This is a genomic window from Paenibacillus sp. DMB20, assembly GCF_000987955.1.
GTDB lineage: Bacteria > Bacillota > Bacilli > Paenibacillales > Paenibacillaceae > Paenibacillus_AQ.
The window spans coordinates 115,343-167,112 of sequence record NZ_LAZU01000012.1 but is presented as its reverse complement, the minus strand read 5'-3'; the positions used below and the strand labels follow the sequence as shown (position 1 = coordinate 167,112).

At 51.2% G+C, this 51,770-nt stretch carries 50 protein-coding genes (1 of these 50 cut by a window edge); 17 read left to right on the top strand and 33 right to left on the bottom strand.

The window, feature by feature from the left end; translation table 11 throughout:
* Positions 1–193: 193 nt before the first annotated feature.
* The 5 genes from XI25_RS04450 to XI25_RS04430 form a co-directional block, all read right to left on the bottom strand.
* Positions 194–430, bottom strand: coding sequence for a DUF6953 family protein (locus tag XI25_RS04450; protein WP_046677543.1), 237 nt, complete (start codon positions 428–430; stop codon positions 194–196).
* 169 nt (positions 431–599) lie between these two features.
* A complete protein-coding gene (locus XI25_RS04445) occupies positions 600–1,826 on the bottom strand; it encodes an FAD-dependent oxidoreductase (protein ID WP_046677542.1) in 1,227 nt (408 codons plus the stop codon).
* Positions 1,827–2,005: 179 nt separating this feature from the next.
* The gene (locus XI25_RS04440) at positions 2,006–2,554 is read right to left on the bottom strand and encodes a YeeE/YedE thiosulfate transporter family protein (protein ID WP_200901381.1); all 549 of its coding nucleotides are present in this window, start codon (positions 2,552–2,554) and stop codon (positions 2,006–2,008) included.
* A gap of 35 nt (positions 2,555–2,589) precedes the next feature.
* A complete protein-coding gene (locus tag XI25_RS04435) occupies positions 2,590–2,817 on the bottom strand; it encodes a sulfurtransferase TusA family protein (RefSeq protein ID WP_046677541.1) in 228 nt (75 codons plus the stop codon).
* A 73-nt stretch (positions 2,818–2,890) separates the two neighbouring features.
* Positions 2,891–3,580: a YeeE/YedE thiosulfate transporter family protein gene (locus tag XI25_RS04430; RefSeq protein ID WP_046677540.1), complete on the bottom strand. Its 690-nt coding sequence runs from the start codon at positions 3,578–3,580 to the stop codon at positions 2,891–2,893.
* A gap of 169 nt (positions 3,581–3,749) precedes the next feature.
* On the opposite strand from XI25_RS04430, the gene XI25_RS04425 reads away from it, so the two are divergent.
* A complete protein-coding gene (locus XI25_RS04425) occupies positions 3,750–4,622 on the top strand; it encodes a LysR family transcriptional regulator (protein WP_235439654.1) in 873 nt (290 codons plus the stop codon).
* On the opposite strand, the gene XI25_RS04420 is transcribed toward XI25_RS04425, so the two are convergent.
* Positions 4,619–4,840 carry a sulfurtransferase TusA family protein gene (locus tag XI25_RS04420; RefSeq protein WP_046677538.1) on the bottom strand — a complete coding sequence of 74 codons (222 nt, stop codon included), beginning with the start codon at positions 4,838–4,840 and terminating at the stop codon, positions 4,619–4,621. The genes XI25_RS04425 and XI25_RS04420 overlap by 4 nt on opposite strands.
* A 474-nt stretch (positions 4,841–5,314) precedes the next feature.
* Here XI25_RS04420 and XI25_RS04415 point away from each other — a divergent pair, with 474 nt between their 5' ends.
* Together XI25_RS04415 and XI25_RS04410 are read left to right on the top strand one after the other, a co-directional pair.
* On the top strand, positions 5,315–5,731 hold the full coding sequence (locus tag XI25_RS04415) for a hypothetical protein (RefSeq protein WP_046677537.1): 417 nt from the start codon (positions 5,315–5,317) through the stop codon (positions 5,729–5,731).
* Between the two features lie 11 nt (positions 5,732–5,742).
* Positions 5,743–6,339, top strand: coding sequence for a hypothetical protein (locus XI25_RS04410; RefSeq protein ID WP_235439652.1), 597 nt, complete (start codon positions 5,743–5,745; stop codon positions 6,337–6,339).
* Positions 6,340–6,444: 105 nt separating this feature from the next.
* Here the strand turns inward: XI25_RS04410 and XI25_RS04405 are convergent, their stop codons facing one another.
* The 18 genes from XI25_RS04405 to XI25_RS04315 form a co-directional block, all read right to left on the bottom strand.
* Positions 6,445–7,476: an alpha/beta fold hydrolase gene (locus XI25_RS04405; RefSeq protein WP_046677536.1), complete on the bottom strand. Its 1,032-nt coding sequence runs from the start codon at positions 7,474–7,476 to the stop codon at positions 6,445–6,447.
* A gap of 287 nt (positions 7,477–7,763) precedes the next feature.
* Positions 7,764–9,338, bottom strand: coding sequence for an FAD-dependent oxidoreductase (locus tag XI25_RS04400; protein ID WP_046677535.1), 1,575 nt, complete (start codon positions 9,336–9,338; stop codon positions 7,764–7,766).
* 86 nt (positions 9,339–9,424) lie between these two features.
* Entirely contained in the window at positions 9,425–10,423 is a 999-nt protein-coding gene (locus tag XI25_RS04395) for a zinc-dependent alcohol dehydrogenase (RefSeq protein ID WP_046677534.1), read from the bottom strand.
* A 19-nt stretch (positions 10,424–10,442) separates the two neighbouring features.
* Complete coding sequence (locus XI25_RS04390) at positions 10,443–12,677, bottom strand: helix-turn-helix domain-containing protein (protein WP_046677533.1); 2,235 nt, start codon at positions 12,675–12,677, stop codon at positions 10,443–10,445.
* A 65-nt stretch (positions 12,678–12,742) separates the two neighbouring features.
* Positions 12,743–13,558 (bottom strand): carbohydrate ABC transporter permease, encoded by an 816-nt coding sequence (locus XI25_RS04385; RefSeq protein WP_082112202.1) that lies wholly within the window; start codon positions 13,556–13,558, stop codon positions 12,743–12,745.
* A 56-nt stretch (positions 13,559–13,614) separates the two neighbouring features.
* Positions 13,615–14,583, bottom strand: coding sequence for an ABC transporter permease (locus XI25_RS04380; protein WP_046677531.1), 969 nt, complete (start codon positions 14,581–14,583; stop codon positions 13,615–13,617).
* A gap of 89 nt (positions 14,584–14,672) precedes the next feature.
* Positions 14,673–16,286: an extracellular solute-binding protein gene (locus XI25_RS04375; protein ID WP_046677530.1), complete on the bottom strand. Its 1,614-nt coding sequence runs from the start codon at positions 16,284–16,286 to the stop codon at positions 14,673–14,675.
* A 519-nt stretch (positions 16,287–16,805) separates the two neighbouring features.
* Positions 16,806–17,687 carry a sugar phosphate isomerase/epimerase family protein gene (locus XI25_RS04370; protein ID WP_046677529.1) on the bottom strand — a complete coding sequence of 294 codons (882 nt, stop codon included), beginning with the start codon at positions 17,685–17,687 and terminating at the stop codon, positions 16,806–16,808.
* Positions 17,688–17,724: 37 nt separating this feature from the next.
* A complete protein-coding gene (locus XI25_RS04365; RefSeq protein ID WP_046677528.1) occupies positions 17,725–18,786 on the bottom strand; it encodes a Gfo/Idh/MocA family protein in 1,062 nt (353 codons plus the stop codon).
* 96 nt (positions 18,787–18,882) lie between these two features.
* Positions 18,883–19,785 carry a Gfo/Idh/MocA family protein gene (locus tag XI25_RS04360; protein ID WP_046677527.1) on the bottom strand — a complete coding sequence of 301 codons (903 nt, stop codon included), beginning with the start codon at positions 19,783–19,785 and terminating at the stop codon, positions 18,883–18,885.
* A complete protein-coding gene (sdaAA, locus tag XI25_RS04355; RefSeq protein WP_046677526.1) occupies positions 19,782–20,720 on the bottom strand; it encodes an L-serine ammonia-lyase, iron-sulfur-dependent, subunit alpha in 939 nt (312 codons plus the stop codon). Before sdaAA ends, XI25_RS04360 begins: the two co-directional genes overlap by 4 nt.
* Positions 20,721–21,404: an L-serine ammonia-lyase, iron-sulfur-dependent subunit beta gene (gene sdaAB / locus XI25_RS04350; RefSeq protein WP_046677525.1), complete on the bottom strand. Its 684-nt coding sequence runs from the start codon at positions 21,402–21,404 to the stop codon at positions 20,721–20,723. It abuts the gene before it with no gap.
* A gap of 55 nt (positions 21,405–21,459) precedes the next feature.
* Entirely contained in the window at positions 21,460–22,530 is a 1,071-nt protein-coding gene (locus XI25_RS04345; RefSeq protein ID WP_046677524.1) for a dihydrodipicolinate synthase family protein, read from the bottom strand.
* Positions 22,531–23,547, bottom strand: a complete 1,017-nt coding sequence (locus XI25_RS04340) for an NAD-dependent epimerase/dehydratase family protein (RefSeq protein WP_046677523.1) — start codon at positions 23,545–23,547, stop codon at positions 22,531–22,533.
* 381 nt (positions 23,548–23,928) lie between these two features.
* Positions 23,929–25,269, bottom strand: coding sequence for a GTP cyclohydrolase IIa (locus tag XI25_RS04335; RefSeq protein ID WP_046677522.1), 1,341 nt, complete (start codon positions 25,267–25,269; stop codon positions 23,929–23,931).
* A 288-nt stretch (positions 25,270–25,557) separates the two neighbouring features.
* Entirely contained in the window at positions 25,558–27,831 is a 2,274-nt protein-coding gene (locus tag XI25_RS04325; protein ID WP_046677562.1) for an FIMAH domain-containing protein, read from the bottom strand.
* Positions 27,832–28,109: 278 nt separating this feature from the next.
* Positions 28,110–28,748, bottom strand: a complete 639-nt coding sequence (locus XI25_RS04320; protein WP_046677520.1) for an NAD(P)-dependent oxidoreductase — start codon at positions 28,746–28,748, stop codon at positions 28,110–28,112.
* A 304-nt stretch (positions 28,749–29,052) separates the two neighbouring features.
* Positions 29,053–30,402, bottom strand: coding sequence for an extracellular solute-binding protein (locus XI25_RS04315; RefSeq protein ID WP_046677519.1), 1,350 nt, complete (start codon positions 30,400–30,402; stop codon positions 29,053–29,055).
* A gap of 187 nt (positions 30,403–30,589) precedes the next feature.
* Between XI25_RS04315 and XI25_RS04310 the strand changes: the two genes are divergently transcribed.
* Positions 30,590–31,438: a YitT family protein gene (locus XI25_RS04310; protein WP_046677518.1), complete on the top strand. Its 849-nt coding sequence runs from the start codon at positions 30,590–30,592 to the stop codon at positions 31,436–31,438.
* 245 nt (positions 31,439–31,683) lie between these two features.
* Entirely contained in the window at positions 31,684–32,547 is an 864-nt protein-coding gene (locus tag XI25_RS04300; RefSeq protein WP_046677516.1) for an AraC family transcriptional regulator, read from the top strand.
* A gap of 49 nt (positions 32,548–32,596) precedes the next feature.
* Here XI25_RS04300 and XI25_RS04295 read toward each other — a convergent pair whose 3' ends face one another.
* A complete protein-coding gene (locus XI25_RS04295) occupies positions 32,597–33,046 on the bottom strand; it encodes an SRPBCC family protein (RefSeq protein WP_046677515.1) in 450 nt (149 codons plus the stop codon).
* 118 nt (positions 33,047–33,164) lie between these two features.
* On the opposite strand from XI25_RS04295, the gene XI25_RS04290 reads away from it, so the two are divergent.
* From XI25_RS04290 to XI25_RS04275, 4 genes are all read left to right on the top strand, one after another.
* On the top strand, positions 33,165–34,049 hold the full coding sequence (locus XI25_RS04290) for a helix-turn-helix transcriptional regulator (RefSeq protein WP_082112200.1): 885 nt from the start codon (positions 33,165–33,167) through the stop codon (positions 34,047–34,049).
* 202 nt (positions 34,050–34,251) lie between these two features.
* Positions 34,252–34,839 carry a TetR/AcrR family transcriptional regulator gene (locus XI25_RS04285; RefSeq protein ID WP_046677514.1) on the top strand — a complete coding sequence of 196 codons (588 nt, stop codon included), beginning with the start codon at positions 34,252–34,254 and terminating at the stop codon, positions 34,837–34,839.
* Positions 34,840–34,856: 17 nt separating this feature from the next.
* Positions 34,857–35,486, top strand: a complete 630-nt coding sequence (locus XI25_RS04280; protein ID WP_046677513.1) for an HXXEE domain-containing protein — start codon at positions 34,857–34,859, stop codon at positions 35,484–35,486.
* A gap of 192 nt (positions 35,487–35,678) precedes the next feature.
* On the top strand, positions 35,679–36,626 hold the full coding sequence (locus tag XI25_RS04275; protein WP_046677512.1) for a cation diffusion facilitator family transporter: 948 nt from the start codon (positions 35,679–35,681) through the stop codon (positions 36,624–36,626).
* Between the two features lie 56 nt (positions 36,627–36,682).
* Here the strand turns inward: XI25_RS04275 and XI25_RS04270 are convergent, their stop codons facing one another.
* The gene (locus XI25_RS04270; protein ID WP_046677511.1) at positions 36,683–37,033 is read right to left on the bottom strand and encodes a VOC family protein; all 351 of its coding nucleotides are present in this window, start codon (positions 37,031–37,033) and stop codon (positions 36,683–36,685) included.
* 308 nt (positions 37,034–37,341) lie between these two features.
* Here XI25_RS04270 and XI25_RS04265 point away from each other — a divergent pair, with 308 nt between their 5' ends.
* Positions 37,342–38,310, top strand: coding sequence for a hypothetical protein (locus XI25_RS04265; protein ID WP_200901379.1), 969 nt, complete (start codon positions 37,342–37,344; stop codon positions 38,308–38,310).
* Here the strand turns inward: XI25_RS04265 and XI25_RS36095 are convergent.
* The 3 genes from XI25_RS36095 to XI25_RS04255 form a co-directional block, all read right to left on the bottom strand.
* Positions 38,307–38,699 (bottom strand): cation:proton antiporter domain-containing protein, encoded by a 393-nt coding sequence (locus XI25_RS36095; protein WP_327204723.1) that lies wholly within the window; start codon positions 38,697–38,699, stop codon positions 38,307–38,309. The genes XI25_RS04265 and XI25_RS36095 overlap by 4 nt on opposite strands.
* Complete coding sequence (locus tag XI25_RS36090) at positions 38,696–39,547, bottom strand: cation:proton antiporter (RefSeq protein ID WP_327204722.1); 852 nt, start codon at positions 39,545–39,547, stop codon at positions 38,696–38,698. Before XI25_RS36090 ends, XI25_RS36095 begins: the two co-directional genes overlap by 4 nt.
* A 181-nt stretch (positions 39,548–39,728) precedes the next feature.
* Positions 39,729–41,150 carry an aspartate ammonia-lyase gene (locus XI25_RS04255; protein WP_442950355.1) on the bottom strand — a complete coding sequence of 474 codons (1,422 nt, stop codon included), beginning with the start codon at positions 41,148–41,150 and terminating at the stop codon, positions 39,729–39,731.
* Positions 41,151–41,480: 330 nt separating this feature from the next.
* Between XI25_RS04255 and ric the strand changes: the two genes are divergently transcribed.
* Positions 41,481–42,182: an iron-sulfur cluster repair di-iron protein gene (gene ric / locus XI25_RS04250; protein WP_046677510.1), complete on the top strand. Its 702-nt coding sequence runs from the start codon at positions 41,481–41,483 to the stop codon at positions 42,180–42,182.
* Positions 42,183–42,357: 175 nt separating this feature from the next.
* Here the strand turns inward: ric and XI25_RS04245 are convergent, their stop codons facing one another.
* Positions 42,358–43,407 carry a hypothetical protein gene (locus XI25_RS04245; protein WP_327204721.1) on the bottom strand — a complete coding sequence of 350 codons (1,050 nt, stop codon included), beginning with the start codon at positions 43,405–43,407 and terminating at the stop codon, positions 42,358–42,360.
* Positions 43,408–43,606: 199 nt separating this feature from the next.
* Between XI25_RS04245 and XI25_RS04240 the strand changes: the two genes are divergently transcribed.
* Positions 43,607–43,936: a PadR family transcriptional regulator gene (locus XI25_RS04240; protein WP_046677509.1), complete on the top strand. Its 330-nt coding sequence runs from the start codon at positions 43,607–43,609 to the stop codon at positions 43,934–43,936.
* Positions 43,937–43,945: 9 nt separating this feature from the next.
* The gene (locus XI25_RS31850) at positions 43,946–44,500 is read left to right on the top strand and encodes a DUF1700 domain-containing protein (RefSeq protein ID WP_046677508.1); all 555 of its coding nucleotides are present in this window, start codon (positions 43,946–43,948) and stop codon (positions 44,498–44,500) included.
* A gap of 3 nt (positions 44,501–44,503) precedes the next feature.
* On the opposite strand, the gene XI25_RS04230 is transcribed toward XI25_RS31850, so the two are convergent.
* Together XI25_RS04230 and XI25_RS04225 are read right to left on the bottom strand one after the other, a co-directional pair.
* Complete coding sequence (locus XI25_RS04230) at positions 44,504–44,734, bottom strand: hypothetical protein (protein ID WP_046677507.1); 231 nt, start codon at positions 44,732–44,734, stop codon at positions 44,504–44,506.
* Between the two features lie 47 nt (positions 44,735–44,781).
* Positions 44,782–45,696 carry a phosphatidate cytidylyltransferase gene (locus XI25_RS04225; RefSeq protein WP_046677557.1) on the bottom strand — a complete coding sequence of 305 codons (915 nt, stop codon included), beginning with the start codon at positions 45,694–45,696 and terminating at the stop codon, positions 44,782–44,784.
* Between the two features lie 102 nt (positions 45,697–45,798).
* On the opposite strand from XI25_RS04225, the gene XI25_RS04220 reads away from it, so the two are divergent.
* The 4 genes from XI25_RS04220 (at position 45,799) to XI25_RS04205 (ending at position 50,655) form a co-directional block, all read left to right on the top strand.
* Positions 45,799–46,341, top strand: a complete 543-nt coding sequence (locus XI25_RS04220; protein WP_046677506.1) for a hypothetical protein — start codon at positions 45,799–45,801, stop codon at positions 46,339–46,341.
* A gap of 272 nt (positions 46,342–46,613) precedes the next feature.
* Positions 46,614–47,141, top strand: coding sequence for a sigma-70 family RNA polymerase sigma factor (locus XI25_RS04215; protein WP_046677505.1), 528 nt, complete (start codon positions 46,614–46,616; stop codon positions 47,139–47,141).
* Positions 47,138–49,537, top strand: a complete 2,400-nt coding sequence (locus tag XI25_RS04210; protein ID WP_046677504.1) for a DUF4179 domain-containing protein — start codon at positions 47,138–47,140, stop codon at positions 49,535–49,537. Before XI25_RS04215 ends, XI25_RS04210 begins: the two co-directional genes overlap by 4 nt.
* A gap of 77 nt (positions 49,538–49,614) precedes the next feature.
* Positions 49,615–50,655 carry a hypothetical protein gene (locus XI25_RS04205; RefSeq protein ID WP_235439651.1) on the top strand — a complete coding sequence of 347 codons (1,041 nt, stop codon included), beginning with the start codon at positions 49,615–49,617 and terminating at the stop codon, positions 50,653–50,655.
* Between the two features lie 339 nt (positions 50,656–50,994).
* Here the strand turns inward: XI25_RS04205 and XI25_RS35675 are convergent, their stop codons facing one another.
* Positions 50,995–51,770: the 3' portion of an ADP-ribosylglycohydrolase family protein gene (locus tag XI25_RS35675; RefSeq protein ID WP_268794462.1), read on the bottom strand. Its footprint extends 574 nt past the window's final position; 776 of the gene's 1,350 nt are visible here — the last part of the coding sequence; its start codon lies beyond the right edge, outside the window; its stop codon occupies positions 50,995–50,997.

Here is a 51,770-nt window from a genome sequence, read left to right as displayed (position 1 = left end):
GCAATCCTCTTTTGTTTATACTTTCTTATCTCTTAAGAAAAAACGTTCTATCGACGTACTTCCTCAGAAGACAGACCGCATTTATTGCGGAAGTTTTTCTTGCGGGATCAGGATGGCAAACCTCTGATGTTTTGTTTATTTCTAATCTCTTAAAAAACCGTATGCACATGCCATACGGTTTTCATTCTATCCATCAGGTCCAGGCCCACATGAAGCCGTCCCGGTCCCAGGCGATCCGTCCCCTGTGCAGCTTCCGGAATGCTTTCTTCACGTCTTTGGACAGTGACGGGTTCCCGTTCTCATTCATGAATACGAATTGTTCGCCGAAATGGGTCTTCACATATTCAATAGCATCTTCCTGCCGAAGGATGCCCGTGAATCGAATTTCCTTCACCATCCACTCGGCCACGTCCTGCGCGGTCGCTTCCATAAGGCTGCCTCCTTGTAATTGTTTCACTTGATTGATCTAAACAACCTGCATACCACTTCAAATATAAACAATACGACCACGCATTACAAACTTACGGGCAAACACGTTGGAGAATCTCCGCTCATGAGCAAAGCCTTCCCGGAAACCGGAAAGGCTTTGCTGGCGTTCATCATGAAGATAAAAGACCATTTAAAGAGTGCTCATTGATATTTTCGGAGATGACGGTTTGAATGCTTCCGTCCACCAGATACGCAATGGATGGTACGGCATCGATCCCCAGCTTGGCGGCCAGTCCGGGCGATTTATATACATCGACTTTCGTTACCCGTACCTCCGGCGAATGGGACTGTTCAAATTGTTCGATTACGGGCAGCAGCTTACGGCAATCCGCATCGGTAGCGTTCCATAAATAAACGACCGATGGACGGCCATGATTCAGAATCTGGTTTTCATAGACCTCGCATTCGGAAATATACTTCTCTGCCCCATAGCCTGCAATCGCCCCATCGCCCACAGCCGTAGCCACCTGCTTAAGGAACTTGTCGCACACGTCTCCCGCCGCAAAAATGCCCGGCACATTCGTTTCCATCTTCTCGTTGACGAGGATGTATCCATTCCGGTTCATCTCTACGATTCCGGACAGGATTTCCGTATTCGGGATGTATCCGATAAACAGGAAGCAGGAATCCACCTTGACGCTTTGGAGCTCGTTCGTTTTCATATTTTTCAGCACGACGGTGTCCAGATGGCCCTCTCCTTCAAAGGAATCGACCACCGTGTTCCAGATGAATTCCATCTTGGGATTCTCCAGCGCCTGTTTTTTGGCGATTTCGTTGCAATCCATTTTGCCGTGATCATGCATGACGGACACGATCACCTTGTCCGCAAACTTGGTCAGGAACATGCCCTCTTCGATGGCCGCATCCCCGCTGCCGATGACCATGACCGTTTTTCCGGTGTTTGCCGCCGCGTCACAGGTCGCGCAGAAGGAAATTCCTTTGTCGTATAAAAACAGTTCCTCGTTTGCGGCTCCGGTCACCCTCGGTTTTCCGCCGCTGGCGACAATGATCGCTTTGCATTCGTAGGTCGTCCGGAAGGTTTCGACCGTTTTTTTATCCTCGGCCGCGGTTACGGCTTTTACATCCGTCATTTTAAAATCAACGCCGAACTTCTTGGCCTGCTTGTGGAACAAGCCCATCAGTTCCGTACCCGTCGCGCCTTCCGGAAAACCCGGATAATTTTCGATTTCATTGGTATAAGTGGCGAGTCCGCCTACCAAGGATTTCTCAAGAATAAGGGTTTTTAATCTCGCGCGTCCACAGTATATTCCAGCGGTTAATCCTGCCGCTCCGCCGCCGATGATGACCACATCATACCGTTCGATTTTCTTCTCCATTGCCATTCTCCCTATCTGATATTTATGAAAAAAACGTCTATCGACGTACATTTCAAGGAAGCCGGACCGCATTTAGCGAAGTTTTTCTTGCGATATAAGGAAGCCGCGTCTTTCGAAGCTTATACTTTCTCATATCTTGAAAACAGGCTGACTTTCGTCAGCCTTTAACTTTCCCTCGCCTACATAAAGAACTTGGCCAGTAATTTGCTGCCTATAAACGCCCCTACGAACAGGAATAATCCGAAAACCCAGCCTGAAAGGGATAAGGAAGCAATCGCCGTGAACAAAGCGCCGATATTACATCCGCTAGCCAATCTGGCGCCATAGCCCATAAGCAAGCCGCCGAGGACGGCCGCAAATACCTGCTTTTTGGATTTAATCTTCTTTATCTTGAATTCAGAAGCGAACAATGTAGCCATCAGCGCCCCCAGGATAATCCCGATATTCCGGATCGAGCCGCCATCGTTGAGAAAACCGGAGGACAAGGTTTTTTGGGCTTTTTCCGAGCTGAAGTAGGTCCAGTCATCGACATTTCCGCCCACGAGCTTGTATAACCATGCTCCCCAATCGGCAAATGCGCTCGTGACTCCCCAGCCTTTGGAGAACACGGCCAGGTGCGCAGTGGCAAAAACCGCAAGGAGTACGGCCCCGGTTACATAAGTAAACGGTTCTTTCAGCAGTTGCTTGTAAAAGCGGTTCGAGGATATTTTCAACCAGAATTCGTTCACCGCTTCACACACCGTCCTTTCATTCCTGCGCAGATTTATTTCGTCTTCTCGATAACGACTTCCCATTCACCGTCGTCAACCTCTTCGATTTCAACGTTGTGTCCTTGCTTTCTGGCCCACTCCGGAACGTTCTTCATCGCGCAGCTGTGGTCGATCGAGACAATGAGTACGTCCCCTACTTTCAATTCAGCCATTTTCTTCTCCGTTCTCATCAGAGGAACCGGACAAGCTTCTCCCAAACAATCAAGCGTAAATTCAGCCATCTTGATAACCACCTTTAACATTATTTTTTTGCAAACGAATTATTGTGAATGATTTCACTTATTAAAGCAAATCTTATTCCGCACTGCCCATCTTCTTCTCCTGCCATTTGACTGCAGCGATATACAGCAAAAGGATAATCAGGAATTGAACGATTAATGCTCCAAGCCAGCCAAACACATCCGGTAAAAATACGGCCGGCGAATCCTTGATGACGTTCGCCTGCCACCAGCCCATATCATGCGCTCCCCACAGCGAGCCAATGACGAAAAACACGAGGGAAAGCATCTGCATCGTAAACCCTTCGCCGACGCGCATCAGCGTGCCCGAGGCGCATCCGCCGGCAATGACCATCCCGATACCGAACAATATGGCTCCGATGACCAAGGCAAAGCTGATCTGGTTCACGTTGCTCATGCCCGGGATAGGCTCGCCTTTTAAATACGAAGAATACTTAATCGCCGTAAATCCAATGGTAGCCAGGGCAAAGGCGATTAATACCGCTCTCGTAACCGACGTGCTGCCCGTAATGCAAGGGTCCCTCATCGAAGCGGTAAAGCAGAAACGCGATCTTTGCAAAATGACGCCAAACGAAATGCCGAAGAGCAGATAAACCCCCATTTGATCGTTGTACCGGTTTAAGAAAAAACCTGAAACAATGACGAGGGCCGTCACCGCCAAAGCGATTGGCAGCTGGCTTTTCTTGGGCTTTCTCGGGGCTCTGGTTCGGATTGATTTCGTTTCGGGACGAATGGCTTGTCCCATGGTTGACACCTCCAGTTTGCGGTTTTCCTTAACTATGTGAAAATCGTAACATACTTTCGGGAAGCGTGGTTATATGCTTTATTTATGCAGTATTAGTTTTACTAATAGCGCTTTGGCAATAAAAAGCTTTATTGCTGAAGACGGGCAAACGGAGGAATGTATCGTGAATATGGAAGCGCTTAAAATATTTTTGGATATTGCTGCCCTGAAGAGTATATCCAAGGCGGCACAGAGATCACATATTACCCAATCCGCGCTTAGTCAGCAATTGAAGTCTTGGGAGACTGCTCTTGGAACGGAGCTTCTTCATAGAAGCAATAAAGGGGCCCATCTAACGGAAGCGGGAATCATCGCCGAGAAGTACGCTGCTCAGATCTGCAAACTGTACGACGATATGGTTACGGAAATCCGGCATTTGAAGCCCTGCCGGCACTCATTGTCCATTTACGCCATTCCCGAAGTATGCAATTATGCTCTTCCCTGTACGCTGTATGAGGTAAAAAAACACTTCCCGCAGTGCAATATTTCCTTAATCGAAGGTTCCTCAGCCGTTATAGAAGAGCATATTCTTCTCGAAGACGGAGATATCGGGTTTATTTGCGGGCCTTCATCCAGGCCCGAGCTGAACTCCTATAAGGTTTTCTCGGACAAGGTCATGCTGGTGACAAGCAGTTCAACCCTTTATCCGGAAGAAATTTCGCTCAGCGAACTTTCTCGGTATCCGCTGATTTGGCCAGCCCAGCTTGGCTGCGTTCAAAAGGCCATTCATGGGGCCGTGAACGGCGAGCTGAACATCCTTTACAGCCTGGATTCCATTGAAGCCGTTAAGCTTGCGGCCGTCAAAGGCCATGGCGCTGCATTCCTTCCCTACATGTCCATCAAAAAAGAGCTGTACGGCAAACAGCTCAAGGTAATCCATATTCGCGATTTTCAAATATACAACGATGTCTATATGATCAAAAAACAGAATCAGCGGTGCGACCACGAAACCAAGCAGTTGCTTCGATATATAGAAAAGACGCTGATCGATACGCTGTGCTAAAGTCGCTTTTGAATGCTGATTTCCCACACTCCGTTGATCACTTCCTCGATCGAGCATTTCAAACCGGAGCTGTTGCAGTAGTCCGATATCGAGGTTTTCGCGCAGCTGTGATCCGTGATGACCATGACCCTTTCCCCTGCGCCGATAGCTTTTTGGTGTTTTTTCAGCATCATGACAGGGACGGGACAGATTTCACCCAAACAGTCGATTTTGATCATAAGTTCCCTCCGTTCTCTGGTTGAGGAAGTCCCCCGATGCGATCCGTAGGCCTCCATGTAACCCTAATCATGAAGAACAAGCATCGATCAAACAAGTAAAAAACTCACCCGTTTCTAAATGTGGACGACTCATGATCCGGTCCGGGAATCCCCGTTTTTTCTAAGATCGACGGGGCTTACGGACATAGGATCCGTTAACGAGAGATTAGAGTTGCAAAACAAGCTGAAACGTTCAATTAACGGATCCGTGGGTCCGTAAGACTTTTAAAAAGGGCTCTAATAGCAAAAATAGCGGTTCTGAGGTCCGTTAGGTTTCTGCACAGCTTCCAAATTAGAATTAATCTCGCCTAGGGCGCGTAACATTTTACCGAACGATGTGTTGTATATATGAGTAACTTTTCACTGAATTGTCTGACTTTGTATTTATTAAGCATACATGAAATTGTCCGGGCGGAAAGGAGGTCTTTAAATTAATTGAAACCGAACAAAAAAACAGCTGTTGTCTTAAGTCTTGTGCTTACTGGTGTCCTTAGCGCAGTAGTGATGTCGTCTTCAGCCACTGAACCGCCGGCTCTCCAAGAGGAGATCATTCAGGAACAACATTCAGCTGATAGCCGAATGAAACCGCGCGTAATGGCTCAAGTTGGTTCTACTGCAATTACCAGCAAAGAGCTAGAAGATTATAAAGCATACAAAAGTTTCGAAGCTACCCCTGCCCAGACCGATTTACTGCTTCTTGAGGAATTGATTCAGGAGGAATTATTCTTGCAGTTAGCCAAGGAAAAAGGCGTTTATGCCACCTTGGATGAAGGAAAAGAGGAAGCCTTAAGATTGCGGGAGATTCTGAAAAAACAGCCCAAACCCATACAGGAAACACAAAAAAACGAATGAAGTCCATGAACATGACAGAAGAAGAATATTGGAACGACTTCGCTCCTGCCCAATATCAGAAAATCTTGTCGGAGCAAAACTTATCGCAAGCACTGGTTTCCGAAAGGAAGCTTAAACAAGGAGATTTAGGGAACGGAATTATCGCTTACAAACAACAATTGCTTCAAGAGGCCATTACCAGCAAGAAAGTAAGGATTATGGACAGCTCTGTATATCCTCGAATCATGGACTATACGAACAATAGATATCAATTTTTTGGGGAAAGTGAGCATTGGGAAGCCAAATACGCCTATCAAGGAACAGAAATACGGAGAGAAGTTGATCGGAGAACAACCTATTCGAATGAAGACAGTTACAAATTTACGTTGAAATATAAAGGCCCTCTAGAAGAATTGTCCCCCATTCAAAAACTGGAGTACTCGTACGAAACAAAAGGCGGAAACGGCAAACGCATCGAGCGATTCGCCGAACCCCCAAAAGAAGCCGTATTTACGTCGGAGGGAAGTTCAAAAGGCGGGGCTAAGGTAAGCGAAGACGAAGTGATCCAAGTAAACGTAAAATGGGACGGCTTCGAGGAATCTTTTGAATTGCGTAATAAAAACAAATGAAACAATTTCATCAATCATTTTCTAAGCATCGTTAAACGGACATTCCTTAACAAACCTTGCAGCAAAAATGGGCTTCAAGATATTAATTCTTGATAGCCCGATTTTTTATTTTGCGAACGAATCCACCATCCACTTTGAGAATTTTTCTTTTTCTTCAAATTGCGGATAATGAGCGGATTGGTCGTACGTTATAAATTCCTTTTCACTTGCATCAATCTGATCAAAATATGTTTTGGCTGCTTTCGCGGAAGTCATATAGTCGTATTGTCCCATTATAAAATACACCGGTAAATCTAGTTTTGTGATGATCGTAGGCAGAGGTTTTTCCATTGCTTGCCCTATTAAAATTTCTTGCACATAGGATACGCCGCGCATATAACGGATGCGATCTAATAAGTTATACTCCGGTCCGAACAATAAACCATGATTTATGTCCTCATTATTATCGATCAGTCTTGCAGCACCACCATATTTTCGAACATATTGGCGTGGAGTTAACATATCGCCGCTTTGAACTTTTTCGGTTAACCCTTGCAAATACCCGGCGTCGGTTGTATTACCGCTCAATTTTGCTTGATCAATCGTGAAATTCAAACCATCCAATTCGCTTTCTAAGATATTGGACATCTGTCCAATGCCGATATAGGCTTCATATTTTTCAGGAGCTTGCTCTGCAGCCTGCATGCCGATATATGTTCCAAAGGAATGGCCGACCAGTATGACCTTCTTTTGGTTGAAACGAGTGGATATGTAATCCGTCACAGCCAATAAATCTTTCACTAATAGATCGGTCGAAAGGTTGGAATAATCTTCCCCAAAGTGATAAGATTTCCCGCTAGCTCTTTGGTCGTAACGGACAATCGTGAAATTCTTCTCCAATAGGTCCTGGTATTTGGTCACATAGGGTATTTCCGAAACACCGGGACCCCCGTGCACAAAAATTACAATAGGATTATTCTGATCCTGACCTCGTATCATCAATTCATGGCCGGTGCCATTAATTTCGACTTGCTCGAGTGCGCTTATGCTGTTTGCGCCGTCTATTTTAGGAGTCCATGTGGGAAAAATCAATGCTACCCCAACAAGTAAAATAATCGTTGATACCAAATAAAGCAGAACTTTTCTTACCTTTTTGATAGTCTCATCTCCCTAGTCTTGGATGAACGAATATGGAAACACATCGTCCTGCACTGAAATCTATGACGCAAAAGGTCAGTGTAACATATTTATCCAAGTTAAAGAAATGATGTCCATCCATTGCTGAAATACGAAAAACGTCTATCGACGTACTTTCTCAGAAGACAGACCGCATTTAGCGGAAGTTTTTCTTGCGAGATAAGGATGGCATACCTCCGAAGTTTATACTTTCTTATCTTTTAAACAAGGAGATCCTCAAATGGATCTCCTTGTGCGCTAAAAATCTGTTACACCGCATGAATGGCAGGCCATTTCAGCTCTACTCCCGCGCCCGCAAGCAATCGTTGGAACGCTTCCAGATGCTTCGGCGTATGGCGGACCTCCCGCGGTTTAACCCCATGCTCCGTACAGTAGGCGGCCAGATAGCCCGCCGATTCCCCAATGTTCCATTCCACCGGATGCAGCCGGTAACAGCCGTTCGTAATATGGGTCGTGCCGATGTTCTTGCAGGCGGCGATCAGGTTGTTGACCCGCACCGGGATGAGGCTGCCGAGCGGGATTTGGAACGGCAGGCTCGAAATATCGATATATGTCCGCAGGCCGGTGCTCGGGTGGAGGTCGATGCGGTAGCAGCCGATGCCCACGGAGTCAAAAAAGTCCTCCGCTTTGCCGTCCGGACGGCAATCCGCCGCGACATGCTGCTCCAGCACGGTGAATTCCGCCTTGATCCGGCGGGATTCGCGGATGTACGGCATTTTGGCGAAGCCGTCCGGCGTGCCCGTGACGTCCGGGCGCAGCCGTAACCCCGGGTACCCCTTGCCCCCGTCCGGACGCGGCGCTTCGGTCTGCATCCAGTACAGCAGCGACAGGCTCAGCTCCTTGGCCCGTGCCAGATGCAACTCCCGCTCCTCCGGCGAAACATCGATAATGGAGCCCAGCCAGTAATCGTTCGCCGGCCAGTTGACCACGGTCACGTTCGCGTCAAACGTTCCCGGGGCAAAATTGTCCCGATCCACCAGCTGCCTGTACTTCCAGAGCGAGAACGACTTCCCGTCCGGGAACAGGCTGTACTTAACCGGCTCGAGCGTGTTCGGCACCAGCCCCATCCAGCTGAGCTGTTTATCCGGCCAGAAATCGGCCTGGTATTCCTTCCAGAAATCATAGCCTTTCGGCTTAGGGATGGTATGGTCTTCGCCTTCGCGGTAATCCATCGCAAAACACCAAGTCAGCGCCTGCATATCCTGCGGATCCGCATCTCCCGGAAGCGCATGCGGTTCCCCCGTTTTTTCCCTGGATTCCGAGCCCGTCACATACTCCACGCCCGCCAAAGGCAGCAGGTCTCCTTCTTCCGTCGCATCCAAAATATACGTACCGGTTAACACCGCCGTCTCGCCGGTCAGCTTATTGCGCACGTGCACAGCCGTTACGTCGTCCCCGTCCGTCTCCGCCTTTACGGGCACATGCTCGGTCATCACGACAAGCCTGCCGCTGTGAATATACGGCGCCATCATGTCCCGCAGCACCGCCAAGGCGGTCCTCGGCTCATGGGCCACCGCGCTGACCATGGCATTACCGGGATTGAAATTCATGGCGGCGCGCGATTCCGGAGTTACCGGAAAGTGCTCCTTATAATAATTTCGCACGCGGGTCCGAAACTCCCTGTAGCTGGCCGTGGATCCGAAATGCTCGATCCACGGATGCTCATCCGGCGGAACGACCTGGCTTGTAATTTGCCCGCCAATCCAGTCGGTTTCTTCGGTCAGGATAACGCGTTTGCCGGATTTGGCGGCAGCCAAAGCAGCCGAGCAGCCTCCCAAGCCGCCGCCGATAATCACGATATCTGCACTGTGATGAAGCACCATCGTACCGACACCTCCATGGGACCTGCAAAACGCGTCTCGCTCCCCGGGAACGGGGATTTTGCAGCCCCTTTTTTTGTTGGCCTTATTTAGCTGTCATATTTGAAGACCGTACCCATAATCGTGGAAGACGGACCGTATTGATCATAAGCGTCCTGCGCCTGATCGATCGGCACAATCCGGGAAATCAGCGGCTCCATGGAAATCCGTTTTTCCTCAAGGAGACGGATGAATTCCGCAATATTCCGTCCCTCCGTCCAACGCACATATCCGATGGGGTAGTCTTTGTTTTCAAGCTCATAGCCGGCGTCATACCTCCCCGGGCCTCCGGCCCGCGAGATCAGCACCTGCGCCTCCTTGCCGAACATCAGCCCTCTGGCGAAGTTCATGGTCAAATCGCCGACGATGACGATTTTCCCCCGATCCCGGATCCACTTCAGCGAGGAATTGATAAGCTCCTCCCCGGGACCGCCGGCGCACAAAATGACGCTATCGGCTCCATGGCCGCCTGTAACGGAAGGAATGCTCCGTTCAAGCTCTTCCTGATTGTCATGCACATGCACGATATGCCTTTTCATCGCGGCCGCGCGGTCCTTGTTCAGATCATAGCCAAGAACCTGATAGGCTGCCGCCGAGGCGATTTGGGCAATGATCTGCCCCAAGATGCCAAGTCCCACGACAACGGCAGACTCCCCGAACCGGAGGTCGGCCACGCGCAGGGCATGGATCGCGATCGCTCCGAGGCCGGCAAAAGCCGCCTCTTCCGGCCGAACGGATTCTGGCACCGGCGCGGTCAAATTGGACGGAACGGCAAGCTCTTCGGCATGCCTCACAAAAGGCGCCCCGTAGCAGGCGACGCGCTGCCCCACCTGAAGGCCGGTCACCTGCTTGCCGATTTCCGTAATGATGCCGACCGCGCTGTATCCTATAACCGCCGGCTGTTCGGATCGCGAATGAATGAACGTCATCTCGGTTCCGGGGCTGATGGCCGAATATTCGGTGCGGATGCGCACATGGCCCGCCGGCAGGGAAGGACTCTCTATCTCTGCCACGTTAACCTTCCCGTACTGCGTTGTAACTGCTTTCATGCATGGCTCCTCCTGTCCGCTAGTTCACGGTTTTCTTGCGATATTCGCTCGGCGATACGCCGCAATATTTTTTAAACGTTGTCGTAAATGTCGAAGAGTTCGTAAAGCCTGTTTTCTCCCCGATCTCGGCAATGCTGAGATCCGTATTTTTAAGATACTCCCGGGCGTGCGACAGTCTTACCTTATTCAGGTACTCCACATAGTTCACGCCGAACGTTTTTTTGAAGTAGTTGGAAAAATACTTGGAGCTGGTATCCAGCACTTCCGCCATATGATCCAGATACAGGTTCTCCATGTAATGAAGCTCAATATATTGGGAAATAAAAGCCGGATTCAGCTTGCTCTTCGGATCGTAATTCCGCATCGCCGCTACCCTGCGCAGTCCCTCCATCAGCGCTTCGCGAATCTCCTGGTGATGATATGCCCGCTGCAGCCGGCCCATCACCTCTGTTTCCAGGCGGAACAGCTCTTGACGGCTTTCTTCCGATGCATCGGCCTGTCTCAGCATGATGAAGAACATCGTCTGCGCAATATGCAGCAGTTGGTGAAAATGAACGCGCAAAGAAGCATTCTCATCAATAATTTCATCAACGATATCCATCGCTTCGTCCGTCTTCCCGGTCATCAGGCAGTTCGACAATTTATCCATTTTATGAAACGGAAAATGTATGTCCGGAACAAAACGGATCGCCTCCGTATCGGTCACCGATTCCTTCGTGTTGACGCTGCGGTAGAGAAAGCCGTTCCGCAACTCCTCATAGGCTTCCCGGCAGTTGCTGATCTGGGACTCGAACACGCGGCCGACGCAGCCCCACAGCTTAAAACCGGCGAAGGTATCGTGCTCGGCCTGACGAACGTAGCCTTCGAACCGCTTCAGCGCTTTTTTTCGCTCCGACGGCTGCTCGATCCCGATAAGGACGAGAAACTTCAGATGGTCCTCATGAAAAACGACCGCATGCTCCAGGCTCTCCTGAATTCCATGCCCGATCATTTCCGTGATCTCTTCCACGGAAAGCTCCGGAAGCTCGTTGCCGTCCAAGGGCTGAAGATGGATGGAGGCCAATACGAAATGCCTGCGCTGAAACAGATAGGCATAATGGTTCTGCATCTGCATCTCGTATTCCCTCGAATGCGCGTACCCGTCCAGCGCCTGCAGGAACACGCCCCTTCGGATTTCGGCGTTCACAAGGCCCATTTGATTCTTGAGCGACTCGTTCTCCCTCTGCATTTTGATGATTCCGCTCTGGATTTTGACAAAATCGTTGCCCTTCACATTGGAGCCGCCGAGAAGATGCAGAATGTTCTTGACCGGCCTGTAAAGATAGATGCTAAGCAGAACCGACATAACGGCGGTCAGCACGATCGCTCCGTACATGATCCACTGGTTCGCATCGGTTACCGAATCGATGTTTTGGAATTTGTATGGAAGCTTGTTGATATAAATAAACCCGTTGTAGTCGGACTTGTAAAAATTATACTCGAAGTTCTCATGCGTGAGGGAGGCTTCGCTGGACGGATTGAAATAGACATCGTTCAGGATTTCAACCAAATCCAGATCCTTTTCCGTGCTGAGAATGATATTCCGGTCCGCGTCCAGCACGATTAGCGACGCCCCCGGAATCATCGCCTTCAGGTCGATGCTGTTCAGCAGCTTGTTCACGTCGATCATGACCATCAGCTTTTTGTTGGACATCCTGATTTTGCTGCTGTCGACCGCTACCATCAGATTCCGTTTGTAGCCCGTTATGCTCTCCGTATAGGTTTCCGCCGGAAACACGGTGAAATCATGCTCCGAACGGATAAAATGGTTCCAGAAAGCGGAATTGTATTTATTCGTTGTATATTTCCGGTCAAACAGCGCCTCCATGCTGCTCGTTCCGCGCGGGGTGATCGCCATTTTGTAATCGTAAGTAATGATGGCATCCTCCACAAAGTCCATGGTCGTTACCATCCGGGCCAGGCTGTCCTGCAGGGACAGCACCTTCTCCATATCGGGCTTGCCGTCGCTGTCCATGATCTGCTCGTAAGGCAGCGCATGGATGTTAAACATCAGATTGTTAATCGAAGAGAAGCTGGTATCGAACGACTGGATGATGTTTTTAATCACCATCCTGTTGTTTTCCGTCACTTTTTCGTATATTCCGGAAATCGAATTTTTGTATACGATATAGTTGAATATGAACATGATGCCGACGACCAGCTGCAGAGCGAAGAAGATTTGTAGAAGTCCTCTGTTAGCGATCAATCGATTCAAATGGATCACCTCTCTTGATGTCATCCCTTCTATAAACACCATGTTATACTCAAGCAGGCTCTACGTCACCCTTTTTCGGAACCTAGCATAACGCCTTTGGCAAAATACTTCTGCGCAAACGGATAAATGAGCAGCACCGGAATCATCGAAAGCACGATGGTTGCGTTCTTCATGGCCTGCGGAGCCAGCGCTGCGGCGTCGACGAGATTCGTGTTGTTGCTGCTGTCCGCAAAGATCAGCATATCCCGAAGGACGACCTGAAGCGGATACATGGTCGCGTCATTCAGGTAAATGAGCGGGATGAAAAAGCTGTTCCAATGTCCCATGAAGTAGAACAGGCCGATCGAGGCCAGTGCCGGTTTGGAAAGCGGGATCATGATCTGGAACAAAATGCGGTATTCCGACGCGCCGTCCACCACGGCGGCTTCGCGCAGCGCTTCCGACATGTTTTCATAGAAGCTTTTCAGAATGATCAATTCAAACGTCCAGATCGCGTTAGGCAGCACCAACGCCCAAACGCTGTCAATCAGCCCCAATTCCTGAACGATCAGGTAGTTCGGAATGATGCCGGGGTTCAGGAACATCGTCATCACGATGGCCAGCAAGAAAAATTTGCGCCCAAAGAAGTCCTTGCGTGCCAAAGGATAGGCCGCGATTGCGGTCATCAGCAGGTTGATCGTTGTTCCGAGCGTTGTGTAGAAGATGGTATTCAGATATGCGCGCGGGATCCGTTCGTCTTTAAGCACCTGTGCATACGCATCCAGATTGAAGCCTTTCGGAAGCAGCGTGACCTTGCCTTGCAGAACGGATGCCGTGTCGCTGAAGGAAACGGCCGTAATATAAATGATGGGATACAGGATCACGACCGATAGACACAGCATGATGATGCCGTTAACAACAGAGAACAGCGAGATGTTTTTGAGATTCAATTTTTTGGTTACCACAGACCTTTCCCTCCGATCTTTTTACTGAGGAAGTTCGAGGAGAGCAGCAGGACCATGGCCACAACGGCTTCAAACAATCCGACAGCCGCGGCGTAGCTGTAGTTCGCCTCCAGCAGGCCCTTCCGGTAAACGAAGGTAGAGAACACGTCCGCCACTTCGTAGGTCATCGGGTTATAGAGAAGGAGCACCTTTTCATAACCGATGCGAAGCATCTGGCCGGTCTTCAGGATGAACATGATGATGATCGTCGGCATCAGGGCCGGAATCGTGATCTTGAAAATCATGTGGCGTCTCTTGGCGCCGTCCACCTTGGCCGCTTCGTACAGCGAAGGGCTGATGCCTGCGATGGCAGCCATGTAAATAATCGCCTCGTATCCGGTATTCGTCCAAATGTCGGAAGCGATATACACCGGACGGAACCAATCCGGGTCGATAAGGAAATATTTTTTCTCAAAGCCTATTGCAGCGAGCAGTTGGTTGATAATCCCGTTGTTTGGCGACAGGAAGTCAATCAGCATGCTGCTGATGATCACCACGGACAGGAATGATGGCAGATAGCTGATCGTCTGCACCGATTTCTTGAACCACTTAAGCCGTACTTCGTTCAGCAATACGGCCAAAATGATCGGGAACGGGAATGAGAAAATAAGGGAAAGCACGCCCAAGGTAAGGGTATTCTTGAACAGAAGCCAGAAGTCCGGACCGTTGAAAAAGTTGGAAAAATGCTTGAATCCTACCCAAGGGCTATCCATAATGCCTGTAAATACGCTGTAATCCTTAAACGCGATAAGCATGCCGTACAAAGGACCGTAACGGAAGATAAGATAAAACAAAAAGCACGGAATAAACAGAATCAGCAGCTGTTTGTCGCGCTTCATGTGCTGAAATGCCGTTAGCTTGCGGCCTGCAGCCGCCTTTTTGGGTGGCGTTGACTTGCCTGTTTCGATGCCGGCGCGTGCCATGATGTTGCCTCCTCTAGATGATGAGCAGCACCCGGCCGAGGCCGAATGCTGCCGTCACCCTATATTTACGAATTAATTGGGTCGCACATTTATTTTGCGGATGCGTCAAAACGCTGTTGTGCGGCGTTGAAAATCTCGACGATTTTGTCGGCGCCCTGAGCGGCGGCTGTTTTTTGCCATTCAGCCCATTGCGCGTCCCCGTAGTCTTTGTTCAGGACATATTTCGAGTTGAACTCGTTGGCGCTTTTCTCGAGATTCACTTGAAGCTCGGCAATCGTGGCGGATTCGGCATCCGTGAAGTTCAATACCGGATCCAGCGGCTCGAAGCTGTTCGCTTTCAAACGCTTGTCTTGAGCTTCCTGTTCCTTCTCGGTGAAGTTGTAGTAAACGCTGCGTCTGTCAGGGTTCAAGTACATGCCCTCCAGCCACAGGCCGTATCTGTCCTCAAGCACGCTGATATCCACCAGAGGAACATCGGTCAGTTCCGGATATACGACTTTGTCGCCTTCCATCTTGAAGGTTTCGCCTTCCACGCCCATGGTAACGAGCGTGGCGCCGGATGGGCTGGTCAGATAATCCAGCAGCTTCAAAGCAGCTTCCTTGTTTTCATTGTTCGTTACGGCGATGCCGAAGCTGGCATCGATTTTCGGAAGGCTCATGCCGTTGCCGGTTGGTCCCACAGGATTTCCGTATCTCAAATCGTATTTAGGGTTCGTGTCTTTGATCTGGTTGTAGAACATGTCAAGACGCCCGATCCAGTCGTACGTTACAAACGCTTTATTGCTTGTCGTCATTTTGGACGTCCAGCTTTCCTGGGTATCGGTCAGGAATTCCGGATCCATCAATCCTTCGTTGTAAAGTTTTTTCATGAAGTCCAGCATCTCTTTATGCTCAGGCTGAATGCTCGCGAATTTCCAAACCTTGGCGGACTCATCAAAGTACACCGGATAGTTCGCGCCGCTGATTCCCCAACCATACGACCAATCGCGGAAAATAAATTCTTTGTTCTTGGAAGCGTAAGGATAGGAATCGGGATACTTTTCTTTCAGAGCCTTCAAAGCCTGATAGAATTCTTCGGTGTTGGTCCATTCTTTAATGCCCAATTCGTCAAAAATATCCTTCCGGTACATAAAGCCATGGTTTACGTCCCGATTCAGGTTGTGAATCGGCCACGAATACAAATTCCCCTTTTCGTCCCCGTAAGAGGTAAGCACCCACGGATTTTCTTCCATGTATAATTTCTTGAAGTTCGGGAGTTTATCGGCGTATTCATTAATGGCCACAACGGCATTTTGCTTGCCGATTTTCTTCAGCTCATTCGGCTTCAAACCGTGAAAAATATCCGGCAGCTTGCCCGAAGCCACAACCACTCTCAACTTGTCCTGAAAGGTTGCCTTGGAATAGGCCTGGAAATCAACCGTAATCCCCGTGCGCTTCTCTATTTCTTTGGCGATCAGCGACGTGTTCAGATCGGTTTTGTCGCTCGGCAGCATCCAAGTAATTTTGGTAGGCTTATCGACCAGCGGAAGCGTCAATCCGCCTGTATCGCCATACTGGTTCGGGTCTGCCGGCTTTGCCGTTTCAGTCGATGGGGTATTTTCGTTTTTCTCAGGAGCTGCCTCCTTACCGCCTCCGCCGCAGGCGGCAAGCAGCGATGAGAACAAGGTTAAAACCAATGCCATACTTAACCACTTCTTAGACATGTTTGTTCCTCCCTATAAATAGTCTGAAAATGCGAATCGTGATTGAAGCCGTTTGAGTAACCCCCGTATTTCATTCCAGCAATTTCTTATAACCTGTTCATCAGGAACCTGGAAATTCGGTTCATTACCCCCTTTCAATTCAGGTCGGATTTAACATTCGGCAGAGCGAAATACATAAAATGTAAGCGCTTTGCATCGTTTGCGGAATCCGTTTATTTCTACCCACCCACATCATAAAAGCGCTTTCAGTTCCGGTAAAGAATTGGATTTCCCCGGCCTGTCGTTTCAGGTGCAATTTTCATGGTCACCTCGGAAAAACCGCATAAAATCAAGGTTTTTAGCGTGTAGAAAAACCTAAAGCGGTAGAAATACAAAAAATAAGAGGGATTTCGGCGTGAAATCCCTCGATCAAAACGCTCTATTTCTTATTATGGATCTATCCTGGCCATGAAAGGTTTGAAAACCGATTAAGGTACGGGATGAAAGGTAAAAAAGAATAAGAGCTCATTTCGGAAAAAATCAGCGATATTTTCGGATAAATTGAACCGCTTTTCGTATATCCGCTTCCGGTTGATCCCCGACCTCTCTTTCGATCGTCAGATAGCCTTTATAGCCAATGTCGTTCAAAGCCTGGAAGTAGGCATCGAAGTCCACCTTGCCTTCGCCGAGCGGAACCTCGGCGAAAAGCTCCCCGGAAGTTACGAGCTGAGCCACCTTCTCGTGGTCCATGCCGTCAAAACCGAGCGCCCCGTAAACGAGCCGCGGATCCACCACATCGCGGTTGCGTACGCCATCCTTTACGTGGGTGTGCACGATATAGTCCTTCAGGATATGTACGCCCTTTACCGGATCGTCGCCGGTTACCATTACCATATTGGCCGGGTCAAAGTTGACGGATACCCCTTTGCCGGAGAGCGCGTCCAGGAATTCCTTTAGGTGAGCCGCAGGCTCCGGTCCCGTTTCGATGGCAAAGTAAGCGTTCATGGAGCTTGCATACTGGCACAGCTCTTCACAGGCCGCCTGCATCACGCTGTAAACCTCGCTGTTCTTGTCATCCGGCACGATTCCGATATGCGTCGTCACGACGTTGGTTCCCAGCTCAACGGCCAGGTCCAGAATGCGTTTTGATTTTTCGATTTTCTCGGCGTTTACCGTTTTATCTTGGAAGCCATGGCCTCCCAGATCCCCGCAAAGGGCGGAAATTTCAAGGCCCAGCCCGTCCAGCAGCGATTTCAGTTCCTTTTTGTTTTCGCTTGTCAGAACAGCCGGATCCATCTCGCCTTTCACCGCATAGATTTGCACGCCTTCCGCGCCGACGTCCTTCGCTTTTTTCAAGCCTTCGCGCACCCCGATGCCGAAGCTGTCGACGATGACGCCGATTTTATTCGTTAGTTTCGTCATGTATGAACCCTCCCCGGTCCTATTCTCTAGCCGCACGTTATTTAAATGCGATTTCTTTGCCCGTTTCGGCGGATTCATAGATCGCACAAAGTATCTTCATTATTTCCACGCCATCCTCCACCGGGCTAAGCGTCGTTTTGCTGCCCCGGATGCTTTCCGCAAAGGTGGCCATCTCATTGTTGAAGGCGCCGATAAAATCAAACGATTTGTTATCGATCTGAGGCTCCAGATTCAGGATGGTATTATGTTTCTCCGTCACGATGGACAGCTCGGGCTCAAGCTCGGCTCCGCCCTTATCGCCGTACAGTTTCACGGAAAGCTCGTCCTTTTGGGCATGAAGCGTAAAGCTGACATCCACCATCAAGGAAGCGCCGTTATCAAAGCGGATGAGCGCGTTGGCCATATCTTCCACCGTATTCTTGGAGGCATCGTAATCGGCAGCCTGATAGAAGGACAGATGTTCCACATTGGAACGGTTGCCCAGGCGGTTGTACGTATTGCCCGTGACGGATACCACTTTCGGCTTGCCCATCAGATACCAGCAGATATCGATAATATGAACGCCCAGGTCTATCAGCGGGCCTCCGCCCGAACGCTCCACGTCCGCAAACCAGCCGCCCGGATTTCCAAGCCGCCGCAGGCACGAGGCTTTCGCGTAATAGATCCCGCCTAGATCGGACGCATCGATGAACTTTTTTAGTATCCGCGTGTTTTCCGCATAACGTCTGACGAACCCGACCTGCAGAATCTTCCCGCTTTTGCGTACGGCTTCCTCTACGCGCAGCGCTTCCTCGACCGTTTTGCACAGGGGTTTCTCGACAAGCACGTGTTTGCCCGCTTCCAGGGCGGCGATGCTGATCTCGGCATGCGAGTTGTTCCAGGTGCAGATGCTGACGGCATCAATCTCCGGCAGGGCCAGCAGATCGCGATAATCCGTAAAAACCTTCGCCGCTCCGAATTCTTCGGCTTTTTTCCGCGCACGATCCTCGTTCAAATCACAGATAGCATAAATTTCCGTGTCCGGATAGGCTTTATATCCCCCCAAATGAAATTGGGAGATGGAACCCGCTCCGATGACACCGATCTTCAATTTCCCCATGGTCGTATCCTCCTCAAATTGAATCTTCTTCTATGTCATAAAACGCAATATAACGAAAACGAATGTACGATGATATGAATAAAGGCGTTAAATAAGCTACATGGCTACATGGCGGCCGGTTCTCCGGCTTTCTTCCGCCGCCTCCAGAAACCGGATGACCTCGACCGACTGCTGAATGGGCAGAACGATCTTCCCGGTTGTAAACATAACCATCACCCGCTCCAGCAGATCGGCGTAAAACGGCTTTCCGGATCCTTGGGCATCCACATAAGCGCTTTCATTCTTGCGATGGATGAGCGCCCCGAACGAAAAATTCCCGCTCCGGTTGCCGCGCACGGTACCGATTCGCCCGTCTTCCCACGTGCCTGTAATCAGCTCGTGCGATTCGGCAGAAATCGCTGACACCTCCCGGCATCCCGGTCCCATGACCGAAAACAGCATCTCCGCCGAATGGATCCCGTACCAAAAATAATGGGACTGCGTGCTCTCGATCTCCATAGGTCCATGGACATCAGCTCCAAGGACCGGTTCCGCTCCTTCCCTCTCCAGCTCCCGGGTGAGGCTGAGAGCGTAACGGAGGGAGGAGGCGCTCATCACCGGAATGCCGTTCCGCTCAGCGGTCCGGGCGATTTCCTCGGCTTCCAGGGAACGCAATGCCAGCGGCTTATCGATAAATACCGGCTTTCGATAAGGAGCGATTCTGCGGAACAGCTCCAGGTGCGCCCTTCCGTCAGCCGCCAGCAGCATGAGGGCGTCGCAGACTTCCGCGACCTCCTCGGGGGTTTCCATAATCGGCACGCCGTATTGCCCGCGGATGTCTTCCGTAAACCCGTTCACCCGCGAAATGCTCAGCGGGAAATCCGGAGAGCCGCCGGGATAAGCGGCAGCCACCACGGCGCCGGGAACGTGGTAGGCGTCCCCGGCATCATGCAGCAGCCGGGTAAAGGCGAGCGCATGCGAAGTGTCGAGCCCGATAAGGCCGATCCGAAGAGAACTCACTTCGTTCCATCCTCCTTATTTTCGGTGCTCTTGGCACCTTTCTCCCTTACTTTTTTGCCTTCCTTTCCGTACAGATCCTTTAAGATCTTCTTCCCCGTAGGCGTTTGGGCAAGCCCGCCCTTGGCGGTCTCCCGGTGCTTCGCCGGCATCGCCGTTCCAACCTCAAGCATGACGCCGACGACTTCATCGGACGGAATCACGCTGCGGACGCCGGCAAGCGCCATATCGGCCGCGGCGAGTGCCGTTACGGCACCAAATCCGTTTCGCACGATGCACGGAATTTCCACAAGTCCGCCCACCGGGTCGCAGATGAGACCGAGCGAGTTTTTCAGGGCAAGGCCGACGGCATGCACCGCCTGCTCCGGCGTTCCCCCGCGAAGCTCCGTCAAGGCGCCCGCCGCCATGCCGATGGCCGATCCGACCTCGGCTTGGCATCCGCCTTCCGCACCGGATATAAAGGAGTTGTTGGCAATGACGTACCCGATCGCCCCGGCCGCAAACAGCCCCATGACCAGATGCTCGTCTTCCCAGGCGAATCGTTCCTGGGCACTGACGAAAACACCCGGGATGATGCCGCAGGAACCTGCCGTCGGCGTTGCGACGATCCGCCCCATCGAGGCGTTCACTTCCGATACGGACAAAGCATACGCAAGCGCCGTACAGGCTTCAATGCCAAGGGACGGCACGCCGCTCAGCATATAGTCGCTGACGCGGACCGCATCCCCGCCGGTTAGGCCGCTGCGGGAAGGCACAGGTTCGTGGATTCCGCGGCGTACGGCTTCCTTCATGATGCCGTAATAATCAGCCATGAGTTTAAAGGTTTCTTCTTCGCTTTTGCCGGTTTCCTTGGCCTGTTCCGACAGCATCAGCTGTCCGATCGAGACTCCATCCTCGCGGCAGCATTCCGTCAGCTGCTTTAGGGTTGAGAACTTCATTTACGAAACCTCCTCTGTGGTCAGATCCGCGAATACAACCCGATGGACGTTGGATAAACCGCGGATATGCTCGATAAGCTCCTGCGGCACCGCCTCATCGGTTTCCACGACGGTGAGCGCTTCTCCGCCTCTCCCCTTGCGGTCCACATCCATATAGCCGATGTTCACGACACCGCTGTCCAATATGCGGCTGATATGGGCGACCATCCCGGGCGTATCCTTGTGAAATACGAGAAGCACCGGATAATTCATCGTAAATTTAACGTCAAACCCGTTGATGCCCAGCATCTCAATGTTGCCGCCGCCGATGGAAGCCCCGAGAATGATATCCTCCCGGCCGTCCGCCTCCTTCAGCTTCAGCAGCACCGTATTGGGGTGGTAGGCGACGTTCTGGGCGGTCTTGAACGTCAGGTTCATTCCCGCCGCTTCGGCCAATTCGATCGAATTGCGGATCCGCATGTCATCCGTTGCAAAATCCATCAAACCGCCGACGACCGCCAGATCGGTCCCGTGTCCCCGGTACGTCTCCGCAAATGAGCCGTAAAACACGATTTCCGCTTGTTCGGGAAACGCTCCAAAAATGCGCCGCGCCGCCCTGCCTATTCGAACGGCGCCCGCCGTATGGGAGCTGGACGGTCCTACCATACTCGGTCCAATAATCGAAAACACATCTTTAAAACGCACAGCGTTTCCCCCGTTTCTTCTCATTCGTTTTTTTTCGCTTGTATTGTAGTTTAGTCTAGTCGGCGAGCCAATGTTCCAAATGCTCTCTTACAAATTCATCGTCATTGAGATGAGGATAATCTTTGTAAACCCGGTCAATCTCCTCAGACTGCCCCGGCGACAGCGTCTCGTTCGGATTCAGGCACCAAGTGCCTTCGAGCAAACCCTGACGGCGAAGCACTTCATGAATGCCCGGAATGCAGCCGTGAAACTGGTTGGCCGGATCGAAAAATGCCGCATTGCTGTCCGTCACCTCGACATTCCGGGTAAGCCATTCCGCCGGGATGGCACCCGTGCCGCGAACCTGCTTGATTTCCTCCAGCAGTTCCACCGCTTTGCGGGTCCAGACGGCCCAATGGCCGAGCAGGCCTCCGATCACCGGCTTCTCCACGATTTCGCCGTTGACATTGAAGCGATAGGTCGTGAGGAGATCGTTGATGATATTATCATCATTCCCCGTATACAAAGAAATTTCATCCCGTCTGCTAGAATAACAAACCGCGCGGACCACATCAATCGTTTGGTAACGGTTAAAGGGTGCCATTTTTATCGCCACGACATTCGGAATTTCCGCAAATTGGCGCCAGAAATCGAAGCTGAAAATTTTACCGCCCACGGACGGCTGCAGATAAAAGCCGATCACCGGCATGATCTGCGCGATCGCTTCGGTCCTCTTTAATATATCCTGCTCGCTCATGTCGGCAAGCCCGCCCATCGAGAGCAGTGCTGCATCATAACCAAGGCCTTTGGCAATATTGGCTTCGTTTACCGCCTGCTCGGTCGGTCCGCAAACGCCCGCGACCATAATGAACGGCCGATCCAGGTTCGCGCGCTGGATTTCTTCGGCTGCCAGACGAAGCACCGGCTCATACAGGTCGATACCCTTGTCCCGGATTTCGAATTGGGTCGAGTGAACGCCAACGGCAATGCCGCCTGCGCCGGAAGCCGCGTAGTAACGCGTCAACCCGCGCTGGCGTCGCTCATCCAGCTTACGGTCCGCATTAAGGGCCAGCGGGTGCGCGGGGATAACCAAGCCTTCGGCAAGCGCTTTTGCTTTTTCGCGCGATAATAAATTATTCTGGCTCACTTAGAATTTCCCCTTTCTTTCCTGAAAATGCGTCGGCTTGTTCCAGGTATCGCCTCCGGCAAGTACCCATTCCGCCGTCCAGTCGATCATTTGGAGAAGAGATACTTTCGGATAGCCGAACAACTGGTGGGACTTGGTCGCATTGTTCAGCAGGGCGGTTTCGGACTCCACGCCCTCGAATTTCGCTTCCTTGCCCATGCGTTTCGCCAGTTCTGTGGCTGCCCAGCGGATGGACATCGTCTCCGGCCCGGTAATGTTGATGATCTCCGGCGGCGTGCCGCAATGCTTCAGGCAGCGCAGCGCCATTTCATTCGCGTCTCCCTGCCAGATCACGTTCGCGTGCCCCATCGTCAGGTCGATCGGACGATCCTCGTTGATTGCTTTGGCCAGCTCCAGCAGCACCCCGTAACGCATGTCAATCGCATAGTTCAGACGGTAAATGGTCATCGGGGTGCTGTTCTGGTGGGCAAAATACTCAAACACGCGCTCCCTGCCAAGACAGGATTGTGCATATTCGCCGATCGGCTCCGGAGATACGGACTCGTTCACCCCGCCGCTGCCCACCGATGAAAACGGATACACGTTGCCCGAGGAAAAGACCACGATTCTGGAATTCTTATATTTCTCGGCCACGCGGCCCGGCAGATAGGCGTTCATGGCCCAAGTAAAATACTCACGTCCTGTCGTGCCGAATTTGTTTCCCGCCATGTAGATCACATTGGCGGCTTCAGGCAGTTTCTGAAGCTCCTCGTCATTCAGCAAGTCGCAGGAAATCGTCTCTACGCCCGCTTCCTCCAGTTCCCGTCTGGCTTCCGCATTCGAAAACCGCGATACCCCGATAATTTTTTTTTTCAACCCTCCTTCCTTAACGGCATTGGCGGCGAGTCTTGCGAGACTCGGTCCCATTTTCCCCCCGACTCCGAGAATCAGGATATCCCCTTCGAGCTTGCTTAAATCGGCAATCAATGCTTTTGACGGTTCGGCCAGCTTTGCTTCTAATTCCGCTACGGTTTTCAAGTTCAATCATCTCCTTATGATTACTTTCCTCTTCATCATAACGAGTGTTCATATATAAAGACAAATCTTTAAATCGTCTTTAATTAGAATGCTCTCTTTACGGCCGAATTGCAAGAGGATAACAGGAAAGCGACCACGTGTAGTGCGGCAAGAACGAGATAAACATGGCTGGAAGGAACACCGCACGCATGACCTTCGGGCGGGTCCCAATTTACGGACACCCCCTGTTCCACCATCCTTGCATAACCACGCCTGGAGGAAAAATTTGACGGTACATTAAACGCCAAAACCTGCCCTTTTTCCCTGCATCCGGATTTAAAAAAAGCCAGGGGATTAACCCTAGCGTAAAATAAAACATGTTTTATGCCGCTGCCGAACCTTTTAGAGTTCCTTCTGCAAAAAAACAAACCGGAAGATTTGTCGCGGCCGGCCGCGGGGCACCTTCTCAAGACCCGAAATTTCAACCAGCCCGTTGTCGATCCACAGCAGCAAAAGCCGGTGGGCGCTTCTTACCGTGATGTCCAGCAGATTGGCGAGCTCATGCACTTTGTACTCGTATTTGCCGAACCGGGCCCGCTGATGAAGCAGTTTGCTCAGATAGGCGCTCGTCATGCCGGCATCCTCCGCCTGTTTGATCAAAGCCGCGTCGGTAAACGACAGCACGTCCTGAACCGGATCGGCCATTTCCAGCGGTCCGATGAGCGTCCCGTCTTCCCGCACGATAAAGCAAGCGTTCCCCCCGGCTTCCTTGGCCTTTCTCATGGCGATCCGGGCGTTGGTGCCCGCGGCGCTTGCCGTACGGCCGAAACCCATCCCGATGCTAAGGGATATGCCATGCGTTTTGTTGACGTCCTTGGCAAGGGGGATCGTCTTGTACCCTCCGGTTTCCCTTTCGAAAATGCCCCGCGTCGTAAAAAACAAATACTCGTCTCCGCCCATATGGGTCAGATAGCCGTCAAGGGATTCCACGTAATCCAGCACCATGCGGTGGATATCGAGCTTCAGCTTTTGAACCTCATGCTCGTTGTTGCGTTTCAGCGCTTGCGTCCCGAAGTCGTCGACATTAATCATGCCGACCACGATCTGCCCCTCTCTGCTGCGGCGGGATGCCGTAGACAGCAAAGCTCTCTCCAGCGAGACGATGATATCCTGATCGGAAGGCATCAGCCATGCGTTCGGCACGCCCCTGCGGGTCAGCTCAAGCGCGGCCGATTCCAGGCCGGTGAAGGCAATCGAGCATTTTCCCGCCAAATAATTGGCCTCATGGAAATCCGCAAGCTGGTTCTTGGAAGAATAAGCCGGACCGTCATATATGGATGCCGCCACCTCGCTCATGTCCATATCCTTTAGCGTACGCCTGACCATCGTTTCCGTCAGGGTATCCACGGAAACGCCGCCCTCCAGCTTGCAGGAATGCAGGGCAAAAAAGAGGGCTTTATATAAACCGGCATCCGTCACCGGCACGTGATGAACGGGAATGGGGAGAATCACCTGCTCCTTCACCTTCCGGTGCGCCAGCGGATCGGAAAGGATAAGCACTTCAACTTCCCCTCCGAGCTGCCCGGCCAGGGCGGGAGCCTCATCTTCATGCTTAAAGATAAGGGGTACCGGAGCAAACGACGGAAACGTCTCAATGACCCGCATAATCTTATCCACTACCGTCTGAGGCCCAATCACTCCGATACGTATTTGCTGGACAAGTTTTTGATTCTGATCCGTCATTGAACACTCACTCCCGATCGTTTATCCCTCATGCGCTGCAGCCGCCAGTGGGCGGCAGCCTCTACCTAAATCATACCTTCTCGCCGCAATTTGGCAAGCACCCAGCATGACGCGTTTTGATCACCGCCTGATCGCCCTCGGCTTCATCGCCGCCTGCCCTTGAACTTCCCCGTAAGCAGGCATGCACAAAAAAGCACCATTTAGGTGCTTTTTTCGCGCAGCGCCAAGGGGAACTGCCGATGCCTTTTATCGAAAGCGCTTTGACAGTTCCCTTCTTGAATTCATGATTTACTTCGACCATTCTCCGATGATAGCCTCGATCCGGCGTTCGATTTCGGCCCGCTTTTCTTCCGAAATGCTGCCGCTCTTCGCTTGGCCCAGATGCTTCAAGGCGTCTTGAAGATGCTTGACCGCCTGCCCGGTTTTGCCCTGCCCGTGTTTATGGTCCGCTTGCTTGATCGCATTGAGCAGCTGCTGGCTCAGGGGATGGCCTACGTCACCCTGCTCTTTCCACGACTGGATATGGTCCATCAAGTCTTGAGGCGAATCTCTTACGGCTCCGCCCACCTCGATTTTCATCAGCCGGGTATCGTTCGTGTAATACACGTTCCCGTCATTGCCGAGCGTGACATGCTGGGAATCGGCAAGCGTTTTATGCTCCATGGAAACCGGATCGACTACCGTAACCTTGCCGGCCAGCGTGGAGTAAATCAATCCGTCTTCGCTAAAGCGGATGTAGACCGGGCGCCATCTGCCATAATTTACGACATCCTTGTAAATCGTTTTGCTCTTCACGACTTCCTGGGTAGCCGGGTCCACGGCAAATATCGTCCCGTCGAATGCGGCCCACAGCAATCCGTCCGGACCAAAACTCGTTCCGCTGATGATCTTAGGCACGGCCGGCGCTCCCGGTATGGACGGAGTCCACTCTTTCACGGGTTTGCCCAAGGCAATGTCCCAGACGAACATTTTCGCGGCAGGCTCGGTCGGATCGATGCCCAGTCCGCCCGCAACCGTGGTAGAACCGTAAATTTTGCCGTCTTTTACCGCAAGGCCGACGATCGACTGATTGTTCACGACGTTTTTAAACTCCACCGGTGCCCCGCCCGCAGCGGGATCATACACCGTCAGGGAGCCGCCAAGCTTGCCGTAATCGGGAATCGTGCCGATAAACAGCTTGCCTTCGCCCGAAGTCATGACGAATGGGCGGTCCTGTCCGGCAATTTTGAAAATATTTTTCGGATTCACGTTGTTTTGAATCGGCTTTGTCACATCAAGCTCAAATATATTGGCACCGGGATAGATGCCCATGTACATTTTGTCGCCCATGGCATGCATGCCCTCGGCCTGGCCAAGCGCGAAATTCTCGAACTTGCCGGTTTCGGTTGAATAAGCCGCCCCCGTGCCGCCCGGATAACCGCTGATATACATTCGGCCGTCCGGCCCTTTTTCCATCGTTTGCACCGGGATCGGGTTCCCTTTCACCGGATACGGAACGGCTTTCACCTGCTTCGTCTCCAGGTTCATGTAAGCTACGCTTCCGCCGAACTGCACCGTCGCCAGGGACGCTCCCGGAAGATCCGGATCGTTCGGCACCTCGACCCAGGCAGCGTTGCGCAGGAACGTGCCGTAGGTTACGCCCGTATCCACGGCGTCCAGCGTGCTCAGATCGACTTCCATCAGATGATTGTTTTGGACAAAATAAACCTTGTTGCTGCCCGGCTTCCCGTAAGACAGGCGGATCCCTTTATTGTTCAGGTGGTACCGGTCGCTCCACTGCCCCTTCTCCAGATCATAGAACAGCAGGGCGCTGTTGCCCTTGCCAATGCCCGCAACCAGGTATTTGCCCGCCACGTCCAGCTGGTTTACGACCCCGCTGTCCACGGCTCCCCCGTATGACGGGAGGGCGATCGTTTCCTTCGCGCCGGTTTCGACATTCACCTTCACGATGCTTCCCTCAATACCGATGCCTACATACAAAGATCCGTTATGGTATGCGGTAGAACGGCTGTAACTCTGGCCCGTGCCCACAATCCCGTAATCCTTCATCTCGCCGGTAGCCGGATCGTAACGGCCTGCCTTTGCGTTTGGATACGAACCGAAATAAATCCGGCCCTTCTCGTCATGCGACAAGCCATAAACGACCTGCTCGCCGATGCCGCCCAGATCCTTCATCTCCTTCGTAGCCGGAGAATAGGCGTAAAGCTTGCCGTTGCCGCCGATGTATACGCTTCCGTCCGGTGCCGTGATGTGCGTCCAGGAGCTCTCGGAGCCCGGCAGGGGGTGCGTCCGGAGCACTGCCTTCGATTTCAGGTCGATCACTTGAAAAACAGCCGGTTTGCCCGTAACGGTTGTGTACATGACCTGCCGTCCGTCTTCCGTGCCGAAGGTTGCGTCATATATCGCGATGCTCTGCATCGGGGAACCCAGATCCACTGGCGCTCCATACGATTTGCCGACTTCCGCGGACGCGCTTGCGGCAGGGAACATGGCGGCAATAAGGGAAAAGCAAAACGCGAGGCAAATCGCGTGAGCTGCTGATTTTTTTCGGTTCTTCTTCATGGGGTTCGTCATCATTCATCCTCATTTCGTCGTAAAAATTATGGAGCCTAAAAGCATGAACGACCATTTATGGTAAACAGAAAAGCTCACCTTTTTGATCCAGGCATCCCTCCCCCAACTATGTATACGCTATCATTTTAGATCCTGGTTTTTATGTGGTTCTTTCTTTTGCAAAAAACTTATCATATCCCTATCTGCCTGTCAATTGGTCCTTATCTGGTTTCAAAAAAAGGCTGTGACCGCATTAAGCGGCCACAGCCTCCCACTTTCCTGTTCGATTAAGACTCCGATCCAACCGTGAAACGCTCGTTCACATGCTGCGGCCGCTCGATTTCGTCAAGGACGGCAATCGCAAAGTCCGCATAGCTGACGTAACTTTGACCTTTGGAGTTTACGAGCAGATGGTCTTTTCCTTTGACATAAGTTCCCGTTCTTGGGCCTTCAGGGTCAAAAAATGCCGATGGGCTAATAAAGGTCCAGGTTATGCCTTCGGATTGCTGCAGATCCTCCAGGTTGTGCCCCTGATTTTGTGCCGTTGCCAGGTACTCTTTCGGGAAATCCGGCGTATCCATCACCCGCATCGTTTTGGCCTCGTCCACGAACAGGCTGCCTGCGCCGCCGACAACGATCAACCGTGTTCCGGAAGCGCCTTTAAGAGCATCAATAAGGACTCTCCCCGCCTCTACATGCTGCGACTCGTTTCCGGGTGCCGCGCCAAAGGCGTTCACTACCGCGTCAAAGCCTATCAGGTCGGCTGAAGTCAGGCCGAAGACGTCCTTTTCGATGACGGAAACCTGTTGGTCCGTTATCTTTGAAGCATTTCTGACGATAGCCGTCACGTCATGGCCTCTTTCCAAAGCCTCTTTCGTAATCTGCAGACCCGCTTTACCGCTTGCACCAATGATGGCGATTTTCATCGTTCATTCCTCCATATAAATTTAATAAGTCGTATGGTTGTAATTTACATCATTACATCTGGGTTAAAAAAAATGAGTCCGCTGTTCTATTGTCGGTGTGACACGATTCCATATCCCCTGGCTTAACAGAGTAGGGAATCATCGAACGGATGCTAATTTTTTTACGGCTTACAACCTTCGTTGTAATCATTATAGTTACAACTAAGGCAAAATGCAATTGTTTTTTTAAACTATGGAGCTTGCCTAATCTGCCAATTAAACAAGCTCTTTCTTCCAACATAAATATGGACTAGCCCCGCGATGTTTAACGCATGCGGCTTTTTAAAGCGGACAACAGCTCCTCCTCGCCGATCAGGTAGGAAAAATACCGTTTCAGGTTTTCCCGGAAAAACACCAGATCATTCATGTCCAATCCGACCTCCCGGTACGTTGTGTAAAGATGGGACATTTCGCGATGCAGCCCGAGCCGTGACGGCTTGCCCGAAATTTCAACCTCCACCGTTTCGGTAATGTACCGGTTCGTCGGCAAGCTGTACGAGTGCCTCCGCAGATATTCCTGAACCCCGTCGGACACCAGGAAATCGGCCAACGCCTGTGCCATCTCCTTGTCCTTCGAGACCGCGTTGACCCCGATGCCTGTCGAAAGCAGCAGCGTCCTTCCGTTCTCAAAATGCGGCAAAGGAGCCACATCATACGAAAATCCGGCATCCTTTAGCTGATTGAGCATATAGTAGGTCGTCAAAATAACCGATACCTTCTGTTCCTTGAACAGTTTCTCCGCATCCAATTCACCCTGGGCCAGTGCCAGCGGGAACATGCCCTCCTCGTGGATGATTCCGCGAAGCCAGTTAAGCCCCGATAAAGCCTCCGGCGTTACGTCGCCGTTCAGGAAATCCTTCCCCTGCTGCAGCAGAAAAATAGGCCACCGGTTGAGGGAATACAGCTGCAAAGCCAGGCTGTAGCGGTTGGGCCTTTTAAGGGAGCGGAGCATCTCATGCAGATCGTTCCAGCTCCAGCTGCTGTCCGGCTCAAACAGGCGCCGCTCCCGGAGATGTTCCTTGTTGTACGCCATAATGACCGGCGAGTGGACGAACGGCAGTACGGAGAGATTCCCCTCTTCGTTTTGGAACGGGGGATTCAGAAAGGAGTACATGGACTCCCGCTTCTCCTGCGCCAGAAACAGTCCCGTGTTCCCGCTGTCTTGGAAATAAAGCATATCCTGCATGTTGACCGAAAGCACGTCGACGATGCCCAGCTTCATCAGGTTGCAAATGCTGTTCGCGCTTTCGTAGGGCAGATCGACGATTTCAACCCGGACATCCGGATAACGGTCATGAAACTCCTTAAGAATCGGGGTCAATTCGGCTTCCGCGAAAAGAGAAGGATATATCCCAAAACGGATGCTGCGTTTCAGGGAAGGCGAAAAAACCACCTGGGTGCCCACGCGCGGTATTTTTGCAATCAGGCCTTCCCCGACCAGCTGCTCAAGGGCTTGGCGAACCGAGTTTTTGCTCAAGCCGTAGAGCTCGATCAGCGCCAGCTCGGACGGCAGATACTCGCCCTTGGCGTAGACGCCCGAATGGATTTTATGGCGCAGGTCCGTAACCATGCGCTTCATTTTGCTCTGAAAAGTGTAGCGGTCGGATTTAGCCATTCTTATTTCACCTGTTCTCCTGTTTATCCCTGTATTATACCAGATATGAACCAAATTAAAAAAAACGCCGGGATTCTCTCTATTTCGAACTCTTCCAAATTTTCCCTTTATTTAACCACAGTGCCGCAGTGCCGCAGTGCGATCAACGCCGAACTGGTGTAAAATCTCTTCGGGAGGCGGGAAGCTCATGACGAAACGAATCATCCGCGATGCCTTGTTGTTAATACTCGGTTCGTTGTTATTCGCGATCGGCATTAATTATTTTTCCATACCCAACCGATTATCCGAAGGCGGAATTATCGGGATTACCGTTGTCACCTACTATTTGTTCGAATGGTCTCCCGGGCTGGTCAACTTTATTCTGAACGGGATTCTGATGGTGATCGGTTACCGGTACTTTGACAAGAAAACGACGCTCTACACCCTGATTTCCATCGTGTTAACCTCGGCGTTTCTGCGTCTGACGGAGATGCTTGAGGTGGAGCCGCATCCGGATACCCTGCTGGCCGCCTTGTTTGCGGGGGTATTCGTCGGAATCGGACTCGGACTGATCTTTCGTTCCGGGGGCACATCCGGGGGCTCGGCGATTCTCGCCCGGCTTGCCAATGCTTATTGGGGCTGGAGCCTCGGCAAAGGAATACTGATCATAGACATCATCGTCATCCTCGGCTCCGTCTTTATCATCGGACAGGAAAAAGCAATGTATACGCTGATCGCCGTCTACGTCGGCGCCAAAATCATCGATGTAATCGTGGAAGGGATGAACGAGCGGGTGGCGGTGCTTATCATCTCCAACCATCCGGGCGAGGTGCTGGAGCGCATTACGACCGTCATGTCCCGCGGGCTGACTGTCCTTGAAGGACGCGGAGGGTATACGGGCTCCAGCAAAGAGCTGCTCTATATCGTCATCAGCAAGCAAGAGGTCGTTCAATTAAAAAACATGATTAACGATATTGACGAAAACGCGTACGTAACCATTCACAATGTTCACGAGTTGATCGGAACCGGGTACAAAGCGGGCCAAAGATTAAGATAGCGTCCCCCTAAACCTATGTTCCGTCGCAGGCTTAAACGGCAGAAAGTTCGATAAAAAAGGCAGTCCATGACGGCATTCGTCCGGGACTGCCTTTAATCGTATTCAACTTCAAGCTTCGCCAGTAAGACCATCCGGAAGCATCTCGCCATGCCGTCGCAGGACGCTCAAGATGCGGTTTCTGTTTATAACCCGGCAGGCTTGTATTAAAATGAACGTAAGCGAAAAACCGGAGGTGTTTAGCCGCCATGCCCCGTATCAATGTAGATCTGATCCATCCCTCCTCGCAGGGACAGATGGATCTTAGCCTGTTGTTCTTCGGCAAAGAGGAATGCGTGCCCGGCCATTCTTGGGGACCCGGATTGCGGGACTCCTACCTTGTGCACTATGTTCACAGCGGACGCGGCGTTTTTTCGCTGCTTGATCGAACTTATGAGCTTGAGGCAGGCCAGGGCTTCCTGATTCCTCCGTCCGCCCTTGTCTTTTACCAGGCGGACGAAGAAAACCCCTGGGTCTATTCATGGTTCGGCTTTCGAGGGCTGCACGCCAAATCGCTCCTGCAGCAGGCGGGTCTGACCGCGGAGTTTCCCGTCTTCAGGACCGCACCCATCGGGAACCCGCTGCTTGACCGGATTAATCCTGCAGGCTATTTCGAGCATTTTCACGACGACCTGGTCGCCGTCCGGGAGGAACGCGGGCGGGATGCTCTCAGCCTGAGCATCCTATACCGGCTGATGGCCGAACTTATCCGATGCGCCCCGGAGGCGGTGACTCCCAGGACTTCCTGCTCCAAGGAATCGTATGTGCGGCAGGCGATCGAATATATCGAGAACCACTACAGCCAAAAAATCAGCGTACAGGACATCGCCCGCTTTGTCGGCCTTGACCGGACATACCTGTCAGGGCTTTTCAAATCGCAGTTCGGCCTTTCGCTGCAGGCTTTCTTGCTGGAGTACCGGATGAACCGCGCGGTTGACCTTTTACGGAACAAGGAGCTTACGGTCAGCGATGTTTCGCGCTCCGTCGGCTATACCGATCCTTTTTTGTTCTCGAAAATGTTCAAGAAGGTAACCGGCCTGTCTCCAAGGAACGCCAGGGGAACGGAAGCCTAGAATCTGCAGCGATCCCCCGAAAGACTTCAGGCGATTTGGAGCAGGGGCCCTACCAGCCGAAATCCAACGTTTTTCCGGTTTCCGCAAACGTTTTGATGGAGCTGAGCACCATCCACCAGGCCTGCTCTGCCCGTTCAATGGAAGGATGGCCCGGCGTAAAGTTATCGTTGATCAGGGCCAGTTTCGTGCAGCTGCCCACCGTTTCAAGCGTAACCGTGACTCTTGATTCCAGCTCGGCATGCTTCTCGTTATAGGAAGGACCCGGATGCTCCAAAAAGCTCAGCTTCTGCTGCGGCTCACAAGCCAGCACGGTCCCGTAAACATGCACCGTTTCATCCCCGTCCACACCCGGACCCACGTAGGCAAGCGGCTCCCCTTCTTTGAAGGAGGAACGGATCACACAGCCAAAAAAGGCACTTTTCGTCCCTTCCGGTGAAACCAACGCATTCCACACCTTTGCCTTGTCAGCCAGAATATAAAACTCATACTTCAGCTCCATGACCATCGCTCCTTATGTTGAAAAATAGATTTATATACAGTAATGGCATTCCTCATGAGCATATCGTTTAATGGACAACAAGTATTGTAAAAACGCGACACCAAAGAGGAGGATTCCCATGATTACCAATCCGCCGAAGCCCAGTATGGGGGTGTTGGGCCTAAAGGAGAACTCGGCCAAGTTCAGCTTGACCCGTCATATTCCCACTCCGGAACTCAACCCCTTCGTCAAGCATTACTGGATCATTCAATGGGATCTGACCGGACGCCCGGCCCATGATCAGGATGTCGTCCCGAATCCCTGCGTCAATCTGGTTGTCCAATCCGGGCGGACCGCCTTTTACGGCGTGCCGAAAGGCGTGCACTCCCATCGCCTGGAGGGAAAGGGCACCGTATTCGGAATCAAGTTCAAACCCGGAGGCTTTTTTCCGTTTGTGAAAAGACCTTTATCCGTTCTGGCCGGCAAGTCTTTCGGAACTTCGGAAATCCTTGGGATCGGACCCGCAGAAATCGAAAAAGCCGTTCTGTCCAAGCAGGCGCCGGAAGAAATGATTGCCTTGGCAGAGGAAATGCTGCAGCCACGGCTTCCTTCCCCTGACGATAAGGTGACGTTCATCAATGAAATCATTGAGTATGTCCAAGCCGACCGTCAAGTTACGACCGTTGATCAAATGTGCAGCTTCTCCGGCCTGAATAAACGGGCGCTTCAGCGTTTGTTCAGCCAATACGTCGGAGTCCGGCCCAAATGGATCATAAAGCTGTCCCGTCTGCAAAACGCAGCTGAAATGATGGATTACGAAACTTACGAGGATGGCATGAAACTGGCCATGGAACTCGGTTATTATGACCAATCCCATTTCATTAAGGACTTTAAATCGGTGATCGGCAAAACGCCCGAAGAATATATGCGCCTAAAATCGAAGTCAAGCCCACCCTCCCATGAGACCAACGGGGGCCGCCCTTTCCAACCCCCTCCTCCCGAGCTGCCGGCCTCTTTTAAATAACTGAGTTGTTTTTAATGTTCGTTTTAAAGACAGTAAACGCACCAAGCAAAGAAGGCTTCCGCTTACGGGAAGTCTTCTTTGCTGCATTTTTAATTTGCATCGCTAAATGAAATGTACTATATTTATATCAAACCATAACTTAAACATTGTTTAAAACTGCGTTTAAATTATGACTGAAGTCAATGAAAAGGAGGTGCGTAATATGGATGCGGACAATAAAAAGGCAACGAAAGAGAAGATCATGCAAGCGGCATTGGAACTGATCAAAAAAGAAGGCTTCGACGGCATAACCACCCGAAAAATCGCCGACCGTTCCGGAACAAACGTAGCTCTGGTCAACTATTACTTCGGATCCAAAGAAAATCTGATCAACGAATCCATAAAAGTGATATTGACCGGCTTCCGGGATACCTTTGCCATACTTGACGATTACTCCGTACCTGCCCGGGAAAGGCTGAAGCGGTTTTTGCTGGATTACTTGCAGGTGATTCGCCAATATCCGGAGCTGCTCTCCAGGCTTATCGTCATGGGCAGCACCGTTTTTGCATCCCAGCACGAGTACGGAGCGTTTCTGAAAATGCTGGGGTTTCCCAGGGTACAAGGCATCATTAAGGAACTGACCGGCGAACAGCGGCAGGATCGGCTAACGATCATGATGATGCAAATTTTGGGGTCAATCTTTCTGCCTGCGCTGATGAGTCCCATTTTAGAGTCGGGGGCCTCCGTGGAAGTTCCGCCCGTAGAAGAACAAATCGACCTGCTGTTCGAACGGTATTTCCCTCAAAACTAAACCATGAGGTGAGAAGCATGAATTTCTTGAGAAAGCATTGGCAGGACGCAGGCATTGCTGTCGGTATCGCGGTATGTATCTATTTACTGATGAACCCGGTGACGCTATCGGGAATCACGGGTATTTTATGGCTGAGCTTCGTGGCCATGCTGGTCCATCAATTCGAAGAATACCGCTGGCCCGGATATTTTGCCGGCCTGTTTAACGCCGCCATATTCAAAAGCGAAACGCCCGATAAATACCCGTTAAACAAGCAATCCGCCATGATTATCAATTTGATCATCGCCTATGTGTTCTACTTGCTTCCCGTATTGTTCCCGTACGCCATATGGCTGGGGCTTGCGCCTGTTTTGATGGGCTTTTTCCAGGTGGTCTGGCACGGCATTTTTGCGAATGTGCGCGCGAAGACCGTCTACAACCCCGGACTGTTTGCAGCAGTGTTTCTTCATGTGCCGATCGGAATCTGGTACATCTCCTACATCGTCAGTCACGAACTGGCCACGGCATCCGACTGGGTTTGGGGTACGATTTACTTTGCCGTCGCCGTCTATGTTTTAATCATTCAAGGCAACCTCTGGCTGAAAAACAAAAACACGCCGTACAGCTTTTCCAAAAAACAGCTGGGACCCTATGATTACCGGAAATAATGTATTTAGCTGAAACAGTCGCCCCCGTTCCATCCAAGGGAAACGGGGGCGATTTGCTGTAGATTACCGAAATAAATGCCGAAATCCCGATTATAATCCTTACGAAACCCCATTGACATAACGGGAAGAAGGGTTCATAATGTGTATATGAGTAGTTGTTCATATACAAATAAAGATTTGGAGGAACTCCATATGAGCCATCATTCCCACAGCCACGCCCATCATGGACACGGGCACGATCATGGACATCAACATACGCACGGACACGGCGGCAATCGAAACGCCAAAGGATTAACGTTTGCTTTACTGATTACAGCCAGCATCATGCTGCTTGAGTTTTTCGGGGGGCTGATCACCGGCAGTCTGGCCCTTCTCTCGGATTCCGGGCACATGCTGAGCGATGCCGGAGCGCTTGTCCTCAGTCTGGCGGCCGTCTGGTTTGCGGCCAGACCCGCCTCGCCTAGTAAAAGCTACGGATTCTACCGGTTCGAGATTCTTGCCGCTTTGTTTAACGGCATCTCCTTGTTTGTCATCGCCGGCTTCATATGCTGGGAGGCCTTTCAACGTTTCATGGAGCCGCCCGTCGTAGCCAGCGGATCCATGATGGTGATCGCCGCCATCGGCCTGCTTGCCAATCTGCTCAGCGCGTGGGCGCTGATGAGGAAGAGTGACATTCAAGGCAATATCAATGTCCGCAGCGCATACCTCCATGTGATCGGAGACGCGTTGGGATCGGTTGGCGCCATTGCGGCAGGACTTCTGATGTGGCTGTTCGATTGGTATATCGCCGATCCTATCGTCAGCGTGCTTGTTGCGCTCCTCATCCTGAGAAGCGCATGGAATGTAATCAAGACCACGATTCATATTCTGATGGAAGGTACTCCGATTGCCATCGACCAGAAGCAGGTCGTTGAGACGCTGCAAAGCATCGACGGCGTCATCGATGTCCACGACCTGCATATTTGGAGCATCACTTCGGGACTTGATTCGCTAAGCTGCCATCTCTTGATTGAGGATCAAGCCGACGGCCAGGAAGTGCTGCAGCAGGCGATTCGCCTGATCGAGGAGCAATTTGAAATCCAACATACCACCATTCAGGTGGAGCAATCACGCATCCGGCACGCGGAGTTGAAAGTGTAGAACAAAAAAGGTACCCTTCAAGTCCAAGGACTTGAAGGGTACCTTTATTTCATCCGCTAAGCCAGGACTTCAACGGTAAACCCGCCCGGAGCCTTCACGTAGAATGTCCATGCATGCGCCCTTTTGGGCGGAGCGACATCGAATCCATCGTCTTTCAAGCGTTGATAGACCTCGTTCACCTTCTCCTCATTCTCCTGGCCAAAGCCAATGTGGAAGGTTTTGGGATAACTGACTTGGGCCCCTCTCATTAACGTGAGCACCAGGTTGTCATCGTCAAACAGCACGTCGAATGAATTCTCCCGTTTGTCTCCGCTCGGATCAAGGCTTCGGAGTCCGAAATATTTCGAAAGGAACTCCTTGGCGGCCGGTACGTCGGTGACCGTAAGATTGACATGGTTCAGCTTCATAAGGCTTCACATCCTCCAATTAAAATGTTATTCCTTATAAATTTTACCATTTTAATGCAAGTGATAAGGTTTTATTGATTATATGTCGGTTTAAGGATTAAAACCCGTCACATAACTTTAAGCAGCAGATTCAATGTGTTCTGCCTTGTGCGCTTCATGGATTCTCACACCCGGTCACTTGCTTATGAAAAATATTTCAGAGGGATAAGTTTATCCAATAAGGGATATTATTCTATAAAATGTAATATTTGATAAAAAAATATATTATCTTGGAGAGGTGTAAATTTCATTAAGGAGGAACGGATTTGATGTTTTTACAGCTCCTTCAGAGAAACGGCAGCTTCATTCACGTTAAATGGTTTGCAAAGGATCATGAATGGGTTCCTCTGCCCATGGTCCAGGTCGTCACCCCGTCTTTTCTGTTCTGGGCCGGTTTTACGCTGATCATATTGCTGCTATCTTCGATCTTTCATGAGTCTCTTGAAAAAATCGAAACGATAAGAAGCATACGAAACGGGTTGTCGCGCTTAAAGCCGCACACCGAGCTGATTTTGCGGGTCGGACTCGGTCTCGGACTGCTGCTCCAGCTTGTTAACGGATCTTATCTCGCACCCGAGTTCAAACCGGATTCCGTATGGGTGTCTGCCGTTCTGGCCGCCTCGGCGGCCGGGCTTGCCCATAAAAAAACGCTGCGGATCAGCGGCGTGTTGCTGCTTCTGCTGTATATCCACGCCTCCCTGCATTACGGGTGGTTTCACGTGCTCGATTATTTGTTTTATCCGGGTATCGTCTATTATCTGTTCGTTTGCGGCACCGCTTTCAAAAAAACCGCCGCTCCCGTACTCTATATCTGTACAGGGCTGTCCCTTGCGTGGCTTGCCATGGAAAAGCTGACCATTCCGAAGCTGGCCGGCTCGCTCATTCATGATTACGGTCTTCCCACCTTCGGTTTTTCGGTCCAGGATTTCGTCTTGATCAGCGCCTTTGTCGAGCTTGCGCTTGCTTGGGCCTTTATCATCGGCATCATGAACCGCTTCACGGCTTTGATGATGACCGGAATTTTTCTGCTAACGACATTTGTATTCGGTTACAAGGAAATCATCGGCCACACGATCATCCACACGCTGCTTATCCTCTTTTTGATTGAAGGCACGGGAGAGCGAACCCCATTCAAGTTTCATCGTTCCCCCGTACTCCGCTCCCTGTTTGTGGTCGTCAACTTTTGCCTGTTTCTGTTTGTGCTTATGGCTCTCTATATTCGGATGGGAGGGCATTAAGTCGATTCCGGCTGCGTCCGGCCTCTTCCTTCGCCCCCCAGGCCAAGCTTAACGACAAGCCGCTTGATCGACAGCCCTTGCACGAGCAGCGAAAACAGAACGACGCTAAAGGTCAGCACCAGCACATCCTCACGTCCTTCAAAGCCAGATGGCAGGCTCAGCGCAAGCGCTATGGACAAACTGCCTTTGAGTCCGCCCCAATTCAGAATCGCCTTCCAGGAGCCGGGAAAATCCTTGATCCAAAAGACGCTGGCATAAAGCGCCACGGTCCTCGCAACAAGGACAGTCGCAATCGCGGCGAGAATAAGGATCCACTTATCCGTGAAATCAATGTTTTTAATCTCCAGGCCGATCATCAGGAAGATCAGGGAGTTGGCAATCAGCGTCACGACATCCCAGAATGAGTTGATATTGGTGCGGGTCTCTCCGACATGCCGATACTGGCCCCGTAGCTTCCGAAGATCAGTCCCCCGACAACGACGGCGATGACCCCCGATACATGGAAATGCTCCGCAATGAAATAGCTGCCGAAAAACAAAAGCATGGAAAAGGCAATCTCCAGCGGATAATCATCGTACAGCCTGATCAGCTGGGAAAAAACGAAGCCCAGCACGGTCCCGACCGCAATCCCGCCGAGACTGAATTTCAGAAACAGCAGAAGCCCGCTGCCGATTCCCGCCCACCCCATCTCCATATAGGTCAGCAAATACACCGATGAAATTTGAAACAAAACGACGGCGATCCCGTCATTGAACAAGGATTCCCCTTCGATGATCGTTACGATTTTTCGGGGCACGCCGAGCGATTTGAAAATCGAAATGACGCTGATCGGATCCGTTGCGCTCATCAGCGCGCCAAACGTAAAGGCTACGGCAAGGGGCAGTCCCAGAACATAATGCCCGGCAAGCGCCACAATCAGAAAGGACAGCAGCGTTCCTCCGAACGCCAGCGCCAGCACCGGTTTTCCCTGCTCCTTTAAATGGGAGAACGGGAGCTTCAACGTGGCATTCCCCAGCAGAATCGGCAGAAATAGCGAGATCACGATCGCCTGAAATACGCTGGATTGGGTAATGAACGTTTCCGCTTCCTCCAACAGCGGGATTTGTACGATGCCCAGCAGAAGTCCTACGATAACCAGCGCGATGGAATACGGCTGATTTATTTTTTTCGCAATGGCGATCACGAACATCGACACCGCCAGCAGAATCAACAGCTGGATAAAGATTTCATTAAACACGATCGCATCACCTCGGGGCTTTGTCCTTTTTAGATAACTTATTGCATTCTACCCTGTCTTATTGTTAAGCTTCACCGTTTTTTCATGCGGCGACGCAATTCAAAAGCCCTTCTAACCGAACAAAAAGCTGCCTTTAAGGCCATTTCAGCCTTTGGGCAGCTCCAGCTCTTTCATATCAAATTTATTGGTTCAGCAAAAATTCCTCGCCTGCAATGCCCGGGGATGTCATGTGATACGGATCGAGTATGACTTTGATCTGCTCCTCGGTCAGCAGCCCTTTTTCCAAGATAATCTCCTTCACGCTTTGACCGGTTTGCTGAGCTTCTTTCACGAGGCGGGATGCCACGTCATAGCCCAGATGCGGATTCAAAGCCGTGATGATGCCATAGCTGGTATCGACATAGTGCTTGCAGCGGTCGATGTTGGCCTGCAGATCGGCGATCAGGTTTTTATGGAAGACATCCATGCCGTTCTTCAAAATTTTGATGGAATGCATCAGATTGTTCGCGGCTACGGGAACCATGACGTTAAGCTCGAACTGTCCGGCCTCGCAGGCTAGGCAAATCGTATGGTCATTACCCATGACCTGGAACGAAATCTGGTTCATCACTTCCGCCATGACCGGATTGACTTTGCCAGGCATGATGGACGAACCCGGTTGTCTCGGCGGAACCAGCAGCTCGCTAAAGCCGGCCTTAGGTCCGGATGCCATCATCCGGATGTCGTTGCACATTTTGGAGATATTGACGGCACATACCTTCAGAGCTGCGGACAGCTCCAGGTAAGCATCCGTATTTTGCGTGGCGTCCACCAGATCGTCCGCCTGTTCGAGCGGTATGCCCGTCTGTTCTCTTAACAGCGATACGACGTTCTGCATATATTCAACCGGTGCATTCAATCCCGTCCCTACCGCGGTAGCACCCATATTGATTTTCAATAATCCTTGAGCCGCGCGCTCGATGCGGGTTATATCCCTGCCCAGCACGTTGGCGTAAGCGCCGAACTCCTGTCCCAGACGAATGGGTACGGCATCCTGAAGGTGGGTGCGGCCCATTTTGATTACATGGTCGAACTGCTGGGCTTTTTCTTTGATGCCGTTTACAAGCGTGCGGAACACGGACAACAGGTCCTGCGTCAAACGGAAAGCCGCAATGCGGATTGCCGTCGGAATCGCATCGTTGGTCGACTGGGACATGTTCACGTGATTGTTGGGATTGCAGTAGAAATAGTCCGCTTTGCTTTTGCCCAAATGCTCAAGAGCCCGGTTTGCCAGCACCTCGTTCATGTTCATGTTAATGGATGTGCCAGCGCCGCCTTGAATGGAATCGACGATAAATTCGGACCGGAACTGTCCCTCGATCACCTCATTGGCCGCCAGAACGATCGCATGCCCGATCCCTTTCGGCAAGAGAGCCAGCTCCATATTCGCAAGCGCCGCCGCTTTCTTCACTTCTGCAAGCGCGGAGATCAGCTCTCCGTGTATAGGAACCCCGCTGATGGGAAAGTTCTCCACCGCCCGGACCGTGTTAATGCCATAGTAGGCTTCCGCGGGAAGCTTTCTCTCCCCAAGGAAATCTTTTTCCACCCGATAATTGACGTCCATGATTTTCATCACCATTACCTTTCGGATTCCAGCCATTTCTTGTCTGGTACTTTAAAGATTCGTTTTCCGATCCAAGATTCCTTTTATTTGGCCGGAACATTTTTCATGTCTCTCGTCATTTCATTTATCCTTCCCTTTTCGGCAAAGAAATTACCAAGTCATTTTCCAAATCCATCATCCTCCGTCACCGTTCGACCACTTTCTGTGTGTTTGAAATCACCCTTGAGCCCCGCCTCGATGCTTATACTTAACCTTGTAGAGCTTTTACAAAACCTGCAGGCGCCGGGCCTTATCCCCCTGCGGAATCCATAAAAAACAGGAGGTTATTTCATGAGCCAGATATCCCTTCAAACCACGGTGGCCGATATTGTGAGCGCGGTCCCGCAAACGGCGGATTTATTCCGCAAGCTGCGGATCGATTTTTGCTGCGGAGGCCGCATTCCCCTGGAAGAAGCTGCCCACAACCGGAATCTTGATTCCTCTGATGTTCTCTCTGAAATATTATATATAGAACAAAAGCAGAAGGATTATGCGGAACACCATCCGACCGCCAAACGGACGGAAAAAGAATTGATCGCTTATATTCAGGGGAAGCACCATGCATTCCTGCGTGAAGAACTTCCGTCATTAACGCCTTACGTTACAAAGGTTGCCAGAGTCCATGGGGAGAACCACCCGCATCTCCTTCGGGTGCAGCAAATATTCGCCAGCCTGAAGGCCGAACTCCTGGACCATACCCAAGATGAGGATGAAAATGTATTTCCGCTCATTCTGGAATTTGTTCAATCCCCGACGCCGGAAGCCGCGGACGCCCTGAAGCCTCATGTTTTGGAATTGGAAACGGAACACGCTGCCGCGGGCGATCTGTTGAAGGAACTGCGTGAGATTACGGACGGTTTCGAACCTCCGGAAGGTGCTTGCGGAACCTACCGACTCGTATATCAGCGCCTTGCCGCTTTGGAGAAGGATACTTTCGAGCATATTCACCTGGAGAACAACGTATTGTTCGAGAAGGTACGGGCAGCCATGTAACATTGAACGGCCAAATTCACGGGAATACGAAAGATATGAGAATACAGAACAAAGCTCTGTCCATTGTATGGGCAGGGCTTTTTGCGGTAAACGCCCGGAAAACTTGCGCTTTTTAATTCAAGCTACGGGCCGGCTCTAATGGGTTTTCGGCTGAATTTCGCCTTGTCAACCTCCCTTAGCGCCTCAAGATACCCGGGTTGGAGGACAGGATCGCTTCGGCGGTCTCCCACAGCCTGGGCAAGAATTGAATGATGTCTTCGGCACGTCGGAGAAGGTCGCGGTCAGACGAAATGCCGAGATCGGCGATAAGCGCTTCAAAGGCTGGAATATGTTCACGCTGCAGGTCTGCCGGAGCGTCGGCAGCCAAAATTTTGTGGCACCGTGCAAACGTTGCGACGATCCAGAAGACGGCTTCGCGGTGGTAACCTGACCGGATAAGCTCCCGACTGCCGTCAATGGCAATCGGACGGGCAGCGGCGCTGATGTCTGTGCTGAAAAAGAAAGGTGTTTTGGCTGCGGCTGCAGCTGCGTCAAAAGTTCGGGCGAGTTCTTCCAGATGATGCTCGACCCGCTGGGCAGTCATGTGAACACAGCCGAGCCGTTTCAACAGCTCCTCGTAGAGCCCGGATTGTTCATATTGTCTTAAAACATCCTGTGCCATCAGGTAGCGGCGCCGAACCGTTGGATTGCGCAGCGCCGCCACAAGCAGCACGTGCGTGGTTACACCGGTCGGAAACAGCCAGGATGTAATTTTGTCATGCAGCGGTAAGCCGGTATCGATGTTTTGCAGTCCGTGTTCGACCTTCTGCAATGCATTCTCGCACCGGCGACGGACCCAGACCTGCTCGGCAAACCGGCGGGATACTTCGGTTTGAAGTCTCCCCAGATATCCGGCAGGGTCCGCAATGATCGTATCCGTACGGAAGCTGCCTGCCAGATGATAAGACGTCAAAACCTCCTCAACTGAAGCTAGCTGGTCCCAGGATAAATACGTGACCTCCAGTAAAGCATCCCTGTATACGAATTTCCCGAGTTTCATCAGGGGCTCGGCATCCTCGATAACGACCATAACATCGATGTCTGAGGTTGCTGGCAGCACTGCATCATCAGGCAGCCCTATCGTCGAACCGCTGAAAAAAGCCCCCCTGAAGCCGGCCTTCTTACCGACGTGTTCCAATACCCACGCCGATGCCGCTTTTCGCGCACTCCCGACTCTCACGGACATTCTCCTCCATTTCGTGATGAGGTTGGGCTTCAAAGCCCCTTTCATTTTCTATGAGGCATTTCTCCTAAGGATGATAAGTTATATTAACCCGCAGCCAATCACCTGTAATATTACGTTTTTCGTCTTTCTTTACAAATCAGTACATTGCATCGCACAGTACTGTGTGATAACATAATGGCAGAAGGGGGGATTTGATAGTATGCCGGAATGGACTTCTCAGGTACGACGGGGAATATTGGAGTACTGTGTTTTATTGTTAATTAGCAAAAGACCCTCTTATGGTTACGAATTGGTCACGGTACTGAACCGCTGGGAGCCGCTTGCTATAACGGAAGGAACGCTGTATCCCATTTTGCGGCGCCTGGTCAAAGAAAAATATCTGGAGTCGTACTGGAAAGAGTCGGAATCCGGTCCTCCGCGAAAATATTACAGTTTAACGGCTGACGGACGGACGCTATTGGAAACGATGTCCTATGAATGGCGCAACATCGCTGAAGCCGTTGATCAAATCGAAATGCAGGAGAGGTGAGGAACGCTCATGAGCCCATTGGGAAGAGCCTATTTAGACAAGTTATACGACAGTTTAAGAACATTGCCGGAGGAAGAAAGAATTGATGCCGTTCGCGAAATCGAAAGCCATATCGTGGACGGAATACGGAATGGCCAAGCAGAAGGCGCGATTTTGGCAAAGCTGGGTGACCCGAAGAAACTGGCTAAAGCTTACCGCAGCACCTATATGATGCAGAAGAAGCCGCGAACCTTTAAGGAAATTTTGAACATGGCCGGTTTTTATTGTACCGCCGGTTTGTTGAGCGTCATTGTCGTCCCCGTGCTTGGATCCATCGCTTACGGCTTCGGTTTTAGCGCCATACTCATATGCCTGGCAGGCGTGCTTCGTTCTTTTGGCGTCACTTGGATCAACATGGATATTGGACCGGGTTATACCGTCCCGATCGAATGGAGCATCCCATATGCCATTGTCCTTAGTACCATCATCGGCGGGATCGCTTACTTTAGTTGGAAGTACCTGAAACGTTACCTTAATTTTCTTTCCGAACGTTACCGCAACATGCTGGAAGCAAGAATCGGGTAGCGTCTACCACGATTCCAGTTCCACCGCTACGCCAAAATGATCCGATATAACCGGTCCGTTTTTGCCGTTCATGACGACGGTCGAGGACCTGACCTTTACCGGCAGGCTGGAGAAGATATAGTCGATCCTCAAGGGCTTTTTGATGTCTTCCCAGCCGGCAATGGCTTTAACCACCGTGGATCCCTCACCCCTCACTTCCGCGGACCGATACAGATCATGCCAACCCTTATCCACGACATAGTCATAGCCCTCGTCTCGGAAAATCCCCCATCATAATTAGTTCACATAAAATCAAAAAAATAACGGATCACGTGAAAAAAGACCGGAGAGGTATAGGTCAAGCTGTCGACCCTGCTTAAGTAGCTTTTTTTCAAAGCCTCAAACCTCTCGTCGTCCCCGATTAACAAATCCCGCTTCAGCACGGAAACCGTCAAGCTGCCGAAGAATCCGCTCAAGCTGATGAGCATGCCGGACATGAGCCCGAAATTCCGGTCAAACGGCGTCAGGTAAGGATAAATCAGAAGCGCTCCCCCGATGCTCACGAGAAACGCGCATGCAAAGCCTTCCCAAGTCACATGGGGATTGGCCGTCGGGACCACTTTCCTCCTGCCGAAATAAATCGATGCCAGGGTTTGCACCACGTCGTTAAGCTGCGTCAGCACCACTAAAAAAAGCACCAGTCCCGCCCCGTACTGCGGCGAAGCAAATTGAAAATAAGCAAGATGACTCAGACCGTAAACCATCAGCATGAGCCCCCACTGCGTCGAGCTGACGCTGCGCAAAAAACCGACCGTTCCTTTGTTTATCAATCGCGGGAGCGGCAGGAACAAGAATACATAGACAGGGATAAAGATAATAAACATCCCGTACCATTCGATATAAATCCAATAAAACTGCACGGGGATCGACAAGTACGCCCACAGAAACAGTCTGCGGTCCGCTTTTCTCGATTTGATCATGGAGAAATATTCTTTCAATGCGAAGAAGGTCAGCACCATCAGGGAGAGCAGCGAGGCGACCGGGTGAAGCAGGGTTGCCAAGCAAAAGATGAAGAACATGCCCCACCAGGTGTTGATTCGTATTCCGATGGCCGTGTAGTCTTTGCCCGGTTGAATTTTGGCTGCCGCATAATAAATCAAATGGATGGCCATCAAGGCTGAAAAAATTTGGGCTAACGTTATTAGCGAGCTGTCCACCGCCATTCACCGCCTTGTCGAGAGGTAGGATTCCGTTAAAGAAATCATATGATATGTTATTATGAATGAATAGTCCAAACTTGATAAGGGGAAATTCCGAAAATGGCAGCCGATCGGTCCGTCTTTATTCTGCTTACCAATACCGGGACGCTTTTTACGAAACTCATACAGAGCTACACGAGAGCGCCTTACAATCATGCTTCGATTTCCTTTGACCGCGAGCTTTCGGAGCTGTACAGCTTCGGGCGGAAAAATCCCAATAACCCGCTGAACGGAGGCTTCGTGAAGGAAGACATCAAGACAGGCACGTTCAGCAAATATCCGGATACGACTTGCGTCATTTACGAGCTGAAGGTATCCGACCGCGAAGTCGAGAAAATGAAGCGCGTCCTGCAAATTTTCATCCGGCAGCACAAAAAATTCCTCTATAATATTCTGGGCGTGATCGGAATCGCCATCAAAGAACCGGTCGAGTTCAGCAACTCGTATTTTTGTTCGCAATTCGTCGCCGAAATTCTGGAACGTTCGGGCATAAAGCTGTGGAATAAGCTGCCTGCGCTCGTCACGCCCGATGATTTTCGGAAATGCGACCGCCTGCAGTTGATCTACGAGGGAAAGCTAAGGGATTATGAGCCTGAGTGGTGATTTTAATGAAGATGGTAAAATCATCAATAACCATTATCTGCTGGTATCACTATGTGTTGAATGAAATCAACATTAAATATGAAACGCATGTAAGGTAGACCATTCCTTTGCCGGAGTGGTCTATTTTATTTATTTTTCGGTGGCCAACACCGCAGGACTGCCTTATTTGCCGCCTGGCCTTAATGCAGCAGCCTAAATATTTTTCAAAAGTCAAAGCCAATTCCCCTCCCCCGTGCTCTAATAAGTAAGACGGAAGGAGATAACGATGTCACATGGATATACATAAGCTCGTGAAAAAAGCGCAGAAAGGCAACGACAAGGCGTTTCTTGAGCTGTTTCAACAGCACGAGGAATCGATCTATCGGATCGCCTACATGTATGTGAAGAACAAGGAGGATGCGCTTGATGTCGTTCAAGAGACGGCATACCAATCCTTTAAGTCAATCGGCAGCTTGCGGGAGCCGCAATATTTCAAAACCTGGATACTCAAAATTGCGATCAATCGCTCGATATATGTGCTGAGGCAGCGAAAGAAAGTCATTCTGTTTCCTCCCGAATACACGGAGCAGCAAATTGAAGATACCGTTGAGGAAGACATTCCCCTTGCCGTAACTTTACAGGATATGCTCGATAAACTGGATACCTACGAAAAAAGCGTCATCCTGCTCAAAATCTATCAAGGTTATACGTTTCAAGCCATTTCGGAAATACTGGAGCTGCCCTTAGGGTCGACGAAAACGATACTGTACCGGGGCCTCGACAAGCTGAGAAAAAACTTGAAGAGAGGTGAAATGCAGTGAACCGACACAATCGATTGATGCGGGAACTTGAGAACATCGAAATTCCGAAGGAACTGCATGAGCGCAGCATGCTGGGTGTGCGGCAAGCCAAGCGGGAGCTCGGTCTTGTGCGAACACGCCCTCTGAAAGCAGTGAAAATAGCGGGAATTACCGCCGCAGGTCTAGTGCTGGCTATCACCTTGGGAATGGCCGCGTCTCCCACGTTTGCAGCCTATGTAAAATCGTGGTTCTCCCTTGGCAAGACGGACGATGGATTGAAAAAAGCGGCGGATGAAGGATTTGCCGTGCCGATTAACAAGCAGGCAACCGATCAAGGAATTACGTTTAAAGTGAAGGAGGCCATTCACGATGTGTTTCGCGTTTCGATTCTGTACGGCGTGGAGCAGGACGGAAACCCGTTAAATTCGGATCGCTTGTTTGATACGTTCATCCCGAACGGGACCGACGATGATCCCTACGTGAACCGGTACGATATCGTCGATGACGAAGGGAATGTGCTTCCGCTGAATTTGCGGCAAATCCATGCGGAAAACGATCGGATATTGACCCTCTCGCTGGACGACCTGTTTCCTGGACGCGGGATTTCTTCCCTGTCGGAAATACCGGACCGGATTACCGTCCGATTCGACATAAACCAGATCGGCAGGACCCGCGGGAAATGGCACTTGGAAGTGCCGATCGATCTGACCCGGGCAAAAGCTTCAACGACGATCGTACCCATTAACAAGCGCTTCGTCTCCCCGGAAGGCTTCAGCATAGATTTTCATCGGCTATACCATGGACCGAGCAAATCGGAGCTGGTGCTGCAGGTAGACGAGACGCAGGCATGGAGAAGCGCCAAGAAAAGCGAGCCGATGTTCCGGTACGAGGTGAAAGATGGCCAAGGCACCGTCGTTGCAGCATTTGACGGCTTGAGACGCGGAGATTTGATGCTGGGAGGCACGAACAACCTTGAGGCCTTTTTCCATGGTCAGGGGACGATGGGACATGTGAGATATTGGCACCCCTTCCTGCCTTTCGGGACAGCGAAGGATTTGAAATTGGAGCTGACCGCCATTTATTCGCAGGAAAAAGCCCCTTCGGGATCGTCCATCGTACTCCAGCCGGCAAACCTGACGAAAGAACCGCTGTGGAAGGAGGTGAACGGGAAAAGCGTTGCGTTCAAGGTGCGCGAGAAAACGGATGAAACGGAGGAAAAGCTGAAGGACGGCTCCAGCGTCTTTCAAGGAAAGGGCTGGATACTGGAAGCCGATCAGCAGCTTGGTTCCGATACGGTTGACCTGCAGTGGCGTTTCAAGGATGGGCAGGAAAAGGAAATGCATGCGGTATCCGCGACGGAGTTGGAGCAGGATGCGCAAGGAAACTACCGCAACCGCACATTGTTCTTCTTTGCAGGCCAGACGGAAATGCCTGAAAGTCTTGCCCTGTCTCTCGAAGGCTGGATCAAAAAAACGCCCGTCAGCTGGAGCATCCCGCTTGTACCGTCGGAAGAACCGCTTCCGCCGGGATACGACGAGCCGGTTTACGAGATGACCGTGGAGGAATTAAAACCGGAGATTGTAAGGAGAGCAGAGCAGGCGATGCGCAAGCTGGCCCCGGACAAGCCTGCTGAGCTGTACGGCGTCATGGATTATAGCGACCGATGGTTCCTCTATGCGAAGGACAACAGCGGAAGTAGCGTCATTATGATGAAGGAGACGGCAGAGCCGATTGCCGTGCAGCGGGTCATTCCATACGGCGAGGCGGATCGGGAACTTCGCGACACCGTGGAAGAAACCTTGCGGCAGATGAACCCTGAGCAGCCCATCGTATTCAAGGAAGCCTTCCGGGAGCAATCCAAGGCGAATGATCGCTGGCTTTTCCAGAACCAACAGGCCCAAATCAGCGTGGACGCCGTAACAGGCAAGGTGGATGAAGCTGCCGTAAACTATCCGCCGGGACACCTTGATCCGAAGGCAAAAGCTGCCGCGGAGCAGGCATACCAAGTTTTATCCCAAGGCAAGTCCTTGCGGGTCACCCATATGAGTCAGAAAATGACGCCGGCCGAGCATGTTTGGGAGCTTGGTCGCGACATGAGCGTGTTCGCCAAAGTAGGCGTACGGACGAACCGGGTATGGTCGGTTGAACTGGGCTACAAAAACGATCATCCGGGCGATGAGCTGGAAGCACGGAAAAAGTATGCAGAACCGCATTACACGCAAGAGCAGGCCATCGCAATGGTAAGTTCGACGGTCAAACAAGTGTTTGGCACGGATCTTGAAGGTGCGGACGTGAGCGTCAAGCTCAATGAGTATACCTTTAAGAAAAATGGATCGATGACGATCAAAGGGACTGTAAACGCCAAGGGCGAGTTCTGGAGACTGGAACGGATCCCGGAAGAGGGGATTCAGGATTAACACTTTTGAAACAAGCGGGACATTGTAAATCAAATTTTTAAATTCAGGAGGTTATTACTCATGAAAAAACAAAAACATTGCTCGCGGCAGCGCTGGCATGCGGTTTATTCGCCTCTGTCCCTGTTACCGCGGCTCCTGCCGATACGAACAACGGAGGTCCGCAGGCAATTGAATATGCCGATCTGGATCAGAAGCTTGCAGAGGCGGCAGAGAAAGCGATCGAGCAATATGGCAACGGGAAAACATTTCAACTGGAAGAAGCTTCAAAGGATAAATATTTGGCGGATGAAAAAAATCAAAAAGAGAGTTGGATCATTCAAGCCAAGGACCGGAGCGCCGTCATTTCGGTCGACGCCATTTCAGGCGAGGTGCTTACCGTATCGCTTAGCTTCGCCATGGACGAAGTAACGGAGGCTTACGAGACGCATTTAAAGGCCGCCCAATCGGAAGCCAAGCAGTTAAACGGAAAATCGGAGACGTCCTTTACCCAAGCGCACTTTTTCAAGTCCAACAACAAACTGAACCAAACGGAGACCATCACCTTCAGCACCGATGACGATCAATTCCTGCAACTTGATGCAAAGACAGGCAAACTGCAAGCGTACCAATTGAAATATAAAGCAGCGGATGTGGACCGCAAGATCACGGCAACGGCTGAAAAAGCGGTAAAAAGCATGGGAAACAGCAAGGTTCTGCCGTTTACGGACATCGAACGGAAAAAATACGATGGCCTGAATGGCGAAGAAGTATGGGACCTGAAAAGAAAAATCGAGGTTAAAGGCGATCCCGCCAAATACGGCGCAGTGGAAATGGGCAAGGATGGAAAAACATTCGTAGTTGAGGCAACGGCCACGGTCGAAGTCAAAACAGGCAAGCTTGTTTCCGTGACGGTGAAACCGAAAACGGACAACCAAAAGGGCAAGACATTGACGGAAAAAGAAGGGATTGCGCTGGCCGGCCCCGCTGCCAAAAAACTGTTTGGCGTAAGTCTGTCTGACTATACCTTAAAGGTGGATAAAGACTGGGGAGACTATAAGTTCAGCAGCAAAGGCAAAGAGTCCATCGTCGCCAAGTTTGACGGCTATGGCAATCTCCTCCGGATGGAACGGAAATCATAGAGATAACATAAATTATTAAATACATGAAATAAATTGGGTTCCGGGGCGGTCAAGCGATAGATCGCTAGCCGGCTGCATAGCCGCAGGCTGCCTTGATTGAAATGATTGAAATGCATGACAGTAGAAGCGCTATCGTCATTCTTCTGGACGATAGCGTTTCTGCGGGAAATAATATGAGCCGAGTAACCATGAAATCTTATACTTTCTTATACTTGAAAAGGGACTGTCTCATGTAGATTTTTTTCTACTCTGGACGGTTCCCTTTTTTTCGAGCAAAAAAAGGTCAGACCTGAAGCATTTAGCTCCAGTTCTTGACCTTTGGGATTCATGCTTGCCCACTTACCCCTTGCAAACCTGTCCGGCCGAAGCCTGCACGCGAACCTCTCTAATCTCGTTCTCGCCCTTCTCCAGGCAGCCGAAGCCGAACATGCCGCGGGCGAAAGCGCCGTCCCGGCATTCCAGGACGCTCTCCCCATTAATATACAAGGTAAAATGATCTTTCAGCGCAACCAGCTTGAAGCGGTACTCTTTGCCGAGCTCCCAATCGTACTTTGCGCTGATCAGCCGCTTGCAGCCAAAATCCTTACGGATAAACGAAACGGTGCCCGGACCGTCGAATCCGGCCAGATAATGGCGTTCGATGCCTTTCGCTCTTGCGATCAGGCCGTGGCTTCCGCCGGACATCGGCTTGATCAACGCCTCCACGACCATATTGCCTGCATAATAATTGCCCGAATAGGAGGAGCAATCGCCATCTGTCGTGCAGCGAAGCGCGCCGTCACGCAGCTCCCACCGGCCCCGGTGATGGGAGAACGGCGTAATGGAGCCGAACTCCTTGGCCTGTTTGGCGAAATCAATGGCGTAGTCGGCCGGACCCGAAATGCGGAATTGCCCGATGAAAAGACGCCCGATGGCACGGTTTGAAAGCGGCGACGGACTCTCCAGAATCCATCCGATCTCATCGATCATGGCCCCTTCCGTATCGGGAAGGGTAAATGCGAGGTCGTTCCACTCTCCGTTTACCGGCACGGCCATGTTCAGCCGCAATTCCTCCTTGGTGAACGTGTTTCTCACGTACGGGGTAAGCGTAATCGGCTCCCCTTCCCATTGGTCCA

What these genes read in the sequence shown, in the direction of transcription:
- XI25_RS04335 (WP_046677522.1), bottom strand. Translation starts at nt 25,269, where the DNA reads ATGACGGATCAGAATCAAAAACTTGTCCAGCAAATACGTATCGGAGTG.
- XI25_RS04365 (WP_046677528.1), bottom strand. Translation starts at nt 18,786, where the DNA reads ATGGGGAAATTGAAGATCGGTGTCATCGGAGCGGGTTCCATCTCCCAA.
- XI25_RS04245 (WP_327204721.1), bottom strand. Translation starts at nt 43,407, where the DNA reads ATGTCCGTGAGAGTCGGGAGTGCGCGAAAAGCGGCATCGGCGTGGGTA.
- XI25_RS04325 (WP_046677562.1), bottom strand. Translation starts at nt 27,831, where the DNA reads ATGAAGAAGAACCGAAAAAAATCAGCAGCTCACGCGATTTGCCTCGCG.
- XI25_RS04400 (WP_046677535.1), bottom strand. Translation starts at nt 9,338, where the DNA reads ATGGTGCTTCATCACAGTGCAGATATCGTGATTATCGGCGGCGGCTTG.
- XI25_RS04255 (WP_442950355.1), bottom strand. Translation starts at nt 41,150, where the DNA reads ATGGACGTCAATTATCGGGTGGAAAAAGATTTCCTTGGGGAGAGAAAG.
- XI25_RS04375 (WP_046677530.1), bottom strand. Translation starts at nt 16,286, where the DNA reads ATGTCTAAGAAGTGGTTAAGTATGGCATTGGTTTTAACCTTGTTCTCA.
- XI25_RS04385 (WP_082112202.1), bottom strand. Translation starts at nt 13,558, where the DNA reads ATGCTGTGTCTATCGGTCGTGATCCTGTATCCCATCATTTATATTACG.
- ric (WP_046677510.1), top strand. Translation starts at nt 41,481, where the DNA reads ATGAGCCAGATATCCCTTCAAACCACGGTGGCCGATATTGTGAGCGCG.
- XI25_RS04445 (WP_046677542.1), bottom strand. Translation starts at nt 1,826, where the DNA reads ATGGAGAAGAAAATCGAACGGTATGATGTGGTCATCATCGGCGGCGGA.
- XI25_RS04275 (WP_046677512.1), top strand. Translation starts at nt 35,679, where the DNA reads ATGAGCCATCATTCCCACAGCCACGCCCATCATGGACACGGGCACGAT.
- XI25_RS04380 (WP_046677531.1), bottom strand. Translation starts at nt 14,583, where the DNA reads ATGGCACGCGCCGGCATCGAAACAGGCAAGTCAACGCCACCCAAAAAG.
- XI25_RS04220 (WP_046677506.1), top strand. Translation starts at nt 45,799, where the DNA reads ATGGCAGCCGATCGGTCCGTCTTTATTCTGCTTACCAATACCGGGACG.
- XI25_RS04420 (WP_046677538.1), bottom strand. Translation starts at nt 4,840, where the DNA reads ATGATCAAAATCGACTGTTTGGGTGAAATCTGTCCCGTCCCTGTCATG.
- XI25_RS04435 (WP_046677541.1), bottom strand. Translation starts at nt 2,817, where the DNA reads ATGGCTGAATTTACGCTTGATTGTTTGGGAGAAGCTTGTCCGGTTCCT.
- XI25_RS04215 (WP_046677505.1), top strand. Translation starts at nt 46,614, where the DNA reads ATGGATATACATAAGCTCGTGAAAAAAGCGCAGAAAGGCAACGACAAG.
- XI25_RS04430 (WP_046677540.1), bottom strand. Translation starts at nt 3,580, where the DNA reads ATGGGACAAGCCATTCGTCCCGAAACGAAATCAATCCGAACCAGAGCC.
- XI25_RS04265 (WP_200901379.1), top strand. Translation starts at nt 37,342, where the DNA reads ATGTTTTTACAGCTCCTTCAGAGAAACGGCAGCTTCATTCACGTTAAA.
- XI25_RS31850 (WP_046677508.1), top strand. Translation starts at nt 43,946, where the DNA reads ATGAGCCCATTGGGAAGAGCCTATTTAGACAAGTTATACGACAGTTTA.
- XI25_RS04285 (WP_046677514.1), top strand. Translation starts at nt 34,252, where the DNA reads ATGGATGCGGACAATAAAAAGGCAACGAAAGAGAAGATCATGCAAGCG.
- XI25_RS04240 (WP_046677509.1), top strand. Translation starts at nt 43,607, where the DNA reads ATGCCGGAATGGACTTCTCAGGTACGACGGGGAATATTGGAGTACTGT.
- XI25_RS04425 (WP_235439654.1), top strand. Translation starts at nt 3,750, where the DNA reads ATGGAAGCGCTTAAAATATTTTTGGATATTGCTGCCCTGAAGAGTATA.
- XI25_RS04315 (WP_046677519.1), bottom strand. Translation starts at nt 30,402, where the DNA reads ATGGCTAAATCCGACCGCTACACTTTTCAGAGCAAAATGAAGCGCATG.
- XI25_RS04295 (WP_046677515.1), bottom strand. Translation starts at nt 33,046, where the DNA reads ATGGAGCTGAAGTATGAGTTTTATATTCTGGCTGACAAGGCAAAGGTG.
- XI25_RS04300 (WP_046677516.1), top strand. Translation starts at nt 31,684, where the DNA reads ATGCCCCGTATCAATGTAGATCTGATCCATCCCTCCTCGCAGGGACAG.
- XI25_RS04395 (WP_046677534.1), bottom strand. Translation starts at nt 10,423, where the DNA reads ATGAAAGCAGTTACAACGCAGTACGGGAAGGTTAACGTGGCAGAGATA.
- XI25_RS04290 (WP_082112200.1), top strand. Translation starts at nt 33,165, where the DNA reads ATGATTACCAATCCGCCGAAGCCCAGTATGGGGGTGTTGGGCCTAAAG.
- XI25_RS04450 (WP_046677543.1), bottom strand. Translation starts at nt 430, where the DNA reads ATGGAAGCGACCGCGCAGGACGTGGCCGAGTGGATGGTGAAGGAAATT.
- XI25_RS04280 (WP_046677513.1), top strand. Translation starts at nt 34,857, where the DNA reads ATGAATTTCTTGAGAAAGCATTGGCAGGACGCAGGCATTGCTGTCGGT.
- XI25_RS04370 (WP_046677529.1), bottom strand. Translation starts at nt 17,687, where the DNA reads ATGACGAAACTAACGAATAAAATCGGCGTCATCGTCGACAGCTTCGGC.
- sdaAA (WP_046677526.1), bottom strand. Translation starts at nt 20,720, where the DNA reads ATGAAGTTCTCAACCCTAAAGCAGCTGACGGAATGCTGCCGCGAGGAT.
- XI25_RS04270 (WP_046677511.1), bottom strand. Translation starts at nt 37,033, where the DNA reads ATGAAGCTGAACCATGTCAATCTTACGGTCACCGACGTACCGGCCGCC.
- XI25_RS04320 (WP_046677520.1), bottom strand. Translation starts at nt 28,748, where the DNA reads ATGAAAATCGCCATCATTGGTGCAAGCGGTAAAGCGGGTCTGCAGATT.
- XI25_RS04310 (WP_046677518.1), top strand. Translation starts at nt 30,590, where the DNA reads ATGACGAAACGAATCATCCGCGATGCCTTGTTGTTAATACTCGGTTCG.
- XI25_RS04410 (WP_235439652.1), top strand. Translation starts at nt 5,743, where the DNA reads ATGACAGAAGAAGAATATTGGAACGACTTCGCTCCTGCCCAATATCAG.